The 57,671-nt window shown below is 42.9% G+C and carries 39 protein-coding genes and 1 tRNA gene (2 of these 40 running past the window's edge); 27 read left to right on the top strand and 13 right to left on the bottom strand.

Features of this window, described 5'->3' with window-relative positions; all coding sequences use genetic code 11:
* The 6 genes from rpsF to KW136_RS03125 form a co-directional block, all read left to right on the top strand.
* Window positions 1-340, top strand: partial view of a 30S ribosomal protein S6 gene (rpsF, locus tag KW136_RS03150; protein WP_216797090.1) — the 3' portion only. It extends 38 nt beyond the left edge of the window; 340 of the gene's 378 nt are visible here — the last part of the coding sequence; the start codon falls outside the window, past its left edge; the stop codon is at window positions 338-340.
* Between the two features lie 253 nt (window positions 341-593).
* Window positions 594-869, top strand: a complete 276-nt coding sequence (gene rpsR / locus KW136_RS03145) for a 30S ribosomal protein S18 (RefSeq protein WP_216797089.1) — start codon at window positions 594-596, stop codon at window positions 867-869.
* 28 nt (window positions 870-897) lie between these two features.
* The gene (rplI, locus tag KW136_RS03140; RefSeq protein ID WP_216797088.1) at window positions 898-1,350 is read left to right on the top strand and encodes a 50S ribosomal protein L9; all 453 of its coding nucleotides are present in this window, start codon (window positions 898-900) and stop codon (window positions 1,348-1,350) included.
* A gap of 131 nt (window positions 1,351-1,481) precedes the next feature.
* Complete coding sequence (locus tag KW136_RS03135) at window positions 1,482-2,861, top strand: replicative DNA helicase (protein WP_216797087.1); 1,380 nt, start codon at window positions 1,482-1,484, stop codon at window positions 2,859-2,861.
* Window positions 2,862-3,004: 143 nt separating this feature from the next.
* Entirely contained in the window at window positions 3,005-3,631 is a 627-nt protein-coding gene (locus tag KW136_RS03130) for a DUF47 domain-containing protein (protein ID WP_216797086.1), read from the top strand.
* A gap of 12 nt (window positions 3,632-3,643) precedes the next feature.
* Complete coding sequence (locus KW136_RS03125; RefSeq protein ID WP_216797085.1) at window positions 3,644-4,654, top strand: inorganic phosphate transporter; 1,011 nt, start codon at window positions 3,644-3,646, stop codon at window positions 4,652-4,654.
* A 691-nt stretch (window positions 4,655-5,345) separates the two neighbouring features.
* On the opposite strand, the gene KW136_RS03120 is transcribed toward KW136_RS03125, so the two are convergent.
* The 7 genes from KW136_RS03120 to KW136_RS03090 form a co-directional block, all read right to left on the bottom strand.
* On the bottom strand, window positions 5,346-6,248 hold the full coding sequence (locus tag KW136_RS03120) for a polysaccharide deacetylase family protein (protein ID WP_216797084.1): 903 nt from the start codon (window positions 6,246-6,248) through the stop codon (window positions 5,346-5,348).
* Between the two features lie 14 nt (window positions 6,249-6,262).
* Window positions 6,263-7,309: a bifunctional UDP-4-keto-pentose/UDP-xylose synthase gene (locus tag KW136_RS03115; protein WP_216797083.1), complete on the bottom strand. Its 1,047-nt coding sequence runs from the start codon at window positions 7,307-7,309 to the stop codon at window positions 6,263-6,265.
* Window positions 7,310-7,323: 14 nt separating this feature from the next.
* On the bottom strand, window positions 7,324-8,262 hold the full coding sequence (locus KW136_RS03110) for a formyltransferase (protein WP_216797081.1): 939 nt from the start codon (window positions 8,260-8,262) through the stop codon (window positions 7,324-7,326).
* A gap of 47 nt (window positions 8,263-8,309) precedes the next feature.
* Window positions 8,310-9,302, bottom strand: a complete 993-nt coding sequence (locus KW136_RS03105; RefSeq protein WP_216797079.1) for a glycosyltransferase — start codon at window positions 9,300-9,302, stop codon at window positions 8,310-8,312.
* A complete protein-coding gene (locus KW136_RS03100) occupies window positions 9,299-10,450 on the bottom strand; it encodes a DegT/DnrJ/EryC1/StrS family aminotransferase (protein WP_216797077.1) in 1,152 nt (383 codons plus the stop codon). Before KW136_RS03100 ends, KW136_RS03105 begins: the two co-directional genes overlap by 4 nt.
* 343 nt (window positions 10,451-10,793) lie before the next feature.
* Window positions 10,794-12,536 carry a glycosyltransferase family 39 protein gene (locus tag KW136_RS03095; RefSeq protein ID WP_216797075.1) on the bottom strand — a complete coding sequence of 581 codons (1,743 nt, stop codon included), beginning with the start codon at window positions 12,534-12,536 and terminating at the stop codon, window positions 10,794-10,796.
* A 67-nt stretch (window positions 12,537-12,603) separates the two neighbouring features.
* Window positions 12,604-13,017: an Mth938-like domain-containing protein gene (locus KW136_RS03090; protein ID WP_246583180.1), complete on the bottom strand. Its 414-nt coding sequence runs from the start codon at window positions 13,015-13,017 to the stop codon at window positions 12,604-12,606.
* A gap of 200 nt (window positions 13,018-13,217) precedes the next feature.
* Between KW136_RS03090 and KW136_RS03085 the strand changes: the two genes are divergently transcribed.
* The 20 genes from KW136_RS03085 (at window position 13,218) to KW136_RS02990 (ending at window position 47,262) form a co-directional block, all read left to right on the top strand.
* Entirely contained in the window at window positions 13,218-13,541 is a 324-nt protein-coding gene (locus KW136_RS03085) for a hypothetical protein (RefSeq protein ID WP_216797074.1), read from the top strand.
* A gap of 77 nt (window positions 13,542-13,618) precedes the next feature.
* Entirely contained in the window at window positions 13,619-14,215 is a 597-nt protein-coding gene (locus KW136_RS03080; RefSeq protein WP_216797072.1) for a pyridoxal phosphate-dependent aminotransferase, read from the top strand.
* A gap of 328 nt (window positions 14,216-14,543) precedes the next feature.
* Window positions 14,544-15,875: a homoserine dehydrogenase gene (locus KW136_RS03075; RefSeq protein WP_216797071.1), complete on the top strand. Its 1,332-nt coding sequence runs from the start codon at window positions 14,544-14,546 to the stop codon at window positions 15,873-15,875.
* A gap of 45 nt (window positions 15,876-15,920) precedes the next feature.
* Window positions 15,921-17,375: a threonine synthase gene (thrC, locus tag KW136_RS03070; RefSeq protein WP_216797069.1), complete on the top strand. Its 1,455-nt coding sequence runs from the start codon at window positions 15,921-15,923 to the stop codon at window positions 17,373-17,375.
* 4,397 nt (window positions 17,376-21,772) lie between these two features.
* Window positions 21,773-23,347, top strand: coding sequence for a pseudouridine synthase (locus tag KW136_RS03065; RefSeq protein ID WP_420885622.1), 1,575 nt, complete (start codon window positions 21,773-21,775; stop codon window positions 23,345-23,347).
* 384 nt (window positions 23,348-23,731) lie between these two features.
* On the top strand, window positions 23,732-24,187 hold the full coding sequence (gene rimP, locus KW136_RS03060) for a ribosome maturation factor RimP (protein WP_216797068.1): 456 nt from the start codon (window positions 23,732-23,734) through the stop codon (window positions 24,185-24,187).
* A complete protein-coding gene (nusA, locus tag KW136_RS03055; protein WP_216797067.1) occupies window positions 24,187-25,662 on the top strand; it encodes a transcription termination factor NusA in 1,476 nt (491 codons plus the stop codon). Before rimP ends, nusA begins: the two co-directional genes overlap by 1 nt.
* A gap of 108 nt (window positions 25,663-25,770) precedes the next feature.
* Complete coding sequence (gene infB / locus KW136_RS03050; RefSeq protein ID WP_216797066.1) at window positions 25,771-28,572, top strand: translation initiation factor IF-2; 2,802 nt, start codon at window positions 25,771-25,773, stop codon at window positions 28,570-28,572.
* A gap of 68 nt (window positions 28,573-28,640) precedes the next feature.
* Window positions 28,641-29,009 carry a 30S ribosome-binding factor RbfA gene (gene rbfA / locus KW136_RS03045; RefSeq protein WP_216797065.1) on the top strand — a complete coding sequence of 123 codons (369 nt, stop codon included), beginning with the start codon at window positions 28,641-28,643 and terminating at the stop codon, window positions 29,007-29,009.
* 25 nt (window positions 29,010-29,034) lie between these two features.
* A complete protein-coding gene (gene truB, locus KW136_RS03040) occupies window positions 29,035-29,985 on the top strand; it encodes a tRNA pseudouridine(55) synthase TruB (RefSeq protein WP_216797462.1) in 951 nt (316 codons plus the stop codon).
* 1,570 nt (window positions 29,986-31,555) lie between these two features.
* A complete protein-coding gene (gene typA, locus KW136_RS03035; protein WP_216797064.1) occupies window positions 31,556-33,382 on the top strand; it encodes a translational GTPase TypA in 1,827 nt (608 codons plus the stop codon).
* A gap of 266 nt (window positions 33,383-33,648) precedes the next feature.
* Window positions 33,649-36,504, top strand: coding sequence for a 2-oxoglutarate dehydrogenase E1 component (locus tag KW136_RS03030; RefSeq protein WP_420885621.1), 2,856 nt, complete (start codon window positions 33,649-33,651; stop codon window positions 36,502-36,504).
* Between the two features lie 77 nt (window positions 36,505-36,581).
* A complete protein-coding gene (odhB, locus tag KW136_RS03025) occupies window positions 36,582-37,817 on the top strand; it encodes a 2-oxoglutarate dehydrogenase complex dihydrolipoyllysine-residue succinyltransferase (RefSeq protein WP_216797060.1) in 1,236 nt (411 codons plus the stop codon).
* A gap of 11 nt (window positions 37,818-37,828) precedes the next feature.
* On the top strand, window positions 37,829-39,259 hold the full coding sequence (gene lpdA, locus KW136_RS03020) for a dihydrolipoyl dehydrogenase (protein WP_216797058.1): 1,431 nt from the start codon (window positions 37,829-37,831) through the stop codon (window positions 39,257-39,259).
* Window positions 39,260-39,322: 63 nt separating this feature from the next.
* The gene (gene zapE, locus KW136_RS03015; protein ID WP_216797056.1) at window positions 39,323-40,423 is read left to right on the top strand and encodes a cell division protein ZapE; all 1,101 of its coding nucleotides are present in this window, start codon (window positions 39,323-39,325) and stop codon (window positions 40,421-40,423) included.
* Between the two features lie 1,165 nt (window positions 40,424-41,588).
* Window positions 41,589-41,673, top strand: a tRNA-Leu gene (locus KW136_RS03010).
* A 283-nt stretch (window positions 41,674-41,956) separates the two neighbouring features.
* Window positions 41,957-44,251, top strand: a complete 2,295-nt coding sequence (gene rnr, locus KW136_RS03005; RefSeq protein WP_216797054.1) for a ribonuclease R — start codon at window positions 41,957-41,959, stop codon at window positions 44,249-44,251.
* Window positions 44,252-44,378: 127 nt separating this feature from the next.
* Window positions 44,379-45,125, top strand: coding sequence for a 23S rRNA (guanosine(2251)-2'-O)-methyltransferase RlmB (gene rlmB, locus KW136_RS03000; protein WP_216797052.1), 747 nt, complete (start codon window positions 44,379-44,381; stop codon window positions 45,123-45,125).
* A gap of 663 nt (window positions 45,126-45,788) precedes the next feature.
* A complete protein-coding gene (gene rpiA, locus KW136_RS02995; RefSeq protein WP_216797051.1) occupies window positions 45,789-46,502 on the top strand; it encodes a ribose-5-phosphate isomerase RpiA in 714 nt (237 codons plus the stop codon).
* A 280-nt stretch (window positions 46,503-46,782) separates the two neighbouring features.
* Window positions 46,783-47,262 (top strand): glutathione peroxidase, encoded by a 480-nt coding sequence (locus KW136_RS02990; protein WP_216797049.1) that lies wholly within the window; start codon window positions 46,783-46,785, stop codon window positions 47,260-47,262.
* 827 nt (window positions 47,263-48,089) lie between these two features.
* Here the strand turns inward: KW136_RS02990 and cls are convergent.
* The 5 genes from cls to dapC all read right to left on the bottom strand — a co-directional run bounded on the left by cls (window position 48,090) and on the right by dapC (window position 54,164).
* Window positions 48,090-49,535, bottom strand: a complete 1,446-nt coding sequence (gene cls, locus KW136_RS02985) for a cardiolipin synthase (RefSeq protein ID WP_216797047.1) — start codon at window positions 49,533-49,535, stop codon at window positions 48,090-48,092.
* 189 nt (window positions 49,536-49,724) lie between these two features.
* A complete protein-coding gene (gene prmB, locus KW136_RS02980; protein WP_216797045.1) occupies window positions 49,725-50,618 on the bottom strand; it encodes a 50S ribosomal protein L3 N(5)-glutamine methyltransferase in 894 nt (297 codons plus the stop codon).
* A gap of 105 nt (window positions 50,619-50,723) precedes the next feature.
* Window positions 50,724-51,863, bottom strand: a complete 1,140-nt coding sequence (gene dapE / locus KW136_RS02975) for a succinyl-diaminopimelate desuccinylase (RefSeq protein ID WP_216797043.1) — start codon at window positions 51,861-51,863, stop codon at window positions 50,724-50,726.
* A 186-nt stretch (window positions 51,864-52,049) separates the two neighbouring features.
* Window positions 52,050-52,877 (bottom strand): 2,3,4,5-tetrahydropyridine-2,6-dicarboxylate N-succinyltransferase, encoded by an 828-nt coding sequence (dapD, locus tag KW136_RS02970; protein WP_216797041.1) that lies wholly within the window; start codon window positions 52,875-52,877, stop codon window positions 52,050-52,052.
* 72 nt (window positions 52,878-52,949) lie between these two features.
* Window positions 52,950-54,164 (bottom strand): succinyldiaminopimelate transaminase, encoded by a 1,215-nt coding sequence (dapC, locus tag KW136_RS02965; protein WP_216797040.1) that lies wholly within the window; start codon window positions 54,162-54,164, stop codon window positions 52,950-52,952.
* 573 nt (window positions 54,165-54,737) lie between these two features.
* Between dapC and ligA the strand changes: the two genes are divergently transcribed.
* Complete coding sequence (gene ligA, locus KW136_RS02960; RefSeq protein WP_246583206.1) at window positions 54,738-56,771, top strand: NAD-dependent DNA ligase LigA; 2,034 nt, start codon at window positions 54,738-54,740, stop codon at window positions 56,769-56,771.
* Between the two features lie 499 nt (window positions 56,772-57,270).
* Here the strand turns inward: ligA and map are convergent, their stop codons facing one another.
* Window positions 57,271-57,671, bottom strand: partial view of a type I methionyl aminopeptidase gene (gene map, locus KW136_RS02955; protein ID WP_216797038.1) — the final stretch only. It continues 406 nt past the right edge of the window; only the last 401 of its 807 coding nucleotides appear in the window; its start codon lies off the right edge, out of view; its stop codon occupies window positions 57,271-57,273.

Genomic DNA, 57,671 nt, shown 5'->3' with positions numbered 1-57,671 from the left:
TCAAAGCAAGCAAGTGTCTGCAATGATTGAAAAGTATAAATCAATGATTATTAGTCGTGGTAATTATATTCACCGTGTCGAGGATTGGGGTCGCCGCCAGTTGGCATACATGATCGAAAAACTCGCAAAAGCACACTACGCTTGTATAAATATTGAATGTGATAAGGTTACGCTAAACGAGTTAGAGCAGGCTTTTAAATTTAATGACGCAGTTTTGCGCTATCTTATTGTTAAGATGAAAAAAGCCGAGACTAATCCATCACCAATGATGAAAGAAGTACAGCGAGAAGATGCAAAAAAAGCAGCCGTTCAGCAACAAGCCCCAGAAGGTCAGACATAAATATTCAAGGCTATTACGTATATATTAAACCGTATAGCATTTAGATGTCAGTTGGGTACTATAGCTTGCATCTGATTTAGGTAGCTGTATCAGGCTACAAATTTTAGCGCGTTAGTTTCCAGCTAACCCAGTGAAATCAGCAGCAAAATTACATAGCATATATGTATTGAAGGTTTTTTGGCACTAAAACACTATAATAAAAAAATAGCATCATTCTATATTATAGCATTATTAGATATAAAAAAGACTAATTATGGCTCGTCCTACTAGTAAAAAATTCGATAAACGTCGCCAACAACAAAATCCGCTTTTCAAGCGTAAAAAGTTCTGCCGCTTTACTGCCGCTAGCGTTAAATATATCGATTATAAAGATATAGAGACGTTAAAAGATTTTGTGAGCGAAAATGGTAAAATCACACCAGCTCGGCTCACTGGTACAAAAGCCCACTACCAGCGACAGCTTAATACGGCAATCAAGCGAGCACGCTTTCTTGCGCTAATGCCGTATACAGATCTGCATAAGGCCTAATCCAGTGTCCTAAAAAAGGGGGGGGTAAATGCAAATTATTCTGTTAGAAAAAATCGTCAAACTTGGCAATCTAGGTGATATTGTTAAAGTTAAGGACGGCTATGCACGTAACTTCTTAATTCCATGTCGTAAGGCCCGTCATGCGACAAAAGATGCAATTTCTGAGTTCGAGGTGAAGCGTGCGCAACTCGAAAAAATAGCGGCTGGTAAACTAATCGCAGCACAAGAACAAAGCGATAAGTTAAAAAGCCTAACACTACAGGTTGTGCAAAAGTCAGGCGTCGATGGCCGTTTGTTCGGCTCGGTTACGAATCAAGATATCTCTACTGAACTTAAGCGGCAAGGCTTTTCTATCGAGAAGGCGCAGGTTCGGCTATCAAAAGGTCCCATAAAAACTATTGGTGATCATCTATTACAGATAGTATTACATACTGATGTAGTCACAGATATAACAGTATCGGTGCTAAGCGCCCAGGAGTAATATTGCCGCGCGCTTTCGGTGATCGTGTATAAGCAGGATCAGGGTTACCTAGATCCTGCTTTTTTATTGCATACCATTGCGTGAATAGCGAAATTACTGATAATTGGTTTCTATAAACGCTCAAAAACGCTTTGAATAACGATCCACAACTTGAATCACTAAAAGTTCCTCCCCATTCGATCGAGGCTGAGCAGTCAGTGCTTGGCGGTTTACTTCTTGATAATGCTGCATGGGATCGGATTACGGATGTTCTAGACTATCAGGATTTTTATCGCTTTAATCACCGACTTATTTACGAGTACATTGGAAAGCTAATTATCACGTCTCGACCAGCAGATGTAATTACGGTATTTGAGTCACTCTCTATCGCAGGCAAAGCGGATTGTATTGGCGGTCTTGCCTATTTAAATGCGCTTGCGCAAAATACGCCAAGCGCAGCGAATATCAGACGGTATGCCGAGATTGTTCGAAATCGAGCTATATTACGCAAACTAGTAACTGTTGCTGATGAAATTGCTAGTGATGCATTTAATCCACAGGGCAAAGAGGTCCGGCAGCTTCTCGACCAAGCCGAGGCAAAAATCTTCTCGATCTCAGAAGAAGGTCGGCGTGGCACACAAGGCTTTCTCGAAATTGGACCACTATTAACACAAGTGGTTGAGAGAATTGATGCTCTATACCACGCGGAAAATCCAAGCGATGTGACAGGTACACCAACCGGCTTTATTGACTTAGACCGAATGACTTCGGGGATGCATGGTGGCGAATTAATTATTGTTGCGGGACGGCCATCAATGGGCAAAACCGCATTTTCGATGAATGTTGGTGAATATGTTGCGGTAGAGTATGGTCTGCCAGTTGCGGTATTTTCGATGGAAATGCCTGGAACACAACTTGTAATGCGGATGCTTGGTTCAATTGGTCGGCTTGATCAACACCGGATGCGTACCGGACGGCTGACTGATGAGGATTGGCCCAAGCTTACGCATGCAGTGCATAAGATGAGCGAAGCGCAGATTTTTATTGATGAAACCGGAGGGCTTAATCCTATAGAATTACGTTCACGAGCACGAAGACTAGCGCGTCAGTGCGGAAAGCTAGGCTTAATTGTTGTTGATTATCTTCAGCTAATGACTGGCTCATCATCAGGCGAAAACCGTGCAACAGAGATCTCTGAGATTTCACGCTCCCTTAAAGGCTTGGCTAAAGAACTAGATGTGCCGATCATTGCACTCTCTCAGCTCAATCGAGGCCTAGAGCAGCGGCCGAATAAGCGGCCGGTTATGTCTGATCTGCGCGAGTCTGGTGCAATTGAACAAGATGCAGATGTAATCTTATTTATTTATCGTGATGAGGTCTATAACCCGGATAGTCTTGATAGAGGAATAGCTGAGATTATTATTGGCAAGCAGCGAAATGGGCCGATCGGACCTATTCGTTTAACGTTTTTAGGACCGCATACAAAATTTGATAATTTTGCTAGCGCATCATCGTTTTTAGACAGAAAATAACTAAGCTTTATAGCTTTAATTATTAATATAGCTAGTTAATTAAGCTTGCTATTCTATTTGTTAGAACGTGTATCAGGCTGTCTGGCAACATTTAGATATAATATTGCACTCTTGTATTAGAGCCTATTACTTCCGAGGGATTCATGTTCGGACGCTTTATGCCTACTGAAGGCAAATTCTTCGAAATATTTAATGCTCACGCGAAATGCGTGGTCGATGCTAGTCGCGAACTTGAGCGGTTAATTGAAGACTTACCTAATGCGGAGTTTCATAAAAAAAACGTGCAAGCTAATGAAAAACGTGCCGATAAGCTCACGCACGAATGTATTGATTTGCTACATAAAACCTTTATCACTCCACTAGACCGCGACGAGATTCATAAGCTAATCACAACAATGGATGACATTCTTGATTTGATCGAGGATGTTGCTACTACGGTGTCGCTATATGATGTGCGAGTGGTTACCTCCGAAGCAAATGAACTTGCACGTGTCTGCCGGCTCACCTGCGAGCGCGTACAAACAGCAGTGGCTATGCTGCACGATATGAAACGTGCCAGTATGATCTTAAAAGCCTGCGAAGAGATTGATCGTTGCGAGTCTGATGCGGATCGATTATTAAGATCGGCGATGTCTAAGCTATTTCGTGAGGAGGATAACGTTAAAACATTGATTAAGCTAAAGGCAATTTTTGAGTTGCTTGAGGCGGTAACAGATAAGTGCGAGGATGTCGCGAATATTATTGCAGGCATTGTGCTCGAAAATGCATAGACGGAGCGGCTGATGCATTCGATTCAACTTACTGTATGGGTAGTAACGCTACTAGTTTCTATCGCGTTAATATTTGATTTTATGAATGGCTTCCATGACGCTGCAAACTCAATCGCAACCGTCGTATCGACAGGTGTGCTCAAGCCTCACCAGGCTGTAGCGTTTGCTGCTAGCTTTAATATCGTTGCATACTTTATATTTCATTTAAAAGTAGCGGCCGCCGTCGGCAAAGGCACAATCGACCCCAGCATTATAGATCACTATGTAGTGTTCGGAGCGCTGGTTGGGGCGATGGTCTGGAACATCATAACTTGGTATTACGGGATCCCATCTAGTTCCTCGCATGCCCTAATCGGAGGTTTGGTGGGTTCAGCAATTGCTAAATCAGGGTGGGATGCTTTAAATGTAGATGGATTGATAAAGATAATTTCATGTATCTTCTTATCTCCTTTACTTGGTTTTGTATTGGGGTCGCTCTTTATGCTACTTGTCTCCTGGATTTTCTTCCGGACACGGCCCAGCCGCGTTGATCGCTATTTTCGACGGTTTCAACTTGTGTCTGCATCGCTATATAGCCTAGGACACGGGGGTAACGATGCACAAAAGACGATTGGCATTATTTGGATGCTGCTAACAGCGACAGGAGCATCATCCCCTACTGATTCTGCTCCACCAGCATGGGTAATTGCTGGTTGTTATATGTCAATAGGATTAGGAACGTTGTTTGGCGGCTGGCGGATTGTACGCACAATGGGACAGCGCATTACACGTCTTAAACCGGTGGGTGGATTCTGCGCAGAAACTGGTGGTGCAATTATATTATTTATAGCGTCATGGCTTGGTATTCCAGTCTCAACGACGCATACAATCACTGGCGCGATTTTTGGTGTTGGGGCGACGCAGAAACTCTCGGCCGTACGCTGGGGTATCGCCAGCAATATTATATGGGCTTGGATTCTGACGATTCCAGCGTCTGCGGCACTCTCCTCAGCCGGCTGGTGGCTAGGTAAACATCTACTATAAAAGTATATAATTTATTTGCTTTAGTAAATTTTGATAACTTTAACTTTCGAGTAAGTTAATTCCTATGCAACGCAATTTTTCTATAGAACATATTATATTTCTACTTTAGTAGAAATATAATTAATATACTAAGTATTATTAAAGCACCCCCCACTACTGGAGCCACCCATAATCATTAAAGATACTAAGGATTTAATTGGTTTCTTAAGAACCTGATTATTAGTTCTCTATTTATACGTTTACTTTTTAGTAGTATAGAAGTACTATTATTGCTTATATAATAAATAAAAACCTTAGCAGTGCTAAGTATGTTCTTATATTTTATAGCAAACCCTATTATTTCTCTCTTATAGTTCTAATATTTTAGAGGAATCCACTAACTTAGTGCTAGAGCAGCGCAGATGGGTCTTTTTAAGCTTAAACTAGCAGTAGTCACGAATTAATCGAATCGTACACCTCTTCTTTCTACTAAAACTTGCCTATATTAAGCATAAAAATGAAGCGCGTTCTCGGGTTATATCACTAGCAGTAAAAATATAGTAGAAAAAGCACATACATAGTAGTTATACAGTTGCTGCTTATTAAAAATTTTTTATAGCTTAGATGCTTTTACATAAGTAAAATAAACCTATCGCTATGGGGGTATATTGTATTGCCTTTAAGAGTAAAGAATAGGCATTTTCTATACTCCTCAACATTTAGTGGGCTGAATAATTAACCGGCCAACTCGTCCTGATACCTTGCCCCATTCGATGGGGTGTGATGGTAGTAACCCTAGGTTTAGAGTCGTATAATAATCAGCCATTGATACTAATATATGCCCCTGTGCACGCCAGCCCGCTAGTAGCTGTTCTAGTATAGGGGCGAACTTCCGTCCCTCTAATTCCGCATGTAGTGTAAAGACATTGTCGACCCTGTCGTCTTGTGTTAGTGATAAAAGATAATTAACGATATTGTGAGTGTGTAATCCGTTAAGCTGGAGCGCTTCATCTAATGTTGGTAAGGTTGTTGGAAGTTGCACGTGATTAAGTGGTAAGCCGTTTAGTATAAGTCGGTATGGGCTATGCCCACGGCCGTCAGATGCATATCGAATTTTCCACGCATCAAGTTGATAAAATGCACACTCATTCATCTTCCAACCTGCTGCCCCATGGGTGCGAGGCTCCTCGCCAAATATATCGACAAAGCGAGAGTAGCTTTTCTCCATTTGAGCAATGGTCCATCTACGCTCACGTGTACGAACATTATCCTGCCAGTACACGTGGTCCCACGCATGAATGCCTACCTCAAAGCCGGAATCGCGAGCGGCGCACATCTGCGATGCCGCATGCGCGCCGATATCTGGTCCAGGAAGTAATATGCCGTAAGAGAGTGTTTTAATGCCGTAGTGTTTTAGAACTGACGTATATGAAACTTTTTTCAAGAATCCACGCTGAAATACTCGGCGTAATGCCCAGCCAGTATGATCTGGGCCTAAACTAAACAAAAACGTAGCTCCAGCGCCAGCTTTTCGTAGAATCTGCACAAGGTTTGGAACGCCTTTATAAGTGCCTTCCAGCGTATCGACGTCGATCTTAAGTACAAGAAAAGCCATTATATATGCGTACCTTACTCTGGGTTGATTGGTTCGCGTATTTTGGTAGCCTGTGAGCGGTATGCATTAAAAATTTTACGTAGTGAGTCATCTATTGATAGCGTTGGAGACCAGCCCAAATTTTGCTTTGTATTATTGATCTTCGGCATACGGTTCCGCATGTCCTGGTAACCATTACCGTAATAATCATTAGATGTAGTTTTTATTAGTTTTACTTTTTTTGCAGCATGCGCATACTCAGGGTACTCGGCTGCTAGCGCTAGCATTTTGTTAGCCAGCTCAAATATCGAGAAATTATTATCTGGATTTCCTATGTTATAAATTTTTCTGCTAGCTATACCAACCGGATTCTCGATGATCCGCACTAGTGCCGAAATGCCATCATCAATGTCGGTGAATGTACGTTTTTGCGAGCCTCCATCGACTAAATAAATATTTTCGCCTCGTATGATATGGCTAAGGAATTGTATAACTACGCGCGATGCGCCTTTCTCTGAGGAGAAGATTGTATCCAGTCCCGATCCTATCCAGTTAAAGGGGCGAAATAGCGTGAAATTTAGACCTTCCATGCCGTAGCCCCAAATCACGCGATCCATCAACTGCTTTAAGCATGCGTAAATCCAGCGTGGTTTATTGATTGGTCCATAAATTAACGGTGAGGTTTCTGGATCGAACTCGCTGTCGACGCACATACCATACACTTCGGAAGTAGATGGAAAAACTAGGTGTTTACAATATTTGACTGCTAAGCGAACAATCGGTATGTTTGCCTCAAAATCAAGCTCGAAAACGCGCAGCGGATGCTTTACATAAGTAGCCGGAGTAGCGATTGCGACCAATGGTAAGATTACTCCACATTTTCTAATGTGATACTCGATCCATTCCTTGTTAATCGTAATATCACCTTCGAAGAAGTGCATTCGTCGATGATGTATTAGTCCGCTTAAACGATCCATTTTTATGTCTATCCCGTAAACTTCCCAGTCAGTAGTTTCGAGGATACGCTTGGATAAATGATGGCCGATAAAGCCGTTGATGCCTAAAATTAATACCTTTTTCATAAATTCAATTAGGATTAAATAAGGCGTAAAAACATTGACGCATCGATTACTCGCTCGACAGGAGTAAGATTTACGGCATCTTGGTAGATATGGCGCAGTTCTCGGATAGCCAGGGCTCGACCGTCGCCGCATACACCTAATATCATATTATTAAAAACTTGTAAGCCGATTGGAAGTGGAATAGTACTATCTCTATCATGTCGCATAAGCCGGGCTAAAGCAACGATGAAACGTTCACTACGGATATCGGTAAACGCACCTGGATATGGAGGTGCTACTGCGCGCACTAGATTGTAAACTTGTTGTGCGGGCAGGCTCCAATCGATGCGTCCATCTTCAGGCTTGCGCTTCCCAAAATAGCTACCTAGAGATAGATCATTTAACATGCGCGGAGCGTTATTAGCGAGTAGGGCTGGTAACGCCTGCCACAGTGTCTGTTCAGCTGACAGTGTTACTTTATTAAATACCTGGTACGCGGTATCATCTGGCAGAATTGGAACTAGTGTCTGCGCAACAATCGCCCCAGCGTCTGGCTTAGCGGTCATCTCGTGCAGAGTGGAGCCGGTCTCAGTTTCGCCGTTAAGTACAGCCCAGTTTGTCGGCGCGCGACCGCGGTACTTCGGCAAGAGCGAGCCATGTAAATTAAATGCACCCCGAGGTGCTAACGAGAGCAATTCAGCTGGCAGCATATGTCGATAGTAAAACGAAAACAAAAAATCCGGTTGTGCTACTCGTATAATTTCGATTAACTCCTGTTCAGGCGGATGGGCGAGCGTAATCGTCGGCAATCCATAGTCGGCCGCGACTGCCGCTACGCTTTCAAACCAGATACTCTCCTTCGGATTATCTTGGTGAGTAATGACAAGCGCGACGTCTACGTCGCGTGCAAGCAAGACGTGTAGACAGCGGACACCGATATTGTGATAGGCAAAAACAACGGCTCGGGCGTTCATCGACAATATTTCTATGGGCCGTTTGCTTGCCGACCACGTACGATATGTTAGTCTAACTGCGGTGCTACACAGTCGGTTCTAGCTGTATATGCTGATACGTTGCTTTCGTATTTCTGTATCACCGCCCGAACTAAATAGCGTGGGCGAGCACGCACTTGCTGGTAGATTCGACCGATATATTCACCGAGTAAGCCGAGTGAGAAAATAATTATGCCAAGCAGGAAGAATGTAATTGCGAACAGCGTGAATACGACATGGACCTCTGCACCGATGATAAATCGGCGAACTAGCAGCAGCATAAATAGTATAGCGGATCCACTGGATAGGATTACGCCAATAAACGATAGCCATTGTAGCGGTACCAATGAGAAGCCAGTGATCAAATTAAAGTTTAATCGGATTAAGCCATACAGTGAATACTTTGATTCTCCAGCGAAACGCTCCTCATGCAATACCTCAATCTCGATTGGATTGTATGCGAGGGTATAGGCTAAGGCAGGGATAAATGTATCAACCTCGCCACACAGGTTAATCGTGTCAATGATACGGCGGCTATATGCTCGTAGCATGCAACCTTGATCACCCATCCGGATATGTGTTATGCGTTCACGAATCCGGTTCATAGCGGCGGACGCTTTGCGTCGAAATAGGCTATCGTGCCGATGTAAACGAATTGTCCCAACGTAATCGTGGTTCTCCCGCATCTTTGTCACTAATTTACCAATTTCCTCTGGTGGATTCTGCAGGTCAGCATCGAGTGTAATTACAATGTTTCCGCGAGACTGTTCAAATCCGGCGAGAATAGCCATATGTTGCCCGTAATTACCATTCAGCAGTACAATACGAGTAGTATCCGGACGGATATAATACTGCTCTTCGAGCATCTCAGCTGAACGATCATAGCTACCATCGTTGATAAATATTACTTCATAGGTCAATTCTAGCGCGTCAAGTGCTGGATAGAGCCGAGAGAACAGCTCTATTAGACCCGCTTCCTCGTTATAGACGGGGATCGCAACGGACAGCTCTGGCTTATTCATTGTTGGTGATGGTGAATAATCTCATTAACAGCCTGAACAACACGCGATACATCATCTATTGTCATTTGAGGGAATAGCGGAAGCGTTACTATAGCTCGCCCAATACGTTCCGCATGTGGAAACATACCCAGCTTGAAGCCGCGTTCCTGGTATAGTTTAAACAGATGAATAGGTAGATAGTGCACGCCGGTTCCGATACCACGCTCTTTCATCTGCGCCATGAAATTAGCGCGTTTTATCCTAATCCGCTCTAATGGCAGAACGATCTGAAACATATGCCAGTTGGAATTTATAAAATCTTTAGGAGGCAACTCAATACCACCTGCTATAGCCGCGCCGCCTGAGAAATACGTAAAATATGCGCGCGCTAGCTTACGCCTCTGTGCTGTAATTTCATCTAGCCGAGCGAGCGAGCCCAACCCGACGCGCGCAGCAACATCTGTTAAATTGTACTTACCTCCGAGTAGGTCGCATTCCATTCCATCGAAACCAGTTCGAGTTATACCCTGAAGACGGTACTTTTGAGCGAGCTGCGCTTCATGATCATGATTCATTATCAGCGCACCACCCTCGATCGATGTAATATTCTTATTTGCATGGAAGCTAAATGATACGAAGTCGCCACGTTCGCCAACGCGCTGGCCGTTCCAGCTTGAGCCGAGCGCCTGGGCGGCGTCCTCGATCAAGCGTAACTGATAGGTACGCGCAAGTGCATAAAGCCGATCTAGATCCATCGGCATCCCAGCTAAATACACTGGTATAATAGCGCGAGAGCGAGACGTGATAGCTGACTCGAGTTTATCTAGATCTAGATTTCTAGTAACCGGGTTAATATCAACGAATACTGGAGTTGCGCCAACTTCGCAGATCATATTGCTGGAAGATACCCATGATAGCGGTGTGGTTATCACTTCGTCTCCAGGTCCAATACCAGCAATGCGCAGCGCAATCTCTATTGTGCAGGTGCCTGAATTAAAAGCTCGCACTGGCCGGTGGCCGCAGTACTCGGACAGCGCAGCTTCGAAGCGGGCATTTTGCGGGCCAGTAGTAATCCAGCCACTACGCAGTACATTAATGACGCCAGCAATTGTTTCCTCGTCGACGTAAGGTCGAACAAACGGCAAAAAAGGCAAGGAAGTTGTGCTCATGGTTCGTCTGCTCCGGTTCTCTGAAAAAGCTGGATACCTAACTGCATACTAGAACAACCAGGCCGATCGGAGTGCGGCTAATGCTAGCAAGATACCCTGCTAAAATAGCGTCATTAGATAAACATCTAGGATACTCTACCCGCATTAACTGCATAGACAAGCGACAATATTAGATGAGTAATGAACATATTCATGCACGAAATCCAGAAGATCTAAGGCATGACACCAATGATATAGCACGAAAATCTATTCATAATCAGTAACTGTTCACTAATGTTGAAGATCATTCTGGGAAAAGGTGCGCAGTAGAAACTAGATCCATACCTGGAAGTACGTTGTACAGTCAAGGTTTAGTGACGATAACGCGGCGGGCATCGCATGCAATTACTTTCATAGGCATGCCGGCCGAGGCCAGCTGACCATACAGTATTGATGGTAATAGTGCTAGTGCTGCCCCCGGCCCTCGCCACTGTGCGCGCCACTGATTAATTGTTGGAATCCACTTAGTTTTCTCAAGCATTGCGCCAAACTGTAGCTCATCAGCATTCTGGACCATGATAGTCACGTGACGGACATAAAATGGAAGTGTATGGTCGAGCATATTCACTGAGTAGAATGGCGTGTCAGGTGGAAGCTTCGCTAGCTCGGCCTGGATCGCTGGTGCAAGTAAGGCACCACTGCTTTGTCGTCCGAATACCTCGTGGCCATTACCTCCAATAGCGCCGAGCAGGAACCAGCCAATTCCGAACACAACTATGCTCATAGCTGGATCCGTACGTAGGCGTAGAAGCCATAAGGCTATAAGCGTTAGGGCAAAGCTAACGCCAATAGCAATCTCGACCCAGATAACGAATTCGAGATACAGTGCATTAGGTGTCTGAACGTCCCCGCGATTCACTAACGCTAAGTACGCCACTATAGAGGCTATCGTTAAAAATAACATATAGCCAAGTAAGTGCCGCTGCCATTGCTCACGGGTAACTCTTGGTAAGTATAGGCCGATTACCAAGGCTAGCGCCGGCGCCACGGGTAACGTATAGGAAGTGAGCTTTGAATGAGATGCGCTAAAAAATAGAAAAATGAATATAGACCATACTAGTAATAATATAACTGGCGCGAAGCCGTTTTGTTGATGTGGTATGCGCCATCCTTGGCGTATGCTCTGTGCTGCAACTGAAGCCCAAGGTAAGAAACCAACCAGCATCACACCTACAAAATAATAGAATGGCCCGGGTCGGTTTTGTGCTGGTGTCAGGTAGCGCTCGAACTGCTGGATAATAAAAAAATAATAAAAGAACTCTGGATTTTTAAGTTGCACTAGGACAAACCATGGCAGCACAATTCCTAAAAATATCAGAGCACCGCTAACCGAGTGAAGTCGTTTCCAGACCGCCCAATCGCGAGCCACTACAGTGTAAATTACCAGCGATGCACCCGGTAGGATCAGCCCAATTAAACCCTTAGATAAAACTGCTAGCGCCATAGAGGCCCAGCACAGCCACATCCATCTACGTCTTAGGTGCTCCGGTAAGTCTACCCGTTGTGCTAAAAGTAATGAGCACAGTGTCAATTCCATCCAAAATGCTAGGCCTGTATCGAGTACGTTCAGGTGGCTAATTAGATTCCAATATGGCGATGAAGCCAGCACCAGTGCCGCCATCAGACCGGCAGACTGATTAAGAACTCGTAGGCCAGTGTATCCTACTAATAAGATGCCAGCAAAACCACATAGCGCCGTGTAAAATCTCGCTTGCCAATCGCCTACGCCGAATAAAGCGAACGTCACGGCGTTAAACCAGGTTTGCAACGGTGGCTTCTCAAAGTATTTATAGCCATTGTAACGGGGCGTGATCCAATCGCCAGTGACAAGCATCTCTCGCGCCATTTCTGCGTATCGTCCCTCGTCGCTCGGGATTAGATGGCGCCAGTTTAATTGCAGGAACCATATAAGAGAGAATATCAATATAAACTGTATGAGTACTGTCGGTGGAGGCGTGAATGAGCATGATGGTATATTGTCCTCGCTTCTGCGTGGAACAGTTATCAATGGCACCATCGGCCGAATCGGGGCAAGAAAGTCTTGCATTAATCATCCATGTTCGGTGTATTGCGTAATAGTAAGAGTGCATTTAAGTACATTTGCTAATCAAGTATTATGGCGTGGTCGAGTGACCGACTAATGGTTTTTCGATTAGCAGCGCAAGAGCGACCTTACGCTCCTCTATCACAAGGATATTGTAGGTGCGACACGCAGCATGGAAACTCATGGACTCTATACCGATATGATGGAATGCTAGAGTACCGGTCATTCTCGGATGCACAAAGCGAGGCCGTGCGCTAGTTCCGAAAATCACAACTTCAATTCTACATTCGCCAGAAAATGTAACGAGCATATCAAAATTCTCCGGCGTAAGCATATCGAATGAAGATACTGGCCACGGCATAACCGGCTTTTGAGGGAAGATGAAAATGCTATGATCGTAGCGTTGTCGATTCACATCAACATAGTTATCGCCGTAACCAGTCACAGTATTCATGCCGCTAGTGGAATCTAAGTGTAATTTCAATGTAATGTTTATATGTGTGTAATGTTTAAAGTTGTTTGCTACATATAGCAAACAAGACGATTAGTGCGAATTATGAGATAATAAAAGAGACTTGCTCGAACTAGGCAAGTTCCGTGGTACGTGGTACGGGTTACGGCATTTCGGGCTGCGCCAAAATCCGCTAGGATTACATATTACAGCCTGCTAAGCCCGCTAGGGTTATGCTTGTGTCCGTCCCTGAGCAGGCACCGGACACACCCGGTAAATACTTGCGTTTCAACGTAATCTCGATCTGCTTGACCGAGGCGTTGGCTGTGAGGCACATCATAAAATCAAAGAAGCCAGCAAATATCTGTTATGACATACGTAAGTCTCCTTTAAACAAGGTTAAGCACCCTAAAAAAGAGGAATATCAGGTTATTAAACTAGACATTGGTAATCAGCTTACACCAGACAAGATTGTCACTGACATGGTTAGAAACCCACTAGAATTATCAAATGATTCAGATAAAAGTTTATATTCTCGGTGCGAAAACCTATCATGAACGTAGACAGCAAAAAGCATGACCGGTGTTAAAGATGTTTTTATTAGATTAGTCATGACGTGTCGGAGTAAATTGTAATGGCGATGCAGGGCCAGCTAAATAATAGTGATAGCGTTCTATGGCTAGGACTTAGATGCCCGTTGTGGATCGTACTGGTCAGTATATCGGGTGGCAGGGATCGCTACCCGTATGATGAATATAGTGGCTGGCTACTAGATATGGATGGTATGAAGACGCAGATCTCGCTAAGTACACGATTTTTGATAATCTCTAATTCTAACCACCTGACTAGGTTACAGCACTCGGATGACCCCCTACCACCGATACCCGAGCCCGCACGTCAACAACACCAGCTAGCCGCATGCTCGGATAATATCTACGACAAGATTATCTACGACGGAGGTATCCATACAGCAGCCGACGCGTTGCTAAAAGACCAAATCATAGACATCCTTTATAGCTTGTTTAAAAATTATAAGTCTTGCGGCTACCAGGCAGGCTGGATGGCGTGGTCTAGTAATAGAGGGCATGCCATCATTCGTGCGTCGCCAAGACTACACGAGAATGTTCTGGAACAATATGCAACTCAGACCGCCTTAGGCGGCTACCGAGGTATTAATGATTTGATCCGATCGGGGGGGGGCTACTATATAACTAGCGCAAGCTCACCTTAGAGCGGTTCTAGGTATGTCGCTTATTAACTAAAATCTAGCCCTACACATGTTTTTAAAAACTAAATCTAGATACCTATCTAGTATGCAATAACTGGGAATTTATTCTGAAACTCCTACTATAGGGGGGCAAGTGTTTACTGGTTTAAGGCACTGAATTCAACTAGATAGATCCCAGACTACTGTCGACTCGAATTTTTTACCTAACGTCCATGACCCGAGCAATTCGCTGAGCCGTAGTGCAGGGTTTCTGGACAGCTACTGCAGGCGTACAAGCGCGTGAAGTGCGTACGAGCGCGTTGCCCTTTTTATGACATACACACGCGGGATCATGGAACCGATCAAAGTAGGATTGTTGGGCTTTGGCACGGTCGGTAGCGGCACGTTTAATGTGTTGCACCGAAACCAGGAAGAAATTAGCCGGCGGGCTGGCCGTGGAATCAAAATTACTCAAATTGCAGTGCGTAACCCTGTTAAAGCGAGGCAGGTATTAATTGATTTGCCTGATACAGTAGAGCTGACATCAGACTTTACTGCAGTAGTTGATAATCCATCTCTAGAGATTATTGCGGAAATGATTGGTGGTACTGATATCGCCCGGGAATTAGTATTACGGGCGATCTATAGTGGCAAGCATATCGTAACAGCTAACAAGGCACTGCTCGCGATACATGGAACTGAAATATTCGAAGCAGCCCGATCTAAGGGTGTAATAGTTGCCTTTGAAGCTGCGGTGGCGGGGGGCATCCCGATCATTAAAGTGTTGCGTGAGAGCTTGACAGCGAACCGTATCCAGTATATAGCTGGCATCATTAATGGTACTACAAACTTTATCTTGTCTGAGATGTGCGAGCGCGGATTAGATTTTGCAACAGCACTGGCTGACGCTCAACGGCTTGGCTACGCGGAGGCGGATCCGGCATTCGATATCGAGGGGATTGATGCCGCACATAAAGCTACAATTATGGCAGCTATTGCATTTGGAGTTCCAGTTCAGTTTGAACGTGCCTATGTCGAGGGAATCACTCAATTGCATGCAATAGATATTCGTTATGCGGAGGAACTGGGCTATCGAATTAAGTTGCTTGGAATTGTGCGACGAACTACCCGGGGAATTGAGTTGAGGGTTCATCCAACGCTGATTCCAGTTAAGCGTCTAATTGCGAACGTAGAAGGTGCAATGAACGCGGTCCTTGTCTATGGCGATGCAGTTGGGGCAACACTGTACTACGGACAAGGGGCGGGTGCAGAGCCAACGGCGTCGGCCGTAATTGCTGATTTAGTTGATATTACTCGGCTATGCATGGTAAACCCTAGTAATCGAGTACCACACCTAGCATTTCAACCAGACCGATTAGAAAGTACGCCAATCCTGCCAATTGACGAAGTAACTAGCAGCTACTACTTGCGACTTCGTGTTGCAAACCAAATAGGCGTGCTTTCGGATATTACACGCATTCTTGCCACCTTAGGTGTATCAATTGATACGCTACTACAAAAAAAATCGGAGTTCTTTGATGAAGGCCGGGTAAGTGAAACAATTATTATTTTAATCACGCGCGAGACTCTGGAGAAAAATATCAATTTGGTGATTTCTCGCATCGAAGCGTTATCCACAGTACGATCGAGCGTGACCCGGCTTCGTATGGAAGCATTAAACTAACGCTACTTGCTTTAGCTATAAGCGAAGCGCTAGAGGACATTCTAGATGAACTATATTTCTACGCGCAGTGCCGAGCTCGGCAAGCGTTATGCGTTTCTTGACATTCTACTCGGCGGGCTTGCAAAAGATGGCGGGCTATACATGCCGGTACGATATCCGCACGTGTCTAACGCTGAGCTGTTGCACTGGCGTACTTTGTCATATGCAGATCTAGCGTTTGAGATCCTCAAAAAATTCTGCGATGATGTGCCGGCTCACGACCTTCTAGCATTAACTCATCGAACTTATCGAGCCGATATTTACTCAAATACACGAGATACTAGTCTCGCGAAACGTATTACGCCCCTTAAAACCCTAGGCATTGAAAGCGGTACGTCTCTATCACTGCTAGAGTTATCTAACGGGCCAACCCTTGCATTTAAAGATATAGCAATGCAGTTGCTTGGCAATCTATTTGAGTACGCATTGGCGACATGCCATGCGCAGCAATTAAATATTCTTGGCGCAACATCGGGTGATACTGGTAGTTCCGCTGAATATGCAATGCGCAGCAAACGGGGCGTTCGTGTATTTATGCTGTCGCCTTATCGCAAGATGAGCGCATTTCAAACCGCTCAAATGTTTTGTCTACAGGATCCAAACATCTTTAATATTGCAGTAGAAGGGGTGTTCGACGATTGTCAAGATATTGTTAAAGCAGTTTCGAACGACCATGCATTTAGAGAGCAATACCAAATTGGTACAGTTAACTCAATCAACTGGGCTCGGATTAATGCGCAGATTGTTTACTATTTTCGAGGCTATTTTGATGCTACGCACCATAACGACCAGCGCGTGTCTTTCACAGTTCCATCAGGAAACTTCGGCAATGTATGCGCTGGTCACATTGCTAGAATGATGGGCTTGCCGATTGAAAAACTCGTGGTTGCCACCAATGAAAACGATGTGCTTAACGAATTTTTCCGGACTGGCAAGTATCGATTGCGCTCAGCCGCTGAAATCCATCATACAACTAGTCCAAGTATGGATATCTCGAAAGCGTCAAACTTTGAGCGCTTCGTTTTTGACTTACTAGACCGTGATTCGAGTCGGGTATTACAGTTGTTCTGCGCCGCAGAAACAAAAGGTGGATTCGATTTATCCACGTTGGACGACCTTACACGCGTTCGCGAGTTCGGTTTCGTATCTAGTCGCAGCACGCATACAGATCGAATTGCAACAATCCGCGATATCTACCGTCGCTACCAAATAATAATCGATACCCATACAGCGGATGGCGTAAAGGTAGCTAGAGAATATCTAGAGCCAGGAGTACCGATGATTGTTCTCGAAACCGCACAACCTATAAAGTTTAGTGATACGATTCGGGAAGCTTTAGATCAAGATCCTCCAAGACCGCCTGCTTTCGACAAACTAGAGATATTGCCCCAGCGTTTTACCGTCTTACCAGCCGACGCTAACCGTATTAAAGATTTTATGCGCACACAGATTAATAGTTAGACTATGTGTTGCAAAAAGCATTTCATGCATTCTATATCTCGAAATATCGATAAAATTCACGCGATCTTTAGTGAACGAAAAGTAGAAGCAGTCGACGGAGATATTCCGTATAAAGACTAATAATCGCACATAGTAAATTGAATTTCAATGTCACGTAAACACTACGGCAAATACTATATCGATATATTTAGAAAGTTTGAGAATTATCACTCCCAATATACAGATCATAAGTCTTTGTTAATGTATTATTGGATACTTGTTATATAAAGACTACTTTCCACGACCATCTAAATATATGCGGATGTGCTATATATAAGCCCTCTCAAAATTTTTCCAGTTAAGCAGACTAAATAATACATATTTATGTAGATTCTTATGCGTCCTAACCTACTATAGGTGTAATACATATCGTATAAGTAACCTACGAATAAGCCGAGAACTAGAGAAAAACCGAATCAGTAGTCAGATTAGCAGTAATGCCGCCTCTGCTCACCCAGCAAATTTGAGGTGTAAGTATTTCTGCTCTCAAGAACTTACAATGACTCTAAAATCCCGCTGTATCTTAGGATAAGATTTCCTAGCTTTACCATATAAATAATCCTTATATTATACGATCTAGGTAATAAATGTATCTCTAACACTAAACAAATCTTACAGTCAGTTTGACTATATAGGTTCGAGGCCCTCTCTAAAGCAGTTATAGGTCTAATAGGTATCGCTCTATATTATAAAAATATTATTTCCGTATCTTGAGATAAAAAACCGATATACTAAACGAGTAATTATTATAAAATATCTAGTCGGATTTTTAGGGAATTTATGCAATCTATTCAAAATAATTTAATCTTATATTTTATTACTGCTATTGCTATTAGCGGTAACTAGATTGGCACTGTCGAGATGCGCTTAATGCGTAGAAGCGACTATAAGAAGTACTATGTCAGATAAAGTGTCTCTCTGACCGTGCCCAAGATATAGATATAACATTACTAACCAGCGGCCGCTTGTGTATAAAGCTAATGCAATGTCGCTATCTTGAGGTAGATATGATAATTAGAGCGAAGATAAGTCGGTAAGATAGGGGGGGTCTTCTGCTAGTTTGAGAATATATGTCCAGTGCGAAGGTATGCAGCTCTGGCTTATAGTCGATTATAACCACTCACCTTAAGTAGGGTGCTCAGGTACATTGCTTCTAGCTTGAACAAAGCTTCGTTCTATTTCTAAACTCGTATAATCTCCGTATTACAGAGATAAGCTAGTATAAAACCCGCCTGATAATACCGGATAAAATAGTTAATATACTTTATCCAAATCGCTTATCTCTACTTATACGACTAGGTTATAAGATAAATATTGTATGCAGCTCGCAAATATGTTAGATGGAGGAACTATGCATTTATTATCCGATGCAGATTATATAAACAGTTATTTAATAAAATAACAAACAAAGTCGGTTAGAAATTCAGCAGAATAATCCTCTACTAGAGGCTCAGTATCTTAGCCAATTAATTTAGGTGCTAACAAAATAACTTTTACAAGAGCGTCTCCACCTCCATAAAATTATTGGCTGTATTCGTAATAAGAACTATAAACGCTTCGTTTGTCTGCTGAGATATAAACTGAACTCTCTGAAATTATATTTTTTAATGTTTATAACGTAGTGAGTAAATTACGACTCATCATATTAAAAAATCTTATGATTTATAATTAATATATATACGTAGTCTATACTCTATAATATATAGTAAGTTCGCACAATTTAAGATTAGTTAAATAGATACTATTCTATGAATAAAATTATATGAACGCATAGAAAATAGTGGAATAATATCCTTATATAGATATATAGATCTTAATTATAAGTAAAAGTAAAAATATTTAAGATTTAAAGTAACCTACTAGGTTTCTATCGACTATCGTCAGTGTAGCACATAAACGTGATGTTTTCCGAAGCCCTCTACTTACCAGGTGGCTCAATACTGTTATTTTTAACTAGAAAGACTAGTATCTAAACCAGAATAAGACTGGTGCTGATAACCCTCTTTCTTATTTTAGAGATAATGTTTAATCTTTTTTGAAATTATAAAGTAAAAGTGTTTTACATATTAACTAACAACGTCTACATATTAATGCGCGTCAATAAAGTTTATTATTAAGGTAATTATCTAGTTCGCTATACCCCTATGATAACTTAGGGTATAGATTATTACCTTAATAATAAACTTTATCTGTGATAAAGACACTCTCCTTATTTTTAAGGTTATAGTGTAAACTAAGCTGCCCCCACATCCTAAAAGTTCTATTATAATACAGAGCATAAATTCTAATAAAAATAGACTCGCCTAGAGAGGCTGTCGAAATGTGTTTTCTTGTTATTTTAAACCATAGTTATGATAACGCAAATACTATCTAAATAAAGCTACATTATATTAATAACCCAATTCTAGTAAAAGCATAATTACGCCACATTGTCTATGTGTGCTATCTAGCTAGCATTAAGATATAAAATTAAGATGTAAATTACTATCGCCATTTTATTTTAGCGTGCATTTAGCAGAGTTAACAGCCAAAAGTAAGAGTTAGGTAGTATGTCTAAAAGAGCTAATATAGATTATATAATTAATACGATCTGGTGATAATATTAAGTACGTTTTTGTTTGTGTTTGGGTTATCGGATTTAGGTATAGTTTTTATTATTAGTGACGCTATGCTATACAAGATTCGCGTCTATGTGGTTCACTTCCTTGCTTTATTTATATTTTCATGGCGGTATTTCCTTGTATTATCTATATAAACAAGTAAGATATGGAAGTTGGGCATTAATTTATCTATCTACGATGCAAAAACTTTAGTATTATCAAGTTATCGATTACAGCGTAATCAGGCAAAATAACTGCCATTATATAAGTAGCACAGTATTAGTAGAGCGATATGCTGAAGAGGCGATAGGTCTTAAGAATTAAGTATTGCTAGGTCTGAGATAGATTCTTAGGCGCTCATTATCATGTGACATATTGCGTGCATAGTCCATACTATTCTAGTCCTATCGTCTGATACAGCTTCAGAGTTGCGTATTCGAGATTTATTATAAGCAAGGGCTCAAAGTACCTTTGCCCAATAACCCTCAGTGCTTTTATTAAGAGCTATCCGACTGTAGATAGTTCAGCGTTGAACTTTTATAGTAAAATGAAGTTGGGGCGACTAAAACGTAAGCCTTATTTTTCAAGTATAGCTTCTTGAGAGTAAGTACCATCTACATACCATCTAAAATGGTACCGTTAAAGCGCACCGGACTTTAGTCTTAATAATAAGAAATACCAACTTGATCTATATTAATAATAAAGTTAGTGCTTTACTTATACATGTGTCTTAAATTGCTAGCTATCGCATCTTTTATAGTCCCTTAATTGATGGTGGTATTATATTGAAGTTAATCTGGGCTTTATATGGGTAACCAGCTCAACCATAAGTTACACTTTTAAATTAAGGTATTTATAGCACTATTTCTGGACCTTTCTGTAACAGGGAAGATTAGTAAGAATTAGATAAAATACCAAGGCAATATTTTTGTCATTAGATGTTCTAAATAACACCTTGTTTATAAACCCTAATCTTTACGCATTATGTTTTTAAGTATCATTAGATTTAAAGACGTGGTTCCTCTGGGTTGTATTAGGCGTATTTTGTCTATGATGATTCCGAAAACTTACTGATATCCGGAACTAATATTCCTCACTACAAGCAATTAAACTAAATGCACACCTAAAAAGCAAAAACCTAAAATGGATTAAACTTTCGTACAAAAGCCGCTTAGATCCAAGTTAGAATAACCAGGGTATTTAGCGTTTATAGAAACTGGATAGGGATTCTAAAAGAGTATTCTATAATTCCTATTTTCCTAGATCAGCTTACTCTGGAGAAACTACTATAGTATTTGTATGCACTACTTAAGATGCCTTCAATATAGAGATATCGTTAGTCAGTCCACGCGTGGCGATATTAAGTATATTTCCGGTATCTCGATTCGAGAATACGAGAGTCCATAAGCGACTGGATGGTGTTTATACATTCTTAGAATAGCCGATTTGGACAACCGTTTCCACTTATAACAACAAGGATTGTGATTTTAGTCTTGGAGACGTTTAGTATTATGCGTAGATAAAATTTCTCTAGCTCTACAAGTGAACAATCCTGTAAATAATCTAACACTATATACTAACATTAGTAGAGGCGGGCGGCATACATATCTGATATCTGCCGCCCGCTCCTAGCGGAATCAAAAATTGATGAGAGTCATGAAAAGTGACCTAATATCGCACGATATTTATATAATACATACCACCAATACTGGCGCGGCTAAATAAAGCGCGCCCGTATTCTGACACCTAGAGGTTGTTTTGAACGAAAAGCACGATCCCGATTCTCCTGAGTCAGGTCTTATCCGTGTGCCGGCCGCTTGTGATCACGATATAGGCCAGTGCTCATTGCCGGTACCACTAACCGCAGAAGTTGAAGATGGTGAGGGACGTCCGCGGCGCGGTTTACGGCGGGGGCTACGCAGCTTAATGGCTCGTCGGCGCGCGGTTACAAAGTTAAAAGCGACCGTAGCTGTTGATACTTCCTCCAAAACAGAATCACTAGATAGCAGAGTATCTCGTATACGCATTCCTTTTAAGGATACTGCTAATATAAATCAAGGTAAAATCTCTAAAAGTAATAGACCTGCAGCGCCAGTAGGTACTCCTCAGAAAAGAGCCGTGCGCACCGACGCCGCATTCACCTATGTTATATCGCCCGCATTCGACGCAGATAACACTCATGCAAACAGTACGCCCGCTATTAAGCGAGTTTTATCAGCTGAAGATGATGCACCAAAGCTACACAAGGTATTAGCCGAAGTCGGCATGGGCTCGCGTCGCGAAATGGAGGAACTAATTGTTGCTGGGCGCGTATCGGTTAATGGCGAGCCAGCTCATATCGGTCAGCGGATCATGTTAACTGATCAGGTGCGCATTAACGGCAAGTTAATTAAGAGAAAGCTACCGCATAAGTTACCACGCGTGTTGATCTATCATAAACCAGCAGGAGAGATTGTCAGCTATTCAGATCCGGAAGGTCGTCCATCTGTATTTGATAAGTTACCAATGATTAAAGGGGCAAAATGGCTAGCTATCGGCCGACTAGATTTTAATACTGAAGGATTATTATTGCTTACTACATCCGGTGACATCGCGAACCGATTTATGCATCCGCGCTACCAAGTTAAGCGAGAATATGCAGTTCGAGTCATCGGCGAATTAACGGAGCATGCAAGGAAAAAAATACTAAGCGGAGTTGAGCTAGATAATGGTCCAGCACGCTTCCTACATATTCACGATGGCGGTGGCGAAGGCGTTAATCACTGGTACCATGCTGCGCTTTTAGAAGGTCGAAACCGCGAAGTACGTCGCATATTTGAGGCCGTAGGTTTAACTGTCAGCCGGCTTATACGAACACGCCATGGACCAATCGTTCTACCACGTAGTCTTAAGCGTAGTAGATGGGAGGAGCTAGAGGATAAGCGGGTGAGATCATTAATGCTAGCCGTTGGATTGAAAGATCCAAGCGAAGACAAAGGAGAGGGTAGTAAAGTGATGTCACGTCGTCAACCAGATCCGATGAAAACAGCAATCGGCTATATCGGGTATGATACACCGGGCCCGCAGCGGCGACTAGGCTGCAGCACGGGTAGCGGTATGAACTGGAGTTCACCTCAGACACGAGTGCCTGGATATACCGGATTTTCTAGTATACGCGAGTATACCAACATCAAAGAGAGGAGTTCTGGTAACCGAGACATTAATGGAAACCAAACATTAGAAAAAGATACCTTAAAACATAATATGCTTGATAGGCGAGATTCAATAATGCCACATCAAGATAGTCTAGATCAGAAGCGCGGTGTGCCTAGAAGACGCCCTCGTAGCCGCTAAACGTGCACTCCTAGAACCGTTCTGTATGCGAAACGCAGTATCTCAATACAGATATACTTTATGCCCTTTGCTTTATAACATACGGCTATGCTTTTCTGTGTAAATTGCGGGTCGCCTAGAAAAACACTATACTTAATAAAGTGTGTTATTAAACGCTTGTTATTTAAGGTGCGGCTTCAGGGCGTAACCACCAGTAAAAATGGGGCGTTTTAACGCCCATTTTTACTTTTTCTGCTGTGTTACGTTGCCATAAAAATAGCTGAAATTCTACTGCGCAATACCGCTGTTTATGCGCCTTGCTTTTCGGGAGGGCATAATTAATCGGAGAAATAGGAAACTGGTGCGCGTGTTGCGCGCGGTCCGTACTGCATGAGGGCAAACAACATGCAATTGTCGGAACTAATTGAAAATAGTGTTACCGGACTCGGATACGAGCTTGTTGATTTAGAGCGGTCGGGACGCGGTATGCTGCGTGTGTTTATTGATCAACCGACGGGCATTTCGATCGATGACTGTCAGAAAGTGACGCGTCAGCTTCAGCGCGCGCTTACCGTTGAGAATGTTAACTATCAACGTCTCGAAGTTTCGTCGCCGGGTTTAGATCGGCCTTTAAAGAAAAAGGCAGATTTCCAGCGTTTTGCTGGTAATAAAGCAATGGTGACCCTTAAACATCCATTTGATCATAGGAGATCGTTTTGTGGCATCTTACGTGCGCCTAATGGAGATACAATAGGTCTAGAGGTTAAAGGAAAAAACGGCCCAATAAGACTCGACTTTACGCTCGCTGATTTGGACCGTGCTCGTCTTGTTCCGCAAGTCGATTTTAGGAGCCGAAAATAATGAGTCGCGAAGTGTTGATGCTGGTAGATGCGCTGGCGCTCGAGAAAAACGTCAACACGGGTGTAGTGTTTTCTGCGCTCGAGGCAGCGCTCGCCTCGGCTACGAAGAAGCTCTTCGATAAAGATGTGGACATACGCGTGTCAATCAATCGTGAGTCTGGTGAACATGAGACTTTTCGGCGCTGGCGAATCGTGCCGAACGAGTCTGGTTTACAGCAGCCAGATCAAGAAATACTTCTTTTTGAAGCACTTGAACAGGATGTAAATGCACAACTAGATGGTTATATAGAAGAGCTTATTCCATCGATCGAATTTGGTCGAATCGGAGCGCAAGCGGCCAAGCAAGTCATTCTTCAAAAAGTGCGAGATGCTGAGCGAGAGCAGATCTTAAACGATTTTCTTGAGCGCGGTGAGAAGATAATAAGCGGCCTAATTAAGCGACTCGAAAAAGGCAACTTAGTTGTTGAATCTGGGCGAGTTGAGGCGTTATTGCGCCGAGATCAACTAATTCCCAAAGAGAATTTTCGCATAGGAGATCGCGTTCGTGCATATATCACTAAAGTAGATCGCGCAGCTCGAGGGGCGCAGATCGAGCTCTCACGAACGACTTCTGAATTTCTTATAAAGTTGTTTGAACTTGAAGTACCAGAGATTGAGCAGGGTCTGCTAGAAATTAAGTCAGCAGCGCGTGATCCAGGTATCCGGGCAAAGATCGCAGTGGTAGCCTACGACAAGCGAATTGATCCAATAGGAACCTGTGTCGGTATTCGCGGTTCACGAGTGCAGGCGGTGCGTAACGAGTTGGCTGGCGAGAACATTGATATCGTGCTATGGTCAGTAGATCCTGCACAGTTCGTTATCGGAGCCCTTTCACCAGCCACTGTTCAATCAATTGTTGTTGACGAGGAAAAGCATGCGATGGATGTCGTCGTCGACGAAAATGAGCTAGCTATCGCGATTGGACGCAGTGGCCAGAATGTACGGCTTGCTAGCGAGCTAACTGGTTGGCAGATTAATATCATGACACCAGATGAGTCGGACGAGAAACGCTCTCAAGAGCACAGCGTGCTGCGAAACCTATTTATAGAGCGATTAGATCTTGATGAGGAGGTTGCCGATATTTTAATCGATGAAGGTTTTACAAGCCTCGAAGAGATTGCATACGTTCCTCTCAACGAGATGCTGGAGATTGAAGCGTTTGATGAAGATACGGTGCGCGAATTACGAAATCGCGCGCGTGATGCGCTGATGACGATGGCTATCGAGAATGAAGAAAAAGTTGAAAACGCATCACCCGACCTAACGAGTCTGAATGGAATAGACGGGAATCTCCTTGCTACTCTTGCTAAACACCAGATATATACGCGTGAAGAGCTAGCTGAGTTAGCTGTCGATGAATTGGTCGAGATAACTGGCTTAAAAGAGGAGTCCGCGAAAGCGCTAATCATGAAAGCGCGTGAACACTGGTTCCAGTAACAAGCGAGAAGCAGCGCTATGATGGCATATTAAATTACTGCGGCCTAATAAGCCGCAGTAAGATACTACCAACTGCGAAGACCTTTGTCTTTGCCCTAAGAGGGATGAATGGCGAGCAATAACGTAGCTCAATTTGCCGCGGAACTAAAGATGCCTGCAAGCCTGCTGCTCGAACAGCTTCAAGCTGCGGGTATGCAGAAAGCGAGCGCCGACGACGTACTGTCCGAAGCAGACAAAGCCCGTTTGCTAGATCACTTGCGCAAGTCGCACGGCAGTGCTGATACTGATAAATGTAAAATTATGCTAACGCGCCGTCAGACGTCGGAAATTAAACAAGCTGACGCAACTGGCAAGGCTCGACTAATCCAGGTCCAAGTCCGAAAAAAGCGAGTTTTTGTCAAGCGCGATGAGCCGAATGCCGGAGCGCTAAATAGCGCAGATAAAAATCGTGCGAGTGCTGAACTCGAACAACGTGAGAAGCAAGCAAATCCTGCAGCCGAAGTATTAGTAGCTCGGCAAGAACTTAAATCGCGTGAGCAGAAAGAGCGTCTTGAGCGCGACGAAGCAGCTAAAGAATCTAGGCGTGCTGCTTTAGCTGTCCAGAAAATAGCTGAGCGGCAGCGAAATTACGATGCGCAATACCACCGGGCTAGTCAGTCCGCTGACAATACTGCGCATGCAAACAATGAGCAAAGTTCTGAAAAAAAGATAGCAGACGGCACCCGAGCTTCGGCTGAAAAGCCTCGCCTACAGCAGGAGATTATTCGTAAGCGGCGAGAAGCAGCAGAAGCTGAAGCACAAGCCATCCGAAAAATGATAGCAACACCACGCAAGGTAATGACTATCAAGCCTCCTGAGCCGCTAAAACCAGTCGAGCGCATTAAGACTCCTGAAGCAAAAAGCACGCTGCATAAGCCTGCTAAGCCATCGTCTGGCACAAAGAAACCGATATCAGTATCTACAGCTACTCCATCCGGCGAAAAGAAAAAAATTCCGAATAAAAGCAGCTGGCAAGAAGACGCCGCGAAGCGGCGCGGCATCAAGACACGAGGCGATTCAAGCGGTGGTGTTGATCGTGGCTGGCGAGGTAGTCCACGTGGTCGTAGCAAACATCAGGATGTACATACAAATTTTCAAGTTCCAACTGAACCAATCGTTCGAGAAGTACATGTGCCCGAGACGATCACTGTAGCTGATCTCGCACACAAGATAGCTGTTAAAGCCTCTGAAGTCATTAAAGTAATGATGAAGCTCGGTCAGATGGTGACAATTAATCAGGTTCTAGATCAAGAGACTGCAATGATAGTTGTCGAAGAGCTAGGCCATCATTCAATTGCCGCGAAGCTAGATGATCCAGAAGCACTGCTCATCAGAGGCGAAACGGTCGATGTTGAGATGCTTCCGCGTCCACCAGTTGTTACTGTAATGGGGCACGTCGACCATGGTAAAACGTCATTACTCGATTATATCCGTAATTCAAAAGTTGCTTCTAGCGAAATAGGCGGTATTACACAGCATATTGGCGCTTACCGTGTCGAGACATCACATGGCATGATCACGTTCCTTGATACACCAGGCCATGAGGCATTTACCGCCATGCGTGCAAGAGGTGCAAAATCAACCGATATCGTAATTTTAGTAGTCGCGGCAGATGATGGTGTAATGCCTCAGACGAGAGAAGCAATTTCGCATGCTAAGGCTGGCAGTGTGCCCATTATCGTAGCAATTAATAAAATTGATAAGCCTAGCGCAGATCCAGATCGAGTAAAACAAGAATTAATCTCAGAAGGTTTAGTGTCAGAAGAATATGGCGGTGATTCGCCGTTCCTCGAAATATCTGCTAAAACAGGGCAGGGTATTGATAATCTGCTTGAAAATGTGTTGCTTCAAGCTGAAATTCTCGAATTGAAAGCGCCTATTGAAGCGCCTGCTAAAGGCATTGTAATCGAAGCGAAGCTAGATAAAGGAAAAGGCCCAGTCACCACGATTCTAGTACAGTCAGGCACGCTATCACGTGGTGACGTTGTACTAGCGGGCTCTGCTTATGGTCGTGTGCGAGCAATAGCCGATGAGTTTGGTAAAGCAATAAAATTAGCTAAGCCATCGACCCCGATCGAGATTCAGGGACTATCAGAGGTACCTCGTGCGGGTGAACCAGTAATTGTTCTGCCGGATGAACGTAAGGCTCGTGAGATTGCTCTGTTCCGTCAAGGTAAGTTCCGCGATGTAAAGTTCGCAAAGCAGCAGGCTGAAAAACTTGAGAGTATGTTAGATCAGATAAATGCTAGCGAAGTACAAAACCTACCGCTGATCGTGAAGGCTGATGTCCGTGGCTCACAGGAAGCGTTAGTGAACGTACTACAAAAACTATCGACCGATGAAATACGTGTTCAAATTATACATAGCGCGGTAGGCGGCATTAATGAAACAGACGTGAATCTAGCAACCGCGTCTAAAGCTATCATAATTGGCTTTAATACACGCTCAGATATTCAAGCTCGAAAGCTAGCCGAAACCAATGGCGTTAATTTACGGCACTATAGCGTTATATATGACGCTATAAATGAAGTGAAAGCTGCGATGTCCGGCATGCTAGCACCAGAAAAATTCGAGACAGTTATTGGTATGGTTGAGGTACGGCAAGTTTTCAGGGTGCCAAAAGTCGGTGCAGTCGCGGGCTGTATGGTAATAGACGGGCTTATTAAGCGTATCGCATTAGTGCGGGTTTTACGCGCCGGTATAGTAATTTATACCGGTGAGCTTGATTCGCTTAAACGCTTCAAAGAAGACGTAAAAGAAGTAAAGCAAGGTTTTGAGTGCGGCTTATCACTGAAAAATTTTAACGATATCCAAGAAAACGATCGAGTTGAGGTATTTGAAGTTACTGAGCTGGCAAGATCTGTAATCTAATTATCTTCGATAGAGCGCATGCCGCTCAGCTCAGTCTTCTCAGTCTTTTTTTATAAACAGGTTGATTCATGCTAAATAAATCTAATAGCAGAAATCGAAACGTGCGGATCGCCGATCAGATTAGGCGTGATTTAGCAGAACTAATGACATCCGAAGTGAAGGATCCTAGAATTGGTCTAGTAACGATCCAAGCTGTTAAACTAACACCGGATTATGCACATGCAAAAATATTTTTTACGACTCTCACTGGAGACCCAAAACAAACAGAAGTAGCACTTAACCACGCAGCTGGGTACTTGCATAACTTATTATTTAAGCGTCTACATATCCATACTGTACCAAAGCTGCACTATATATTTGATAAGTCAATTGAGAGAGCCATAGAAATATCACGGTTAATCGAAGAGGCAAATAAAACGAGCGCTTATCAGAACTAATCCCGTGGGAAACAACCATACCAATATAGTATATAAACTTGATCCAACGTCGAACAGTTTAGTCTCTAGCCCTATCGATGGCGTATTGCTATTAGACAAGCCAATAGGACTTTCTAGCAATTACGCTTTAACATGTGCTAAGCGCCTGCTGAAGGTAAAAAAAGCTGGACACACTGGCACGCTAGATCCCCTTGCGTCCGGTCTATTGCCATTATGTTTCGGAGAGGCGACAAAGTTTTCGCAAAATCTTCTTCATGCAAATAAAACCTATGATGCGACACTAAAACTAGGCGTATCTACGACAACTGATGATGCAGAGGGTGAGGTATTAAAGACTCGGCCTGTTACATGTGATCGTATCGCAGTGCATTCAGCGCTTATGGCATTTCGTGGTCCAATTATGCAAGTGCCACCAATGTATTCAGCGCTTAAACGTAATGGAAAACCGCTTTATGTGTATGCTCGGGCAGGTCACACGCTCGAGCGTGAGGCCCGTTCAGTAACGATCTATGCATTAGAGTGCATCACTTGTGTTTTAGGGGCAGTAGCGTCCATAACAATCCGCATTACGTGTAGTAAGGGAACTTATATTCGCGCCCTTGCCAGGGATATTGGAGAAATTCTAGGTTGTGGAGCACATTTAGCAATGCTACGGCGCACTAGTGTTGGCGAATTATCTTTAACGGATGCAGTAACATTAAATAGGTTATCTAATCTAGATAGACAACAACGTTTATCATATCTTCAGCCGATCGATGCCTTATTATCAAAATTTGAGTTAATTAATCTAGATAATGAGATGGCCAAGCGCTTTATAAACGGGCAGAGATTACGCTTAGCTAATAAACCAAGTGTTAGCGAAAACGATAGGGTAAAGGTATATAACTCTGATAAGAATCGATTAATTGGAATTGGCCGATGGCAGTCTGGCGTTCTATTTCCAGAGCGCTTACTTTCTACCTTCCGCTATTATTAACACTGATTTTTATCATTCATGATCTAGTAGCATACTGCGGTTATTTAACTAAGACTATTTAATCCATGTAATATACATGAAAAGAAAGATTAAAATAATCTACAATCAGTTATATGCGCTAATGCAGCGGGTAAAATTCTGTCTAATGCTTATACTGTATACCACTACACGGTAGTGCTAATATTATTTATTATTTTAATAAATAATATATGTTGTTTTAATGTCGGTCTAATACATGACATATATGGCTATATATGCTCTATCTTCCACTTCAGCTTAATTTCTAAATTAGCGATCAGTGTAAGCACTATGCATATCTAGTGATTTCTGACTCTCCTAAAATTAGGATAGTAGTAAACCATAAAGGTACTGTGCAGCCTTAATATATTAACTAATGCGTATTTATTTAAGCTAAACTGGCTCGAAGTGCACGTCAATTCTAATATAGATATAGAGATATTATTCTAATGAATGGAATACCATAAACGAGACGTCAGTTCACTTATGTGAAGTATCTTACCGGAGGCTAAATATTAGCCTGTAGGCAGTATGTTATAAGTGTTTTAAGTAAGTACTTATATACTCTAGTCATGTTATACGTGTTTAAGTACGCTTCCGATATACTGCTCTAGATTAGAACACATCAAATAGTGGCTTAACTTATCTTATACGCGCACTAAATCAAATTAACTTTGATAGATTTCCTACAAATAGCACTAGGTCTTAAAACCCCTATGCATAAGAGTAGCTAGTAGCTGAACGTACGAGTTAATTTAGTTTAGCATTGACTAGCTATACTATACTCAGCATAACACCATGCATTAGTATTCAAGGCTATCAATAAGGTTATGTGAACATAATATTAATGCATTAATATTTCAGGGATACGGGATCCTAGTAAGAAACTTACTGTTTTAAATTTCAGCAGGGTACTGCCCGTCAAATATCTAAGGTTAAAGCGAAGATCCAACTTGAATCTAGTAGATAATAGCTTTTCTAGGGCCTCTAGCCTTAGCTAAAAATCTCAAAATCGAACTCGACGGCTTAAAAATTCCTATAAGAACCAATCGTTAATTTCATTGATATAGCCTATTCCAGCATTTTTATATGTTTTCTAATACTAGACTAGCATCTTATAAAAATAACCAAAGGTCCTAATACTGTCAGTAATTAGATGTAATATGACCTAACTCGCTAGTACCTACTCCCTTAACTTTACTAAAATAGATTACGCTCGATCCGCTATACGTTCTATTGAAACTTATTAAGATAAAGCGATGCCTCTTTTGAGTAACAATCGCTCCCCACCTAAGTAATAATCTAAGCAATACATTATTAGCATCTACCAAGATAATGTAGTTTCCTTATTTCTTAGTTTAAGGAGAAACATGAGTGCCGCTTGCGCATATCGCATGCTAAGGCGTGATAAAATAGATAGTATTAAGCTTAATGCTTTCACGTTTTCCTTTCACGCTTTTAGCGGATGCAGAGTAATCCCCTGGGCTATGTATAACCTGCTTTTAGCTGTTCGGCGTACTTTTTATAACGCACTGCGTTCAAAAATATCCCTATGACACGTCCGATCCGCAATATCGCTATCATTGCACACGTTGACCATGGTAAGACTACACTTGTAGACCAACTACTTCGGCAGTCCGGCGCATTCCGTGAAAACCAACAAGTTGCTGAGCGTGTAATGGACTCACATGACATTGAGAGAGAGCGTGGTATTACCATTCTCGCGAAGCACTGCGCCGTTGAATATAAGAATACACATATTAATATTGTTGATACGCCGGGGCATGCCGACTTTGGAGGCGAAGTCGAGCGGGTGCTATCAATGGTCGATTCGGTACTGCTTCTAGTTGATGCGGTCGAAGGGCCAATGCCGCAGACGCGCTTTGTCACGAAAAAGGCCTTAGCACTCGGGCTTCGGCCAATTGTAGTTGTTAATAAAATTGATCGTCCAGGAGCACGACCAGATTGGGTAGTGAATCAGACATTTGATTTATTTGATAAATTAGGTGCAAATGACGAGCAGCTCGATTTTCAGGTGGTTTATACATCAGCACTGAATGGTTATTCTAACTTAGATACTAGAGTTCACAATGGAGATATGCGTCCCTTATTTGAAGTTATACTTCAATATGTTCCAGTGCGCAAGACAGATCCCTGCTTGCCACTGCAGTTGCAGATTACATCACTAGACTATTCAAGCTATGTTGGGCGCATTGGGGTGGGCCGAATTACGCGTGGGCGCATTAATTCTGGCCAGATAGTCGTAATGCGTTTTGGCCCTCAGGGCGAGCCATTACACCGAAAGGTTAATCAGATTCGAGTCTTTAAAGGTTTGGAGCACGTGCGGGTTACTAGTGCTGAAGCTGGCGATATTGTATTAATTGACGGCATTAACGATATTGGTATCAGTGCAACTATTTGCTCATTAGATGCACCGGATGCATTGCCAATGATTAAGGTAGACGAGCCGACTTTAAAGATGAATTTCTGCGTGAATACCTCGCCGTTAGCAGGTAAAGAAGGCAAGTTTATCACAAGCCGTCAGCTCCGCGAGCGATTAAATCGGGAGCTAACTCTTAATGTTGCGTTAAGGGTTAGAGATACCGCTGATGAAACAGTATTTGAGGTATCCGGACGCGGCGAGCTGCATTTAACTATCTTAATTGAACATATGCGTCGCGAAGGTTATGAACTTGCAGTATCGCGTCCGGGTGTAGTGACTCAAGAGATAAATGGTATCAGGCATGAACCGTATGAGCTGCTAGCAGTGGATCTTGAGGAAGCGCATCAAGGTGCAGTGATGGAGGAAATTGGTCGCCGAAAGGGCGAGCTAATTGACATGACGCCTGATGAACGCGGTCGTACGCGATTAGAATATCGGATTCCAGCGCGTGGACTTATCGGATTTCAAGGTATATTTCTTACTCTGACGCACGGAACTGGCCTGATGAGCCATATCTTTGATGCGTATGAGCCGATGCGTGAGGGTATGATTGGTGAGCGGAGAAACGGGGTGCTAATTTCGCAGGATAATGGAGATGCTGTTGCGTATGCGCTGTGGAAATTGCAGGAGCGTGGACGCATGTTTGTCTCGCCAGGCGATGCGCTGTACGAGGGGATGATTATAGGTATTCATAGTCGCGAGAATGATCTAGTAGTCAATCCAATTCGTAGCAAGCAGCTAACTAATGTACGCGCGTCGGGAACCGACGAAGCGGTTCGTCTTATTCCGCCGATCCAGTTGACGCTCGAGTATGCAGTCGAATTTATTGATGATGACGAGCTAGTCGAGGTCACGCCAAAGTCGATCCGCTTACGAAAGCGATACCTAAAAGAGTACGAGCGCCGGCGTGCGAGTCGTTCAGTGGCAGTAGAGTAAATGTGTTGCAATAGCGCCATTGCTGGGCAGTAAAGCGCGGCGATACTAGTACTGTATTTCGAGTCTGGCCTACTGTGTATAGGCGTTAATGCGCTTTGCACAGGTAAATAGCTGCAATATGCTAAACGTGATAAGCTTCTTCTATGAGTTTTTGAGTCCTTCCAAGCCAACTTGATTCGCGCAATCCGCTACACGGTCAGGCCGTAGCGCGGAGGGTTTTATAACCCGCTATTTCTCGAAAAACTCGAAGAAAGGTGAGCTTCAAAATGAAGAGGCAATTCCAGCTAAACTCGTATTTGTTTGGCGGCAATGCTCCATACATAGAAGAGTTGTACGAAGCATATCTCGATAACCCGGCATCTATTCACGAGAATTGGCAAAACTACTTTGATGTATTGCGAAATATGCCATCTTCAGATGGCCAGAATTCAAATGATGTGGCACATGCACCAATCATTGAGTCTTTCGCCCGGCGAGCTAAAAAAAATGCATTTATTTTATGCAGCGATAATAACAACCTATCTACTGCACGACAGCAGGCCCACGTTCAATCACTAATCGACGCCTATCGTTTCCTCGGATCGCAATGGGCAAATATCGATCCCTTGGAACGACGAGAACGCCCGCATATTCCCGAACTCGAACCTGTATTTTACGGCTTTACCGAAGCTGATATGGACCAAATTTTCCATGCAGCGAACCTATATTTCGGCTTCGAGCAAGCATCGTTGCGTCATATCGTACAAGCGCTACGTGATACGTATTGCGGTACGATTAGCGTGGAGTTTATGTATATTAGCGACCCTGAGCAGAAACGATGGTGGAAGGAACGGTTAGAGTCTACGCATTCAACACCAAATTTCTCCGATGGCAAAAAAAAGCATATTCTGAAGCGCTTAACCGCAGCCGAAGGCCTAGAGCGCTACTTACATACTAAGTACGTTGGTCAGAAGCGTTTCTCGCTTGAAGGGGGGGAAAGCTTTATTGCGGCAATGGACGAGGTTGTACATCATACGGGCGGTCAAGGTGTACAAGAGATTGTGATCGGTATGGCTCACCGCGGTCGACTGAACGTGCTTGTTAACACGCTCGGCAAGACACCAACAGACCTATTCGCCGAATTTGAAGGTAAACACGTCGACGGTTTACCTGCTGGCGATGTAAAGTATCACAAGGGTTTTTCATCTGATGTTTCGACAGCCGGCGGTCTTGTGCACCTATCACTAGCGTTTAACCCCTCTCACCTAGAGATTGTTAATCCAGTAGTTGAAGGCTCAGTAAAGGCGCGTATGGACCGCCGTAATAATCTAAATGGTTCACAGGTCTTACCAGTTCAAGTTCATGGCGATGCAGCTTTTGCTGGCCAGGGTGTGGTAATGGAGACACTGAATCTGGCGCAAACACGCGGCTATGGTACTTGTGGCACGCTACATATCGTTATTAATAATCAGATTGGATTTACTACATCCGATCCGCGAGATACACGCTCGACATTGTATTGCACCGATGTTGTAAAAATGATTGAAGCGCCGGTACTGCATGTGAATAGCGATGATCCAGAGGCAGTTGTATTTGCCACACAACTTGCAATCGATTTCCGCATGAAGTTTCATAAAGATGTCGTGATTGATATTGTCTGTTTCCGTAAGCTTGGTCATAATGAGCAGGATACACCAGCAGTCACTCAGCCTCTGATGTATAAAAAAATTATGCAGCATCCCGGTGTGCGGTCGCTATATGCAGAAAAGCTGATAACGCGGGGTGTGATCGATGCCGATGAGGCTAATCGGTATATAGAGACATACCGACGGGCAATGGATGAAGGGCATCACACAATTGACCCAGTACTCTCAAACCACAAGAGTAAGTACTCGGTTAACTGGTTGCCGTTCCTAAATAGAAAGTGGACTGATGCGGCAGATACTACTGTATCGTTAGATGAGCTTAAGCGTCTAGCTGAAAGGATCGTGACAATCCCCGAGAACTTTAAGCTCCACCCGCTGGTAGAGCGGGTGATTAATGATCGTCGTAAGATGGGAGCCGGTAAGCAACTGCTAGACTGGGGTATGGGTGAACATCTCGCATTTGCATCGCTAGTCGCCTCTGGCTATGCAGTTCGATTAACTGGGCAAGACTCAGGCCGTGGCACATTTACACATCGCCACTCAGTACTGCACGATCAGAATCGTGAACGCTGGGACGGTGGCACATATATTCCACTGCAAAATGTTGCGGATGGACAAGCAAGCTTTACTGTTATTGATTCGGTACTGTCAGAGGAAGCGGTACTTGGCTTTGAGTATGGATATTCAACAGCTGAACCGAATACGCTAGTAATATGGGAAGCTCAATTTGGTGATTTTGCTAATGGCGCCCAAGTTGTTGTTGATCAATTTATCTCGTCTGGTGAAGTTAAGTGGGGTCGTGTATCAGGGCTGACCATGCTATTACCGCATGGCTACGAAGGACAGGGTCCAGAACACTCGTCAGCGCGCATTGAGCGGTATCTGCAATTGTGTGCGGAGCACAATATTCAGGTTGTGCAGCCGACGACGCCAGCACAAATGTTCCACTTACTGCGACGCCAGATGATCCGTCTGTTCCGAAAGCCGTTGCTTGTGTTGACACCGAAGTCATTATTACGTCACAAGGAAGCACTATCTCACTTATTCGAATTGGCAAAAGACAAGTTTTATCCGGTACTTGGCGAGATAGATTCATCGATTGACCCTCAAAAGGTTAAGCGCGTTCTTATTTGCTCAGGCCGCGTCTACTACGATCTTATTGCCTATCGCCGCGAGGAAAAGAGAGATGACGTAGCTATATTACGTATAGAGCAACTGTATCCATTCGCTTACAAACAGTTAGAAGATGAGCTAAAGAAGTACGATAACGCGACTGAGGTGGTCTGGGTACAGGATGAACCACAGAATCAAGGACCTTGGTTTTATATTAAGCATCGCCTCTCCGAAAGTATGCGAGACGGTATAAGGCTAGCGTACAGCGGTCGGCCAGAGGCCGCATCGCCAGCAGTCGGTTATTACGCGAAGCATTACGAGCAGCAAAAATCTTTAGTTAAAGGTGCGTTTGACCAACTTAAAAGCGCGACGCTTATAAAGTAACTATACAAAGATGCAGCGAAGAGAGAGTCGCCGAGTCTCGGCACCTGCTCGCCTTATACGTATTCAGGATAATAACAATGGCTATTATTGAGATTAAAGTTCCGAGGCTTTCGGAATCAGTATCTGAAGCTACGATGCTCGGCTGGAAGAAACAACCAGGAGAAGCAGTTGTACAAGATGAGATACTGATTGAAATTGAAACAGATAAAGTTGTGCTTGAAGTACCTGCTCCAGCCTCGGGCATACTTTCTCAAATAATCAAGCACGCTGGTGACACGGTTATCGCCGATGATGTAATTGCGCAGATTGATACAGAGCTTAAGGCTAATACTGCAGTAAGCCCTATAGCGACTAAAAATATCTCTGCAGAAGATAGCAAAGCAAAGTTTATAGGGCAAACTTTGCCCATCCATGCATCATCGTCACTTAGTAGTGTAGCCTCACCAGCTGCTTCGCAGCTGCTTAGGGAAAAAAACTTAAGAGCAGATCAGCTAACAGGAACTGGCCGGGGCGGGCGGGTGACTAAAGGCGATGTCCTGTCAACCAGTGAAATACCACTAGATGCTGCATTACCGCAAGTTGATGAATCGTACGCGAATTCTTGGATAACGGATCGTCCAGAACAGCGGGTGCCAATGTCACGGCTTCGTGTACGAATCGCTGAGCGCTTACTGGAGTCGCAACAGACTAATGCAATTCTGACTACATTCAATGAAGTCAATATGGCGCCGGTTATTAATCTGCGGAGTAGGTATCAGGATTGCTTTATAAAAGAACACGAAGTAAAACTGGGCTTTATGTCCTTTTTCGTGAAAGCAGTCGTGCATGCTCTACAGAAGTTCCCAATTCTGAACGCCTCAATCGATAAAAACAATATTGTTTACCATGGCTACTTTGACATTGGCGTCGCCGTCGGCTCGCCGCGCGGCTTAGTTGTACCTATCCTGAGAAACGTAGATCAGATGGGTTTTGCCGACATCGAGAAGAAGATTTCTGAGTTTAGTTCGAAAGCCCGAGACGGAAAATTATCAATCGAGGAAATAAGCGGTGGAACGTTCTCAATATCGAATGGCGGCATATTTGGCTCAATGCTATCGACACCGATTATAAACCCGCCGCAATCGGCAATCCTTGGTGTTCATGCGACAAAAGAGCGGCCGGTTGTTGAGAATGGCCAGATCGTGATTAGGCCAATTAACTATCTTGCATTGTCATATGATCACCGGCTCATCGATGGCCGAGAGGCAGTACTCTCGCTTATCGCTATAAAAGAAGTTCTGGAAAATCCAGAGCGATTACTACTTAACATTTAAGTAAAAATTTTATGGAAAAAGAATTTGATGTTATTGTGATTGGCGCGGGACCCGGTGGCTACGTTGCGGCAATCCGTGCTGCACAACTTGGTAAAAGCGTTGCTTGCATCGAGAAGTGGAAAAATCCAGCCGGTGAACTTAAGCTCGGTGGCACTTGTCTGAATGTAGGTTGTATACCCTCAAAGGCACTACTAGCCTCGTCCGAAGCGTTTGAGACTGCTTCGCGTCATCTTCGCGATCACGGAATTCTAGTATCAAATATAAAAATTAATATCGCACAAATGCATGCTCGCAAAGATACGATCGTTAATAAGATGACTAAAGGTATTGAGTTCTTATTCCGCAAGAATAAAATTACTTGGCTCAAAGGGCATGGAAGTTTTACGGGTAAGACGAATACGAGCTATCGGCTTAATATAGCCGGTGAAGACAGCTCGGAGTTCGTAAGCGCTCGTGATGTAATTATTGCAACCGGGTCGAAGGCGCGCCACTTACCATTTTTGAAAGTAGATAATCAGATTATTGTAGATAATGAAGGTGCATTGACATTTAACTCAGTGCCTAAAAAGCTTGCAGTAATTGGAGCGGGCGTTATTGGGCTAGAACTAGGTTCTCTATGGAGGCGTCTTGGTGCCGACGTTACGGTGCTCGAGGCTGCTCCATCCTTTCTTAGCACCGCTGATCAGCGAGTAGCCAAGGAAGCCTGGAAACAATTCGCGCAGCAGGGATTAAAAATACACTTAGGTGTACAGATCGACAAAGTGCAAGTAATTGATAATACGGTAACGATCTTATATTCATACAAAAATGTTCATGCTCAGAAGCTTGAAGCCGACCGATTAATTGTATCTATTGGTCGCGTCCCAAATACCGATAATCTTGGACTTGAAGCTATTGGGCTAGCGGTTAATAACCATGGATTTATAGACGTTGACCATTGTTGTCGTACTAAACTGCCTGGCATCTATGCAATTGGCGATATAGTACGTGGCCCAATGCTTGCTCACAAAGCTGAAGATGAAGGCGTACTAGTAGCTGAGATAATAGATGGACAAAAACCGCATATCGACTATAACTGTATTCCATGGGTTATCTATACAGAGCCTGAAATTGCGTGGGTCGGCAAGACCGAATCTCAATTAAAAGCAGAGGGCCGTCAAATCAAGAGTGGAGAGTTCCCATTCATGGCCAATGGCCGTGCATTAGCCATGAATCATAGTAATGGCTTCATAAAAATGATCGCCGACGTGAATACAGACGAACTTCTTGGTGTACATATTGTAGCCGCAAACGCGTCTGACCTGATCTCTGAAGCAGTTGTTGCAATGGAATTTAGAGCTTCGTCGGAAGACATCGCGCGAATTTGCCATCCGCATCCGTCGCTTTCCGAGGTAATGCGAGAAGCGGCGCTAGCCGTGGATGGGCGAGCATTAAACATGTAATAAAATGTCGCCTGCAAATATAGGCGTCAAAATAGAGCGAGCGATACCTGCCTATTTTCACTGATGAATATTACTGAATACTGTACAAAAGAACTAGCTGCACGAGGCTATAAAGCTGATATAGCTCAACAACAAGCAATCAGCCGGCTACAGCGTTGCTGTGATGCCTGGATGTTCTATACAGAACAGCGTTCCAATGTGCTTACAAAATGGATTATCCAACCAAATCTGCCTCCTCAAGGAATTTATATGTGGGGCGGCGTTGGACGTGGCAAAAGCTTTTTAATGGATGCTTTTTATACTGTCGTGCCGGTACAACGAAAAATACGGTTGCACTTCCATGAATTTATGCGAGAAGTACATCGTGAGCTCAAGAACCTAAAAGGTCGTGTCGATCCGATAGATGAACTTGCGAGATTAATTGCGAAGCGTTATCAATTTATTTTCTTTGATGAGTTCCATATCTCAGATATCGCCGATGCAATGATCTTATATATGTTGCTGTTAAGGCTATTCGATAGCGGTGTACAGTTCGTGATGACCTCTAATTATAAACCCAGTATGATATATCCGAATGGTTTACATCGAGATCGTGTATTACCTGCGATCGATTTAATTAACGAAAGGCTTGAGATATTAAGCGTAGATGCAGGCACTGACTACCGCCTCTGTACGACAGAACAGATGCGCGCGTATTATACCCCGTTAGGCATTCATGCCGATGGACTACTGAATTCTGCGTTTACCCAGTTGGCTATAGTACCAGATAATAACCCAGTAGTGTATGTTGAAAAACGGGCAATCAAGGCGCTCCGTCGAGCTAATGGTGTTGTTTGGTTTGATTTTTCGACGCTATGTGCTGGACAATATTCTCAAAATGACTACCTAGAATTAGCGACACGCTTTCATACAATTATTTTATCAGATGTTCCTCAAATGACAATATATATGGTGTCTGAGGCACGACGCTATATGTGGTTAATTGATGTACTATACGATCATAAGATCAAACTACTGATGTCTGCCGCTGTTCCTGCTAAACAGCTTTACATTGAAGGGCTGATGGCTAATGAATTCGAGCGGACCGTATCACGTATTATCGAGATGCAATCGCAAGAGTATCTTGAAGCACCACTACGCTTTGGAAAAAGATTGTTGACATAACAAAAATCCTAGGCTTTGTTAGCTTATATAGCGCACGCCTACCTAGTAGGCTTCATATAAATGCTAATCAGCATATCTATATACTAACTAGTAAGTTATATAGTATCTCCCGCTAGAAGCATCGCTTTTTATACAACCTATAAGAAACTATATAATATAGAATCGAGCTTCTAGCCGCTGGGCACAAATCGTGTTTCACGTTTTTGGTGTTTTCTGTTTCCTTTATTTATAATATATTCCATTCTTTTAACTGCTCGCTATAATCATTATCTATTTTTTAGCTTTCTTGCTTTATAGAAATATGTACGTAGAAGACTAGACTAGTTATTCTAGGCAAGATTCTTGATTATTTTTCTATCCTAAAACACATCATCATTCCACATTCTGTATGTATGTTTATTGCGATTGTAGTATAAAATTACAGGGGGGTTATAATAATATATTCCCTACTATTATTGTAGCTATGCCTTTTTAAATACAGATAAACCTGTTAACTGAACTCAGTTTCCAATATTCCTTATCTAGTTTAGATATTACCAGATAAGTATCTCGCTCAAGCACGGTAGACGAAACCCAAAGATCAGGCTAATACACAGTTTAAGTGTAGCAAGTCAATAATTTTAATTACAAAGAGTTATAGATTCTGCATCTAATCGATTATTCGAATTAATAGCTTCCACTGAAGTATAAAACTAGGTCTTAAGCTACCATAATTTTTATTATCTGTTCCTCTTAACTAGTATTAAGAGGCTGTAGTTTTATGTGCTTATAGCCCCCCCCGATTTACTACTTTAGTATTAGGAGTCTGTAGTCTATAATTAGTATAAATCCTACTTTATATTAACTAGATATAAGCTAGACATATATGTCTAGCTTATACAGTATTTTATAGATTATGTAATAATACTATCGCTAGTATAGGAAAGCTGGGAGAGTTATTTAATTAAAGATAAAATGCACTTTGCTATACGTATTAATTGCGCAAAACTCTAGAGGATATAGCCCAGAGTCGTCTATTTTGGGCTGGCATTCAGGAGAATATCTAAATCTCTCACTGGGTAGATAAAACTACTAGTTATTTGTACCATCTCATTTTTTATGTAATAGTTGACACAACAACGTTAGATTAAGACAATTATGGGCTGCGTTTCTTATGCAGCAAGCTGCCCAGGTGGCGAAATTGGTAGACGCACTAGTTTCAGGTACTAGTAGATAAATCTGTGGAGGTTCGAGTCCTCTCCTGGGCACCAACGCTTACGCTTCTGTATAACGATAAAGTAAAGCCAAGTAAGATCAGTACCCTTACTACAGGGGTATTTAGAAATCTCTAGTAGTAATTTATAGCTTATTTTAAGACACGCATACTATTCGCTTAGCCGGTATAGTAAAGATATCAACCCTAAATAAGCTACACTCGGTGTAGAAATCATTACTTAATAAGTGAGAGGGCATCACCCTGCTTTGTCCAGTATAGTACTGATACTTGATAACCCAATTCATATATTTTACATATTAACCCTTTATACCAAGGCTTTGAGTAAATACCCTTATCTAATTCCTAGTCGCAAAGAAATTTGTGGCGTTTTGTATAAAACACAAAAGCCACTCGATGGTAATGATATTGCGAAAATACTTTCGATTAAGCAACAAGAGCGCGAAGGGCTTTTTAAGCGCCTTAGCGCAATGGAGCACGATGGGCAGCTTAGAATTAATAAACTCGGTTATTACCAACTTACAGATCCATTAAACTTGGTATCTGGTCGAGTGCAAGGCCACCGAGAGGGCTATGGATTTCTAATTCGAGACGATGCTGGTAGTAACTTATTCCTCTCCCATATAGAAATGCAGAAGGTCATGCATAATGATCGGGTTCTTGCGCGTGTAATAAGTCATAATCGGCGAGGACGTCCAGAGGCGCACATTATCGAGGTCACTAAGCGGAGAGACATCAAAATTATCGGGCGGCTTCTGTGTGAAAATAGTATATGGATTGTTTCGCCAGAGGATAAGCGAATTAACCATAACATTCTCGTAACGCAAATAGATAAGATTAAACCCAAGTCTGGACAGGTCGTCTCAATTGAGTTAATAGATTTTCCAGGGCGTCATTCGCAGCCAATAGGTAAGATTAGAGAGGTAATAGGTGACATTAACGATCCTGGTATAGAAATTGAGATTGCCGTGCGTAAATATGGCGTACCGTATCAGTTTTCAGATGCTGCACTAGCCCAGGTAGCCAAGCTTCCTGATCAGATACCTGAATCTGATCTTCGCCATCGCATCGACTTGCGTGATATGCCGTTCGTAACGATTGACGGTGAAGATAGCCGAGACCTTGACGACGGAGTCTATTGCGAGCCGACTCGTATCGGCCGACAGAATGGATTTCGCTTATTAGTAGCCATTGCCGATGTATCTCACTACGTTACTGATGGGGATAGTCTTGATCATGAGGCATTTAAACGCGGTGCATCTGTATATTTCCCACGTCGTGTGATCCCGATGTTGCCCGAGAAGCTATCTAATGGCCTATGTTCGCTTAATCCAGGTGTAGATCGGAGTGCGCTTGTTTGCGATATAGTAATTAACTCACGTGGTCATATTGAGAAATACCAGTTTTATCCGGCAGTTATACATTCTGTAGCACGGCTTACATACACCAAAGTAGCGGCTATCTTGTCGAACCCAGAGGGGTATGAAGCAGCATCACAGTTAATATTGCTTCCGCATCTACAGCACTTGCATAGTGTATTCAAAATATTACTAGGGGCGCGAGAAAAACGAGGCGCGATTGAGTTCGCTACAAATGAGACTTATATTGTCTGTAATGCACAAGGTAAAATTGAACAGATCCTACGACGTTGGCGCAACGATGCACATAAACTAATTGAAGAATGTATGTTAGCTGCTAATGTGTGCGCAGCTGATTTCCTTAAGCGTAACAAGCATCCTGGGTTGTATAGAATCCACGCTAGCCCAATGAAAGAGAAGCTCGAGGAGCTTCGAATTTTTTTAAGCAGTCTAGGCCTAACGTTAGGCGGTTACGACAAACCGAATGCGAATAATTATTCGGTACTAATAAGGGAGATACGAAGTCGGTCTGACGCAGTAATACTACAGACAATGCTGCTGCGCTCAATGCAGCAAGCTGTTTATAGTCCTGATAATATCGGGCATTTTGGTCTTGCGTATGATGCATATGTCCACTTTACTAGTCCCATTCGACGTTATCCAGACTTACTTATACACCGCGCAATTTATGCGATTTTAGCTGGCAAAAAGTATCAGCCTTATGCGCTTACATTTTTTTGTAATGACGAGAAAGGAAAACACGCATACTCTAGCGATGCTAGCTGGCAGGCGCTTGGCCTACATTGCTCGGCTAATGAGCGACGTGCCGATGAGGCCTCGCGCGATGTTGAAGCGTGGCTAAAGTGTTGCTTTATGATGGATAAGCTTGGAGTAGAGTATAGTGGAGTCGTTAGCAGCGTGATGCCATTTGGTATTTTTGTACAGCTGGACTCGTTATTTATCGATGGATTAGTTCATATTACTGAACTAGGCTCTGATTATTTTCAGTATGACTCAATTAAGAATGAATTACGCGGCGAACGTAGCGGAATATGCTATAACCTATCTATGCGTGTTCAGGTTCAAATTAGTCGTGTCGATTTAGATTCAAGAAAGATCAACTTACGCCTAGTGCAAGAAGTATTGGCTAAGTCAGAGTTATCCAAGGGTTCCCGAAACAAATTAATTAACAATGTAAGCAAGCAAGAAACTATGCGCAAAGAAAAAAACAATGTTTATGCCGAGAATGCAGCTTAATAAGGCTTACCACGCAGGCAAGTTTGCACCGATAAAATCTCTACCTATTGTCTTTAGCACAAATAGATAAATACGAAGCAAAAAAACTATAGATTACTTGTGTTCTACTTTCTTAGAAGTTGTCTTTATGACACATTTTAAGGTTTTATATGGATTCCACGCAATTACTGCGCGGCTACGTTGCAGCCCTTTAAGCATAAAAGAAATTCTATATAACCCGACAAGGCGCGACCGCCGTATGCGGGACTTTCTACAAACAGTGCAATCATATAGCATTCGGTTAATTGACGTAAATGATGAGCGGCTATACAGCCTAGCCGGTACTAAAAAACATCAAGGTGTCGTTGCGCGCGCCACAGATTTTCTGCGTGTACAAAATCTAACTGATCTGCTAAACACGCTACTTAGACCTGCGCTACTACTAGTACTAGATAGGGTTACCGATCCAAATAACCTTGGAGCATGCCTACGTGTAGCTGATGCAGCTGGCGCACAAGCAGTCATAGCACCACGAGATCATTCGGCAAGCCTCAATTCAATTGCGGCAAAGGTCGCTAGTGGTGCAAGTGAGACTATGCCGTACATTACAGTTACTAATCTCGCTCGTTCACTACGTGAATTAAAGGATGCTGGCGTTTGGGTGATTGGTACTGCTGCTGATGCTCAGAACAGCTTATACGCTACGGAACTTAGTGGTTCGATTGCGCTAATTATGGGTTCAGAAGGAGAGGGTATGCGTAGGTTAACTCGTGAAACTTGCGATGACTTAATATATATTCCGATGATGGGCAGAGTAAGCAGCTTAAATGTATCAGTTGCTAGCGGTATTTGCCTATTTGAGGCAGTGAGGCAGAGAATAAACACTAAAAATTAGTGAGTTATATAACTCTGCCCTTAAAATAATTTAATATAAAATAAGTGCTATTTCTATGGTTTTAGAGCATTAAAAAGCAGTTAAATACACCTCTATTTTAGAGTAATAGAGTAAGCAATAGGCTCTAGCTTATTATCGGTATAATTCGTACTCTTCTTAGTAGAACTACTGACAATAGCAAGAGATACATTGCCCAATAAACTACCTTAAAAATAATCTATCCCGACTATTTTAATAGAATACTTTATGTTTACGAATGATCAAAATGCCAGTTTAATATTGTCGAGTTGACCGTGACTTAACAAACAAATATAAACGTGTTTTTTATTAAAAATAAAAATAGCTTCTTCCTGCGAGAAGGCTGTAAATTTTAAAAAATTAGAAAAATATTTAGTATATATAGGTAATAATTACATTAAGTTCTGTTCGCTTATTATATAATTAGTTAAAATTTGAATAAAATAAATTCTTTAATTCTCTTAAAATTAGAAAATTAAGTTTATATTAAAAATAATTACTTTAAACGGTGGTAAATAATAACATTATAAATGTAATATATATTAAATTAAAGATCTTATTTACTTTAAATAAGTTAGCTTAAACTAAGTAATATAAACAACTACCTAGTTTCACTATCTTGAACTTTCGTGCCGTATATTCTAGATGACTCAAGAAGAAATTAAGAAACTTGTTGGCCAAGTAGCGGCTGATTATGTGAATACACAAGTACCGGAAGGTGCAACAATCGGTGTTGGTACTGGATCAACTGTGAATTACTTTATCGATGCGCTTAGTAAAAAGCGGGACCGATATCGTGGAGCTATATCGAGCTCTATTGCAACGACATATCATTTAATATCACATAAGTTTCAAGTATTTGAATTAGGCAGTCTTGAGTCGTTACCCATTTATGTGGATGGTGCAGATGAAATTAATCCACATGGCGCAATGATCAAAGGCGGTGGTGGTGCATTAACACGAGAAAAAATTATTGCAGCGGAGGCTGATATATTTGTATGTATTGCAGATAAAAGTAAGCTCGTGCCAGTACTAGGTAAATTTCCATTACCAATTGAAGTAATCCCAATGGCACGTATAGCACTCGCACGGCGTATTACTAGATTAACTACTGGTATACCAATGCTACGTCTGATGCATAATGGCAAGCCATTTATTACTGACAATGGTAATGAGATTCTTGATATTTATAACCTAGTTATTGAAGATCCTATTATGCTAGAACGCAGTCTAAATCAATGGCCTGGAGTTGTAACTATTGGCCTATTTTCTATGCTTAGTGCTAACTTATGCCTGCTTGGCACTAAATATGGTGTGCAGCGCATTGATTATGAGAAGAACCATTTATCTCTCCTTTAACTAACTTTCTTCAGCGTTTTCTTTATTAATTTACTTAGTTCCAGTTATTAATTAGACGTTTAGCATAGTAATACTTGCTGTAGCTAGCATACTGCTATTTTAGTGCGTTATAAATTTTATTTATATGCCTGATTTTTATCTTAATATTATAATCTAGTCCACATTATTTATTTGAACTATACTCGCTTTATACATATAACATATTTAGAGTAATAGTAAGTACTCTATACTAGAGGTATTTACCTTGTATGTCTTAACTTTAATTTTTCAAAAAGTCTAGGTGAATAATATTTATTTATTTTCCGCCCAATTGCTCGGGGGCGAAGACATTATGTTAGAGCGCTACCGTGGTAAGGTTCTATTAATTGTTAATACTGCTAGTGCATGTCATTTTGCATCCCAGTACAAGGAGTTACAAATTTTGTACAAACAATATGCGGCATGCGGCCTAGAGATCTTGGACTTTCCATGTAACCAGTTTGGCAAACAAGAGCTGCGTACTGCGACTCAGATTGAGAAATGCTGCTATACAAATAGTAAAGTAAAATTTCCCGTGTTTAACAAGATCAATGTAAACGGTATTTATGCGCACCCGCTATACTACTATCTAACAAGAAAGGTACCTGGTATTCTTGGTATTAAAGCAATTAAGTGGAATTTCACTAAGTTTTTAATTACCCGTGAAGGCCAGCCGGTTAAACGCTATGCGCCTATTACTAGGCCTAGCTTAATTGCGCCAGACATTGAGAAGTTTCTCTAAGGTAGAGAGATAACTAACATCTTGTATATTTTTAATATGCCATACAATTCCCTCGGAAATAAGCAAGTACTTAAAATTTAAGACTTTAGTTATTAACTAGTAGTTAATAAAAATGTAAATTTATTTTTTAATAAAATTTATAGAGTAGCTGAATATCTAGTCTATTATTAAAAAAATATTATTTAGATACCGATATTTCTATATAGCGTATAATAATCTTATTTTTAATTAAGAGATCAAGCATTTGATAGTAGTAGTACTTATATGATATAAAAGTTTCTTACTTTACCGTATTATTTATTTAGACTCAGTAAGTATTTAAAATACCTTATACTTGCTTTTGCCTTTTATCACAGTAAATTTGTTTTTACTTTCGTATTATTGTTCTTATAATATACAAAAATTTTTTGACTCTAGCACAATAGGAAATTAATTAAATTATTTTTTCTGTTAGATTAAATATCTTAGAACTAATAGCTACTTGTATAGCCGTCATTAATAGAAAGGTTTTAGGATTAGTTTTAAGCTAAAACACTATTTTTGTAATTATTAATAATATAATTTCTATTATATAATAGGTGGTTAATATAAATATTAATAATAGTATATATATTGTTTACATAAAAACTTTTTAGTGTGACAATCTAGCTATAATCAAACGCTTTGATATATTATTCCGTTTTTTAGGGGGGGTGCTAGAGTTCGTAGTATGATTAGAAAGAAACTACAAAAATTTCTTGCCGGGTAAATTCTATACTAGAGCGTATATACTTAATTTTTTTAGTATCGGGCATAACGCTCACAATCTTTAATCTATAGCACACCTATTATAGAATAGGTGAGAACAGCCGTGCAACATGCATTGCCATACGTCTCCATGCTGGAGTTTGTTCGTACTCATTAGCCCGAACCGGATCGGATAATGCGAAATCAGCTTCGAGCATAGAAGAAACTTCCGCAGCAAATATTGAATCAACAATCAATAACATAATCTCAAAGTTTAGTCGAAATGATCGATTATCAAGGTTAGCACTGCCGATTGCGGCGGCGACAGAATCGATGAGAATAACCTTTTGATGCAGGAAGCCTGGCCGATAGCAGAAGATTTGGATGCCAGCATGTACCATATCATATGCATATAATCTGGAAGCCTCAAAAACTACAATATGATCTCGACGCGCTGGAATAAGCACGCGCACGTCAACGCCGCGCATTACAGCTAGTCTAAGAGCAGCGAATACGGCCTCATCGGGTATTAAGTAAGGGCTAGTAATCCAAATCCGCTCGCGTGCCGCATGAATAGATTCGACAAAGAATAGCAGGCATGTTTCTTGTCGGTCAGCTGGACCGCTAGCGATAACTTGGCAATGCATATTGCCATCGCACGGGCGAATAGATGACGTAGTATCAGGCAGCCGTTGAGTAGCCCAAAACCAATCCTCAACAAATACAAATTCGATTTGCTTTACAACGGGCCCACGAACTTCAATATGCGTATCACGCCATGGCGATAATGATGGTTTGCCACCCAAGTATTCGATACCAATATTATGTCCTCCAATAAATGCATATTCACCATCGACGATGACAATTTTTCGGTGATTACGAAAATTAAGTTGGAAACGGTTAACAAAACATCGATTAGTAGTGAAGGCATGTACCTCTACGCTCCCGGCACGTAAAGCACTTAGGTAAGCTACCGGTAAGTCTATACTGCCAATGCTATCATATAGCAAGTGTACCCGAACCCCTTGTGCCGCTTTAGCCAGCAGTACATCACGCAGCATGTCGCCGACTATATCAGCACGAATAATAAAAGATTGGACAAGTACGTAATAACGTGCCGCATTGATTGTATCGAAAATTGCCGAAAATGTTGCTTCGCCGTTAATAAGAGTTCGTACGTGGTTACCGGTCGAAAATGACATACGTGTCAGTGAAGACAGTGCAGTGATAGTTTGTATGCCAAGCTGGTGAACTGGAGCGTTGTTTAGTACGTCAGTTTGCGTACTAATATTGCCGACTAGATCTAAACGTAGTTCTCGGATCGCCTCATACTCAAGGCGTCGTGCGTCGATATAACCTTTAAAACGACTACGCCCAAGGAAGAGATACGGAACTAGTGTTAGGTATGGTACTCCGATCAGGGAAACAACCCACGCGATTGCACCCTGAGACGTACGCGTGTGGAGGATTGCATGGCAAGCGGCAATAATGCCGAGTACATGCGCACAAACTACTAATGTACCGCAGTGGAGCCAATCTAGTTGCATGCTAGAAAAAGAGAGCTAATAACAGCTCGCATCGTGCGCCATATGGTTTTACCTTACCCGTCATGACACTTTTAGCAGTATTAATTGCAACGTGTACAGCAATCCGCTGCATATATTGGAACGCATAGTGCTTCACTGGATTATTAGTATAGCAGTGATGTATCACAATAATGACGTTGCTTATTATATTTAGTGTTTTTTACACGGCAGATCTGCTGCATGCAGTAATAAGACACTATTGTTTCCGGCATTGGTTGGAAGCCACGTCATCGGTAAGCCATTGAATACAGCTTGTAAATGATGCTGCTCGTTTCCGATTTCAATGATTAGAATGCCGCTGTTAGTTAGCCAGTTGTGCGCTTCGCTGACGATCCGGCGAATGATGTTCATACCATCGCCGCCACCAGCAAGTGCAATCCGTGGTTCGTGGCAGTACTCGACGGGCAAGAGCTTCATTGATTCGTCGTTAACATATGGTGGATTAGTAATAATCAAATCATACTGGCGCTGGGGTAGTGGTTCAAACAAGTCACCCTCGAAAAGCATCACTCTCTTATTCAAGTTGTAGTCATCAATATTTTTTTGTGCTACCTGCAGCGCCTGCGCTGACAAGTCAACCGCATCGATCTCAGCGTAGGGGAATGCGTGGGCTGACATAATCGCAAGGCAACCAGACCCAGTGCATAACTCGAGCACTGCACTTAGTTTATCTGGCATGTCGATCGATGGAAATAATCGCTTGATCAGTAATTCACTAATTAGTGAGCGTGGAATAATAACTCGCTCATCAACATAAAAGTGATAGCCGTGTAACCAAGCCTCGTGTGTTAGATAAGCTGCTGGCAACCGATGCGTGACGCGACGCTCGATAATATCAAATACCGCTCTAATTTCGTCCTGTAGTAGATGAGCCTCAAGGAATGGATCTAGTGTATCTAATGGCAAGTGAAGAGTATGAAGCACTAGGTATGCGGCTTCATCATAAGCATCTACGTTACCTTGTCCAAATACTAGCTGGGCCTGATTAAAGCGAGTGACCGCATAACGAAACAAGTCTCGGACAGTAGAAAAAGAATGGTTCATAGAAATAACGATGGGCTTTAACTGGTAGTGATTAGACCCATATAGGATTACTGTAAAGGCTAATATCAAAATTTACCAGTAGGCTATAATGTAACCTATCATATATTACGCAATCAGGCGCTCTAGCACCCCTCGATATACGTTTTTTAGAGGCTCAAGATGAGATAATTCAATATATTCATCTACCTTATGGATTGAGGCATTACACGGTCCAAACTCAATAACTTGCCTGCAAATCCGAGTAATAAAGCGGCCATCAGAGGTGCCACCAGTCGTAGAAAGAGTAGGGCATATACCAGTTTCAGCTTCGATCGCCTGTTCGAGAGCACTAGATAGTTCACCACGTGGTGTCAGGAACGGCATGCCGCTTAAGTGCCAAGTTAACTCATACTCTAGTCCGTGCGTATCAAGAATCGCATGCGTTCGCGTCTTCAATTCGTCGGGTAACGTTGCCGTTGAAAAACGGAAGTTGAAGCCCACGTTTACACTTCCTGGAATCATATTAGTTACGCTAGTTCCAGCATGCAGTTTTGATACCTGCCATGTAGTTGGAGGAAAGTACTCATTTCCTTGATCCCAAGTTACGCGTACAAGGTCGGTGAGAGCCGGCGCAAGAAGATGTACTGGATTTTTAGCTAAGTGTGGGTATGCTACATGACCCTGTATACCACGCACAGTTAACACGCCAGACAGCGAACCACGTCGACCATTTTTTAGCGTGTCACCGAATCGCTCACCAGAAGTTGGCTCGCCGACCACGCAGTAGTCTAAGCGATCTCCTCGCGCTTCAAGCCACTCAACTATCTTGATGGTTCCATATCGTGCCGGCCCTTCTTCATCGCTAGTGATTAAAAATCCAATGGAGCCGGAATGCTCCGAATGAGCTGAGACAAATTCCTCGACCGCAACGATAAAAGCAGCTAGCGAGGACTTCATATCAGCTGCACCACGTCCGTACAAACGGCCATCACGCCGCATAGGAACAAATGGATTAGTGCTCCAGTGCTCCATAGGCCCTGCCGGCACTACATCAGTATGACCAGCAAAGGCTAGCAGCTTACCCGCCTGGCCGTGAGCGCCACGCTTAAGTGCCCAAAGGTTAGTAACACCGCTTTCGGCAAGAATTGTGCAGTTGAATCCGAGCGCTACTAGGCGCTCTATTATCAGTGTCTGGCAGCCTTTGTCCTCAGGTGTAACAGACGCACGGCTGATCAAAGATTCAGCCAGGGCTAGCGTACGGCTCATAGATGGGAAGATAGTTTAATACTTAATTCAGCAGAAAGGTGACTGCCTTGATGCCGCTATTAGCTGCAATAACGCACTACATGTCGTAATACTATTTAAAGGGGGTATTTGATAAAACCTCAATCAGATGGTTGCTTTTTTTCTACAATCGACCTTATTTTTACGAGGGAGCTTTCTCACAGCCATTTAGTCTCCCCGTAGAAGCTCGTTAATGCCAACCTTGGCTCGAGTTTTAGCATCGACTTGCTTAACGATTACAGCGCAGTATAAGCTGTATTCACCGTTAGGTGACGGCAGGTTGCCGGCTACCACAACCGATCCCGCTGGCACACGGCCATAAATAACTTCTCGAGTCTCACGATTATAAATTTTTGTGCTCTGACCTAAATAAACGCCCATGGAGATTACTGAGTTCTCCTCGACGATTACGCCCTCAACTATCTCGGAGCGCGCGCCAATAAAGCAGTTGTCTTCAATAATTACTGGATTGGCCTGTAGCGGCTCGAGTACGCCGCCAATACCCACTCCCCCAGACAAGTGAACATTTTTTCCGATCTGCGCGCATGAACCCACAGTAGCCCAGGTATCCACCATTGTACCTTCATCTACATATGCACCGATATTCGTATACGACGGCATTAAGACAACGTTCTTCCCGATATACGATCCCCGGCGTACGATTCCAGGCGGAACAACACGAAAGCCTCCATTAATGAAATCTTCCGGCGTGTAGTTCTCGAACTTAGATGGCACCTTGTCATAAAACTGCGAGTAGCCGCCAGCAGCCATGGGAATATTCTCTTCGATCCGGAACGATAGTAGTACTGCCTTTTTAAGCCATTGGTTAACAATCCACGTGCCTTTTCTTTTTTCTGCTATGCGCAGAATACCTCGATCTAGCTCGCTAATGACGTACGTAATAGCCTGACGGATATTAGTAGGGACAGACTTCGGAAATAACTGAGTGCGCTCTTCCCAGGCAGTATTGATAATTTCCTGCAATGCTTTCGACATAGATTAATAATTTCGAATGTAGTTAAGATTAATACAATGCTTATACATGCATTTTAAGTATTGCTTGGCACGTTATAAGCTCCGGCAAAATTCTACAATCCGGCGTGCACCTTCTATACATTCTAGTCTATTCAAAACTAGTGCAATTCTGATATAGTCGGACCCTGGGTTGGTGCCATGCGCAGTTCGAGCGAGATATGAGCCTGGTAGAACGGTGACATTATAGTCAGCGTATAAGCGCTGTGCGAATGTGCAGTCATCTAACCCAGTACATGAAACGCGCATCCATAGGTAAAAACCTGCATCGGGAATTGTAATATCCAATACTTTTTCTAGCATTGGAGTAATAATATTGAATTTTTCGGCGTACCACTGACGGTTATCGAATACGTGCTGCTCATCTTCCCACGCAGCAATGCTTGCGGCCTGGTAAACGGGGCTTAATGCCGAACCGTGATAAGTACGAAATAAAAGGAAGCTCTTTAAAAGAGATGCATCTCCGGCGACGAACCCGGATCGCATTCCAGGAACATTTGAGCGCTTAGATAAGCTTGAAAACATTATAATACGTTTAAAGCTACGGCCTAGTGTATTAGCGGCTTGTAGCCCACCAAGCGGTGGATTACATTCGTCGAAGTAGATTTCTGAATAGCATTCGTCTGAGGCAATTATGAAACCGAAACGATCGGATAACGCGAAGATATCCCGCCAATCTTCTAGGTCTAGAACGGCCCCGGTAGGATTACCCGGTGAACATACATATAGCAGCTGCGTACGTGCCCAGATATCGTCTGGCACTGTGCTATAATCGCATATATAATGGCGCGCCGGATCGCTATTTATGTAGTATGGTTGCGCGCCAGCAAGGAGTGCTGCACCCTCGTATATTTGATATCCTGGATTCGGGCATAAGACAACTGGCCGAAATCCTTCGGTACTTCTATAGCTTGAGTCGATAACCGTTTGTGCAAACGCAAATAGCGCTTCACGTGAGCCAGATACTGGCAATACATCAGTGGCCGGGTCTACTGATGGTAATTTATATCGTCGCCTCAGCCATGATGCAATCGCGTGCCGCAACGGCAATGTTCCAGAGGTCGATGGATATAGAGCTAATCCATCGAGAGCAGTGCGTACAGCCTCGCAAATCAGTTCTGGAGTAGGATGCTTTGGCTCGCCGATTCCGAAGTTAATTGGCGTGTATGCCATAGAAGGTGCCACACCGTTGAATAGCGTACGTAGCTTTTCAAAAGGATATGGTTGCAGAAGGTCGAGTCGCGTATTCACTGGTAGACCTTTTTAGCAACACCGAGCATAGACATCAGTCCGACATGTTTAGGGAAGACGGCATGCCACCACATTGATGCACACAGCGCCTAGGTTGAGCGAAGGATTATTGATGATGATTTTATCATACTCGCACTTACAATTCCATTATTAGTTAGTTCACTAGACCTGGTGGGTCTAGCATATTGAATAATATTGCTACAACAAAAGGAATATTTTAGAGCTTCCCTACTCTCGAAAAAAGTAGGGCGTAAACGAAATAATTTAAAACAAAGAGCCGAAAGAAATATAGCAGAGCAACGCCAATTAGTAGCGGCAGCGGTTAAGGAAAATTCAAAGGTAAGTAGGCTTCTAGCCGTAGTTAAGTCAACTAAACTTATACGCTATTAATCGTTTATGTCGAGAGCTGTAATGGCGCATTTAGAACTGCCCCTCAGAGAACGACTAGCAAGTCTCAGGTTTAAGGTTCCGTTGTGCGTGCAATAGTCGCTAATAAATAGCATCTGCACATAGATACAAAGTCTTGGCTTCCAGTGACAATTTTACTATAAACAATCGATTTTCATGTTGCTCATGATGTTTCCAAGAATTGCTTACCACCCCCCAGCTGCGCGCGCTGCCTGGCTGCGTAACAAGATTGCTAGTGCTAATCACGCATACTACGTTCTCGATCAACCTGAGATCCCCGATGCAGAATATGATAAGTTCTTTAAGGAACTCGAGAAAATTGAGGCAAATTATCCAGAGCTTATGACTCCAACTTCGCCCACACAACGTATCGGAGGAGCGGTTGCTGAAGGTTTTTCTCCAGTTATTCACGACGTGCCGATGCTATCACTGAATAATGGGTTTGAGGATGGTGATGTTACTGCGTTTGATAAGCGTGTTAGTGATGTATTAAGGCACAATGATATTGAATATGCGTGCGAGCTAAAGTTCGATGGTCTGGCAGTCTCCTTACGCTATGAGTATGGCCATTTTGTTAGAGCATCAACACGTGGTGATGGAATAACTGGAGAAGACGTAACGGCGAATGTAAGAACTATTAGGTCAGTACCACTGATACTTAGCGGCGACGCGGTCCCAAGGCTTATTGATATACGAGGCGAAGTGCTGATGTTCAAACTTGATTTTGAACAACTCAACAAACAGCAGCGCGAGGCGGGGCAGCGCGAATTCTCGAATCCACGAAATGCGGCTGCTGGTAGTCTTCGGCAGCTTGATTCTAGGATTAGTGCGAAGCGTCCGTTGTCATTTTTCGTATATGGTATCGGTATACTAGAGGGCTTTCCAATACCGGACACCCATTCAGCACTGCTTGACTGGTGCGCGAGCATGGGCTTACCAGTGAGCCTAGATCGGGCAGTTGTTCGTGGCGCAGCAAGCCTACTTACATTCCTTCGAAGTATAAATGCGCGACGCTTGTCGTTGCCGTATGACATCGATGGTGTCGTCTATAAAGTCAACCGGCGTGATGAGCAAGAAAAACTTGGTTTCGTTTCCCGTGCGCCACGTTTTGCTTTGGCGCATAAGTTTCCAGCTCAGGAAGCTCTAACCCAGTTACTAGAGATCGAGGTGCAGGTGGGCCGTACCGGCGCTATCACGCCAGTTGCTCGGCTCAAGCCAGTTTTTGTAGGTGGTGTCACCATAACTAATGCGACCCTACACAATGCAGGAGAAGTACTGCGCAAGAATATCCTGATCGGGGATATTGTTATCGTTCGGCGCGCTGGAGACGTTATTCCAGAAGTAATAGGCGCTCTTAAGGAATACCGACCAGCTGATGCAAAACCTTTCACGATGCCAACCCACTGCCCAGTTTGCAGTTCTGCAATCGAACACCAACCGGATAAGGCGGTTGCGAGATGTATAGGCGGATTAATCTGCGATGCTCAGCGTAAGCGGGCGTTATGGCATTTCGCACAGCGACAAGCGCTTAATATCGATGGCATTGGTAAGAGAATTATTACTCAATTAGTTGAGCAGAATTTAATCCATACGCCCGCAGACCTGTTTAACTTAGCTTTTACTAGCCTAGTAAAATTAAGTCGTTTCGCGGATAAATCAGCGCAGAAGCTGATTGACTCTTTGGTGCGTGCGCGACAGACTACGTTATCACGGTTTATCTATGCGCTGGGTATCCGACATGTTGGAGAGGGGACCGCAAAAACACTGGCCCAGCATTTCGGCTCGCTCGATGCGTTAATGGGTGCTAGCGAGGAAATGCTGCTTGAGGTTAACGATGTTGGCCCAGTAGTCGCAAAGGCAATCCACTATTTCTTCTTGGAACCGCATAATCGGATGGTAATTGAGAAACTGCGATCGGCTGGTGTACGGTGGCCCGAAAAGCCGATAGCGCTCCACAAACCGGCTAGGTCTCTTACTGGTATAACAGTAGTACTAACTGGTACACTGCCAACCCTATCCCGTAAGATGGCTCAGGAAATGCTAGAAGCAGCCAGCATAAAAGTTGCAGCGTCGGTATCGAAGAAAACAAATTATGTAGTGGCTGGCGCTAAAGCCGGTAAAAAGCTCATGAGAGCCGAGAAGTTAGGTATTTCGATCGTGAACGAAGAAGGGATGCGTAGGCTTTTAGAAAGTTCGTAGACAATCACGGGATTAACAACTCTGTACTATCAGTTACAACTGAAGTGTATAAGGCACGCTGGCACTAACGCAGTTTATATTTTCTCTTAGAAGAGAGGTCGATAATTTCTCTTATAGTGCAATACTGCATTTTGTAATGTTCTAGTAAACGTCAGGTGCTACCCTGTGCTTGTTTGTGACCCTTCTTTCTCAAGCCCCAACTAAGCAATCTTATGATTTCAGTCTAATACATCTCTCGATATTAGCCTGTATATGTTTAGAAGGTTCATCGTTATAAGAAAAGATATGAATACTAGAATTCAGTACACACTGAAGCTTGTATATATCGCTTGTTTAAAAAATAATCTTTCCAGTCCCTGGTTAGTGATTTTTCATATTTTTATTAAGTCTAGTTTGATAAACAGACCTCCGCGTAATGTTTATAATTTTTTATATAATGCATAATGTCAAATAGATGTCATCGCTACGCGGGAGTTGCTTAGCTTTAGTGAGCTAAGACTTAATCGGTTATGGTAATAATTGGCTTAGCTGGCGTGTTAGCCGAAACGGTAAGTACTTCGTAGCCAGTCTTCGTTACTAATACCGTATGTTCCCATTGCGCAGATAAACTATGATCTCGCGTTTTAATAGTCCATTGGTCTGGCATCGTTCTAATCTCGCAGGACCCCGCATTAATCATAGGCTCGATCGTAAATATCATACCCGGCTGCATTTGCATACCTGTACCAGAACGGCCGTAGTGCAGAATTTGCGGTTCCTCATGAAACATGTTGCCGATTCCATGGCCGCAATATTCGCGCACGATGCTGTAGCCATGTGCCTCGGCGTGACTCTGAATTGCGTACCCAATATCGCCAAGATGCGCGCCAGGCCGCACCTGCTCAATGCCCAGCCACATAC

Origin of the sequence: Candidatus Vallotiella hemipterorum (assembly GCF_910593725.1) — a bacterium.
Lineage (GTDB): Bacteria > Pseudomonadota > Gammaproteobacteria > Burkholderiales > Burkholderiaceae > Mycetohabitans > Mycetohabitans hemipterorum.
The sequence above is the reverse complement of the archived record's forward strand: the minus strand, read 5'-3'. Positions and strand labels throughout refer to the sequence as shown.

What these genes read in the sequence shown, in the direction of transcription:
- KW136_RS03100 (WP_216797077.1), bottom strand. Translation starts at nt 10,450, where the DNA reads ATGAGCACAACTTCCTTGCCTTTTTTGCCGTTTGTTCGACCTTACGTC.
- infB (WP_216797066.1), top strand. Translation starts at nt 25,771, where the DNA reads ATGGCGAGCAATAACGTAGCTCAATTTGCCGCGGAACTAAAGATGCCT.
- thrC (WP_216797069.1), top strand. Translation starts at nt 15,921, where the DNA reads ATGAACTATATTTCTACGCGCAGTGCCGAGCTCGGCAAGCGTTATGCG.
- KW136_RS03110 (WP_216797081.1), bottom strand. Translation starts at nt 8,262, where the DNA reads ATGAACGCCCGAGCCGTTGTTTTTGCCTATCACAATATCGGTGTCCGC.
- cls (WP_216797047.1), bottom strand. Translation starts at nt 49,535, where the DNA reads ATGCAACTAGATTGGCTCCACTGCGGTACATTAGTAGTTTGTGCGCAT.
- dapE (WP_216797043.1), bottom strand. Translation starts at nt 51,863, where the DNA reads ATGAGCCGTACGCTAGCCCTGGCTGAATCTTTGATCAGCCGTGCGTCT.
- ligA (WP_246583206.1), top strand. Translation starts at nt 54,738, where the DNA reads ATGATGTTTCCAAGAATTGCTTACCACCCCCCAGCTGCGCGCGCTGCC.
- rbfA (WP_216797065.1), top strand. Translation starts at nt 28,641, where the DNA reads ATGCTAAATAAATCTAATAGCAGAAATCGAAACGTGCGGATCGCCGAT.
- KW136_RS03105 (WP_216797079.1), bottom strand. Translation starts at nt 9,302, where the DNA reads ATGAATAAGCCAGAGCTGTCCGTTGCGATCCCCGTCTATAACGAGGAA.
- lpdA (WP_216797058.1), top strand. Translation starts at nt 37,829, where the DNA reads ATGGAAAAAGAATTTGATGTTATTGTGATTGGCGCGGGACCCGGTGGC.
- rplI (WP_216797088.1), top strand. Translation starts at nt 898, where the DNA reads ATGCAAATTATTCTGTTAGAAAAAATCGTCAAACTTGGCAATCTAGGT.
- dapD (WP_216797041.1), bottom strand. Translation starts at nt 52,877, where the DNA reads ATGTCGAAAGCATTGCAGGAAATTATCAATACTGCCTGGGAAGAGCGC.
- KW136_RS03030 (WP_420885621.1), top strand. Translation starts at nt 33,649, where the DNA reads ATGAAGAGGCAATTCCAGCTAAACTCGTATTTGTTTGGCGGCAATGCT.
- KW136_RS03130 (WP_216797086.1), top strand. Translation starts at nt 3,005, where the DNA reads ATGTTCGGACGCTTTATGCCTACTGAAGGCAAATTCTTCGAAATATTT.
- typA (WP_216797064.1), top strand. Translation starts at nt 31,556, where the DNA reads ATGACACGTCCGATCCGCAATATCGCTATCATTGCACACGTTGACCAT.
- rpiA (WP_216797051.1), top strand. Translation starts at nt 45,789, where the DNA reads ATGACTCAAGAAGAAATTAAGAAACTTGTTGGCCAAGTAGCGGCTGAT.
- rpsR (WP_216797089.1), top strand. Translation starts at nt 594, where the DNA reads ATGGCTCGTCCTACTAGTAAAAAATTCGATAAACGTCGCCAACAACAA.
- rlmB (WP_216797052.1), top strand. Translation starts at nt 44,379, where the DNA reads ATGACACATTTTAAGGTTTTATATGGATTCCACGCAATTACTGCGCGG.
- KW136_RS03115 (WP_216797083.1), bottom strand. Translation starts at nt 7,309, where the DNA reads ATGAAAAAGGTATTAATTTTAGGCATCAACGGCTTTATCGGCCATCAT.
- rimP (WP_216797068.1), top strand. Translation starts at nt 23,732, where the DNA reads ATGCAATTGTCGGAACTAATTGAAAATAGTGTTACCGGACTCGGATAC.
- odhB (WP_216797060.1), top strand. Translation starts at nt 36,582, where the DNA reads ATGGCTATTATTGAGATTAAAGTTCCGAGGCTTTCGGAATCAGTATCT.
- KW136_RS03095 (WP_216797075.1), bottom strand. Translation starts at nt 12,536, where the DNA reads ATGCAAGACTTTCTTGCCCCGATTCGGCCGATGGTGCCATTGATAACT.
- KW136_RS03125 (WP_216797085.1), top strand. Translation starts at nt 3,644, where the DNA reads ATGCATTCGATTCAACTTACTGTATGGGTAGTAACGCTACTAGTTTCT.
- KW136_RS03085 (WP_216797074.1), top strand. Translation starts at nt 13,218, where the DNA reads ATGCTTGTGTCCGTCCCTGAGCAGGCACCGGACACACCCGGTAAATAC.
- KW136_RS03120 (WP_216797084.1), bottom strand. Translation starts at nt 6,248, where the DNA reads ATGGCTTTTCTTGTACTTAAGATCGACGTCGATACGCTGGAAGGCACT.
- prmB (WP_216797045.1), bottom strand. Translation starts at nt 50,618, where the DNA reads ATGAACCATTCTTTTTCTACTGTCCGAGACTTGTTTCGTTATGCGGTC.
- nusA (WP_216797067.1), top strand. Translation starts at nt 24,187, where the DNA reads ATGAGTCGCGAAGTGTTGATGCTGGTAGATGCGCTGGCGCTCGAGAAA.
- KW136_RS03080 (WP_216797072.1), top strand. Translation starts at nt 13,619, where the DNA reads ATGGCGATGCAGGGCCAGCTAAATAATAGTGATAGCGTTCTATGGCTA.
- KW136_RS03075 (WP_216797071.1), top strand. Translation starts at nt 14,544, where the DNA reads ATGGAACCGATCAAAGTAGGATTGTTGGGCTTTGGCACGGTCGGTAGC.
- zapE (WP_216797056.1), top strand. Translation starts at nt 39,323, where the DNA reads ATGAATATTACTGAATACTGTACAAAAGAACTAGCTGCACGAGGCTAT.